The sequence below is a fragment of the Aeromonas sp. 1805 genome, assembly GCF_013085525.1.
Lineage (GTDB): Bacteria > Pseudomonadota > Gammaproteobacteria > Enterobacterales > Aeromonadaceae > Aeromonas > Aeromonas hydrophila.
In genome coordinates this window covers 1,662,501-1,710,000 of sequence record NZ_CP038515.1, presented here as the reverse complement: position 1 = coordinate 1,710,000, position 47,500 = coordinate 1,662,501, and the positions used below count along the sequence as shown (strand labels likewise).

Sequence of the window (47,500 nt, the reverse complement as noted above, 5' to 3'; positions counted from 1 at the left end):
GGCGTTGCGGGACTTGATATCCGGCAGATAGAGGCGACGGCCAAACAGGGTTTCGACATAGCCCTGGGCATCCGCCTGCTGGCGGGTACGCTCCATGTACTCCAGCACACCCGGGTAGCGCTCGAAGTAGAGATCCATGTACTTCTGCGCTTCGGCGCGACCGATCCCCAGTTGCTTGGCCAGACCGAAGGCACTCATGCCATAGATGAGGCCGAAGTTGATCGCCTTGGCACTGCGGCGCATGTCGCTGGTTACCGCCTCGAGCGCGACCCCGAATACCTCGGCGGCGGTCGCCTTGTGGATGTCCTTGCCCTCGGCGAAGGCGGTCAGCAACCCCTTGTCGCCGGAGAGGTGCGCCATGATGCGCAGCTCGATCTGGGAGTAGTCCGCCGCCACCAGCTTGTAACCGGCGCACGGGATGAAGGCCTGCCGGATGCGGCGCCCCTGTTCGTTGCGTACCGGGATGTTCTGCAGGTTGGGATCGGTGGACGAGAGCCGACCGGTCGCCGCCACCGCCTGATGATAGGAGGTGTGCACCCGCCCGGTCTGCGGCTTGATCATCAGCGGCAGCTTGTCGGTGTAGGTGGACTTGAGCTTGGCCAGCCCACGGTGCTCCATCAGCAGTTGCGGCAGCTCATAGGTCTCCGCCAGCTCGGCCAGTACCTCTTCCGCAGTGGATGGGGCGCCCTTGGGGGTCTTTTTGATGATCGGCAGCCCCAGCTTGGTAAAGAGGATCTCCCCCAGCTGCTTGGGCGAGGAGAGATTGAACTCCTGCCCGGCCAGCTCGTGAGCCTGTTTCTCCAGCTCTGCCAGACGCACTTCGATCTCCTGGCTCTGCTGGTGCAGTAGCTTGGGCTCGATGGTGGTACCGAGTCGCTCCATCCGTGCCAGCACCGGCAGCAGCGGCAGTTCGATCTCGCTGAACACCTTGGCGAGACCCGGCTCGGCAGAGAGCTTGCCCCACAGCGTCTGATGCAGACGCAGGGTGATGTCGGCATCTTCCGCCGCGTAAGGAGCCGCCTGCTCCAGTTCGATCTGGTTGAAGGTAAGCTGCTTGACGCCCTTGCCGGCGATATCTTCGAACGAGATGGTTTCGGCATTCAGATATCTGCGGGCCAGCGAATCCATGTCGTGACGACTGGCGGTAGAGTTGAGTACATAGGACTCGAGCATGGTGTCATAGGCGATGCCCTGCAGCTCGATACCGTGATTGAGCAGCACGTTGCGATCGTACTTGAGGTTCTGCCCCACCTTGAGGCGGGCCGGATCTTCCAGCAGCGGCTTGAGCTTGCCGAGCACCACGGCCTCGGTCAGCTGTACCGGCGCCCCGAGATAGTCGTGGCCGAAAGGCACGTAGGCCGCCTTACCCGGCTCGATGGCAAAGGAGACACCCACGACGCGCGCTTCCATATAGTCGAGACTGGTGGTCTCGGTATCGAAGGCAAACAGCGGCGCCGCTTTCAGCTGTTCCAGCCAGCCGTCAAACTCGGCTTCGTCCAGGATGCAGAGGTAGTCGGTTTCGATGGCGGCAACCGGGGCGGCACCTTCATCATCACCTTCGGCTTCGCTCTCCTCCGCGCCGCCGGACTCCAGCTCTTTGATCAGGTTGCGCAGCTCGTACTCACGGTAGACCGCCAGCAGAGCCTCTTTGTCGATGGGGCCGAGCTGCAACTCTTCCAGACTCTGTTCAAGCGCCACGTCGGTCTTGATGGTGGCCAGCACGTAGGAGAGGCGCACCTGCTCTTCCTGCTCGCGGAACTTGTCGGCAAACGCCTTGGAGCCGCGGAAACCGAGCGCAGCCACCTTGTCGAGGTTGGCGGCGATCTCGTCGATACTGCCAATCCCCTGCAACAGGGCCAGCGCAGTCTTCTCGCCGACACCAGTCATGCCGGGGATGTTGTCCACCTTGTCCCCCATCAGGGCCAGGTAGTCGATGATGAGCTCGGGCGGTACGCCGAACTTCTCGATCACCCCTTCCCGATCGGTCTTCACGTCCTTCATGGTGTCGATCAGGGTGACATGGTCGGAGACCAGCTGCGCCATGTCCTTGTCGCCGGTGCTGATCAGCACCGGCAGCTGCTTCTCGGTCGCCTGACGGGCCAGAGTGCCGATCACATCGTCGGCTTCAACGCCTTCCACCATCAGGAAGGGGAAACCCATCGCCTTGATCATCTGGTGGATGGGGGCAACCTGGCTGCGCAGATCGTCCGGCATGCTGGCCCGGTTGGCCTTGTATTCGGGATAGATGTCGTCGCGGAAGGTCTTGCCCTTGGCATCGAACACCACGGCCACGTGGCAGTCGGGGTACTGCTTGCGCAGGCTGCGCATCATGTTGGCCATGACACGGACGGCGCCGCTCGGCAAACCGGTCGAGGTGCGCAGATCGGCCTGCTGGGAGGCAAAGAAGGCGCGGTAAAGATATGAAGAGCCGTCGACCAGAATAAGGGGATTGCTAGGGGCCATGAAATCGTCCTGCCAGAGATAAACAGCCGCTAGGATGCCACAGGGCCCCCCTCACACCAAGAGGGGCAAAGACCCTGCCGGCGGATCCTCACAGGCCATCAATCTGTGGATAACTCTGTGCTCAAAAATGGGGGGCAGTATGAACCACAGTGATAAAACTGTGCACAAAAATATAAAAACCAATAAATAACAATTGGTTGCGCACTTAAAAACCGATCGCGAGACGACTTGAATGATCTCGATCAATGTGGAAAAAAATTTAAGGGAGTAAGTACGGCAGGATCCAAAACGAAACAATCCTAGCACAGCAAGATGACTTGACCAGCTGAGGACGAACGATAACCATACAAAAGTACAACAATCCATTCTGGCTCACATTTTCAACAACGAGGAGTCTGTCATGAAAAAAGTGGCCGTGATCTTGAGTGGCTGTGGCGTCTTTGACGGGGCCGAAATCCACGAGGCCGTCATCAGTCTGCTGGCGCTGGCCAGGCAGGGCGCAGCAGTCCAGTGCTTCGCTCCCAATGTTCCACAGCTCCATGTGATCAACCACCTGACCGGGGAAGTGAGTGAAGGCGAGCACCGCAACGTGCTAGTCGAAGCGGCCCGCCTCTGCCGCGGCCAGATAAGGGACGTGGCCGAGCTGGATGCGGCCGACTACGATGCCCTGCTGGTGCCGGGTGGCTTTGGCGCCGCCAAGAACCTGTGCGACTTCGCCATCAAGGGGGCCGAGTGCCAAATCCAGCCGGATGTACTGAAGGCGTGCCAGAGCTTCGCCAGGGCCGGTAAGCCGGCCGCCTACATCTGCATCGCACCGGCCATGATCCCGCTCATCTATGGCGCCGGCACCCTGGCCACCATAGGCCACGACGAGGGTACCGCCAACGCCATCGAGGCGATGGGAGGCAGCCATCTCAACTGCCCGGTCAACGAGTTCGTGGTGGATCAGGAGCGCAAGGTGATCTCCACCCCCGCCTACATGCTGGCCAACAACATAGTGGAAGCGGCAGACGGCATCGAGAAGACCGTCAAACAGCTGCTGGCACTCTGATTGCCAGACTGACCCAAACAAACGGGCCGCTCATGGAGCGGCCCGTTTTCAATTCTCGCGGATGGCGACGACTCAGATGCTTTCGCCCATCTGGTCCATCTTGCCCAGCAGGGCACGCAGACGCTCTTGCCAGGCGACGTGCTCGTTGCGCAGCTGATGGTTCTCGTCTTGCAGCTTGTTGTTCTGCTCTTTCAGCTCGTCCAGCTCCATCTTCAGCAGGGAGATGTTGTCGACGGCGGATTGTACTTTGGATTCGAGTTGCTCAAGGACTTCTAGTGACATATGCATACCTGTATGTTCAATTGCGATGCCCCACAGAGGGCGATTCAAGCGCGTGAAGCCAGCATACCCCGAGCCTATCGGCACAAACAAGCCGGTGCGCTGTAAAATGCGCCTTCCATGGATGTATTGCCTAAATATGCGTCTATTTTTCTCGCATCCTGCGCCCGGGCCACGGCCGGCCCCGCACAAGTCGCCACCCCGCCCCTGCGCAACCGCCCTGCACGCCCTTGCCGCAAGCCCGCATCATCAGGCGTGCAGGGCGATATAGGCCCCCAGCAGCAGACAGGCGACCCCGTACATCAGCAGGCCGTAGAGCAGGTTGCCGCGCAGAATCGCCCCGGCACTCAGGTTGTAGCGGGAGGCCAGCGCCAGGTTGGAGCCGGAAAGCGGACTGGTGCCGGTAGCCAACCCCCAGCCCAGCAGGAAGCACATGCCAAGCAGGCTGGGATCCGGCGAGAGCGGCCACAGCAGCGGCGCCAATCCTGAGATGCTGATGAGCGGGTGCACCCCGACGATGGCCACCAGCAGGATCAGCAACAGAGTGAGCGAAGACTCCAGCCAGCCGAAGTGATGGAAGAAGGGCAAGCCGTGGCCGCCACTCAGCTCAAGCACCGACAGCGCACTGTTGATGCCGGCGGCCAGCAGACCCGCCCCCAGAAACAGCACCAGTTGGCCGCCGATGGCGGGGAAGCGTTCCACCACCTGCCGCTTGAGGGCCGGGCCGCGCCCCGCGCTCGGCATGAAGGCAAAGGCCAGCAGCGGTGCCACCAGGGCGATCACCGCCAGGATGCCGAGATCCGGCCAGATCTGCTTGATCAACAGCACCAGCAGGGCCAGTGCCACCGGCAGGCCCAGAGTCTGCAGCCGCAGCGGATAGCCGGCAAAGTCCGCCACCCCCAGCCGCTCCACCTGCCAGGCGGTCAGCCCCATCGCCAGCAGGGTCGCCACCACCCCGAACGGCAGGATGCGCGACAGCTGCAAGCCGGGCGCATAGGTGAGCGCCACCGCCATGGCGACGAAGAAGGGGGACCAGAAGGCCGCCGCGCAGAAGATCCGGCTCAGCACCAGCACCTGACGCCGCTCAAGGGTGCCGTTGCGCTCCAGCCGATCGCCGATGATGAACAGCACCGAGAGGTTGATGACGGCCCCCAGCAGGTTGAGGCTGGCCATGGTGCTCCACAGCCCCTTGCGCCCTTGCCATGAGGTGGTGCCGGTCAAGAGGCCCGAGGTGGCGAGATTGAGGGTGCTCACCGCCGCAAACATGGTGAGCATGTTGATGTTGGGCAGCAGCCAGTCACCGGCGGTGAGGCTTGCCCCCCGCCAGCAGGAGAAGATCAGCAGTGCCAGCGCCGCGCCGTACAGGGCCAGCGCCTGGCGCCGCGCCGCCCCCACCAGCCAGGGCCAGGTGAGCAGTGAGGCCCCCCAGGCCGCGATGGCCGCCGGCCAGGGGGAGAATCCCAGATAGAGGTGCAGCAGATTGAGCAGCCACATCCCCAGGATCAGATAACCCGACCAGCGCTTGGCCATCGATGCACCTCGGTCAGGGGATCAGAGACACTGATCCATGTCCAGCGAAGGCTTGTCGCACTCCGGACGACCCACGATCTTGGCGGGTACGCCCGCCACCGTGGTGTGCGGCGGCACCGGGTTGATCACCACGCTGCCGGCACCGATCTTGGCCCCCATGCCCACCTCGATGTTGCCGAGCACCTTGGCACCCGCCCCTATCATCACCCCTTCCCGGATCTTCGGGTGGCGATCGCCGCTCTCCTTGCCGGTACCGCCCAGGGTGACGCTCTGCAGGATGGAGACATCGTCCTCGATCACCGCCGTCTCACCCACCACTATACCGGTGGCATGGTCAAACATGATGCCCTTGCCGATGCGGGCGGCCGGGTGCACGTCGACCCCGAACACCACGGAAATCTGGTTCTGCAGGTAGAGCGCCAGCGAACGACGCCCCTGGCGCCACAGCCAGTTGGCGACCCGGTAGCCCTGCAGGGCGTGGAATCCCTTGAGGTAGAGCAGCGGGGTGGAGAAGAGATCGACCGCCGGGTCGCGCTCCTGCACCGCACAGATGTCGGCCGCCACGACCGCCAGCAGCTCGGGCTCGCTGCGCAGGGCCAGCTCGATCACCTCGCGCAGGGCGATGGCGGGCATGGTGGCACTGTCGAGCTTGTTGGCCAGCTGGAAGCTGAGGGCCGAACGCAGGTTCTTGTGATTGAGAATGGTGGAGTGGAAGAAGCTGGCCAGCATGGGCTCTTCGGTTGCCATGCTCGCCGCTTCTTGCTGAATTTTTTGCCAGGTTCTGGCAACCAGATCATCCATGTTGCAGCCTACTGTTGTTCTGAGGGAGTGCCTTGCTGTTCCTTGTGCACCACGGAGATGGGGTCCATATGAATGATGACATCCATGCGCTCGAACGCCTGACGAACCGCCAGTTCGGCTTCATCGGCAATCTGATGGGCCTTGACCAGAGGGAGCTGATCGTCCAGTTCCAGATGCAACTGCACGAAACGGGTCGGACCGGATTGGCGGGTGCGCAGATCATGCACCCCGTGTACACCTTCGACGTCACAGCAGAGGGCCATTATTCTCGCTTGTTCCTCGGCTGGCAACTGACGATCGAGCAGCGCCTGCACCGATTCATAGCCGATGTGCAGCGCCCCCCACAGCAGGAACAGCCCGATCAGGATGGCAAACAGGCCGTCGGCCCAGTACCAGCCCTGTCCCGCCAGCACCAGTGCCAGCAACACGCCGCCGTTGAGCAGCAGGTCGGAGCGGTAGTGCAGCATGTCGGCCTTGATGGCCACGCTGTTGGTCTTGCGGATCACCAGGCTCTGGAAACTGACCAGCAGCAGGGTCAGCACGATGGAGCCACCACTGACCCACAGACCCGCCTCTAGCCGCTCCAGCGGCGCCTGTTTGAGCAGGGAGGAGATGCCGTGCATCACCAGCAGCAGGGCGGAACCGGAGATAAAGGCCGCCTGGATCAACCCGGCCAGCGACTCCGCCTTGCCGTGGCCGAAGCGGTGTTCGTCGTCGGCCGGTGACAGGGCATAACGGATCGCCAGCAGGTTGATGATGGAGGCGCTCACGTCCATGAAGGAGTCGGTGAGGGAGGCCAGCAGGCTCGAGGAGTCGGTCATCAGCCAGGCGATCAGCTTGCCGGTGATCAGCAGGGTGGCGGTCGTGACGGCGGCCATGCTGGCCAGCGTCACCCAGCGGGAATATTGTTGATGGCTCAAAACCGGCTTTCCTCTTGCGGTTAAAAATCTATTATACCCTGACCCCGACGCCGGATTGGCGCGAAAAATCAGCGGAATGACTTCAGATGCACAAAATACTCCTGGTCGACGACGATCTCGAGCTGACCCAGTTGCTCACCGAAATTCTGACCCTGGAAGGCTTCCAGGTGACCGTCGCCGAGGATGGCGAAGAGGGCTTGCAACGGCTGGCTGAACAGCACTTCAACCTGGTGCTGCTGGACGTGATGATGCCCAAGCTCAACGGCTTCGCCATGCTGGCCCGGCTGCGCAAGACCCACGACACCCCGGTGCTGATGCTGACCGCCCGCGGCGACAGCCAGGATCGGGTCAACGGGCTGGAAGCGGGGGCTGACGACTACCTCGCCAAGCCGTTCGACGATCGGGAGCTGCTGGCCCGGGTGCGCGCCATCCTGCGCCGTACCCAGAGCACCCAGCCCCAGCGCGGTGGCAGTTCGGAAGAGGTGCGCTTCATGGATCTGGTGCTGCAACCCGGCCTGCAGCAGGCCAGCTGCCACGGCGAACTGCTGGAGCTGACCGCCACCGAATTCGGCCTGCTGGAGTGCCTGCTGCGCAACCCGGGTCAGATCGTCAGCAAGAGCCAGCTCTCCGAGCTGGTGCTCGGCAAGAAACTCGAGCCCTTCGATCGCGCCATCGACATGCACCTGAGCAACCTGCGCAAGAAGCTGCCTGAGCGTACTGATGGCCAGCCCCGCTTCAAGACGGTGCGCGGCAGAGGCTATCTGTGGCTGGAACAGGCATGAGAACCGCCCGCACCTTCAACGGTCTCTCCACCCAGATCTTCCTCTGGTTCTGGTTCATGCTGTTGCTGGTGGTGGCCGCCGTGGTGATCCTGCCGACCCTGGATCCCCGCAACATCATTCCGCTGCCGGCCCACGAGATCACCCGCCTCAACAACAACCTGAAGGCGCTGCAGAAGGGGGCCGACCCCAATCAGGATTTCGATCTGGCCCAGGCCATCGATGCCGCCGGCCTGCTGCCGGTCGACAACATCTACCTGCGGGATGCCAAGGGGCAGATGCAGTCCAGCACCCGCCTGAGCAAGTTCGTGATCCGTTTCATGCTCGACTCGGACAACCCGGCCAAGCCCATGCTGGGCAGCGAGCACAAGCGGGCCATCGCCGGCCCCTTCCAGATGACGCATCACGGCCAGGTCTATCACATCTACTTCGGCCTCAACGTCGAGAACTCCTATCTGTTCCTGTTCATCCAGATCCTGGATCACCCGATCCAGATCCTCGGCATCGCCATGCTGGTCAGCACCCCGCTCTGCCTGCTGCTGGCCTGGCGGCTGACCCGTCCCATCCTGCAGTTGCAGCAGTCGGTCTCCCAGCTGGCGGAGGGCAATCTGGAGGCGCAGATCCCCAACCTGGGACGGCGGGACGAGATCGGCCAGCTGGCGGATCACGTCAGCCACATGGTCGATACCCTCAAGAACATGATCCAGAAGCAGAAGCAGCTGCTCTCCGACATCTCCCACGAGCTGCGCAGCCCGCTCACCCGCATCCAGCTGGCGCAGGCGCTGATCCGCCGCAAACAGGGTGACAGCAACGAGCTGGCACGGATCGAATCGGAGATCGGCCGGCTCGACAAGCTGATCGGCGACCTGCTCGATCTGTCGCGGGTACAGCAGCATGTGGAAGCGCCGGTGGTGATGCCGCTGGCCGAGCTGCTGGAGCCCATCCTGGACGATGCCATGTTCGAGGCCAACCAGAGCGGCAAGCAGCTCCGGCTGCCGCCGCTGCCGGCTGAATCTCTGCGGATGTGGCCCGATCTGCTGGCCCGGGCACTGGAGAATCCACTGCGCAACGCGCTCAAATACGCCCGCGAGTTCATCAAGGTGGACTGGTATCGGGAGGGACTGGAGTGGGTGATGACCATCCGCGACGACGGACCCGGCGTGCCGGTGGCGCAGCAGGCCCAGCTGTTCCTACCCTTCTTTCGGGTGGATGATGCCCGCAACGCCAAGACCGGCGGCACCGGGCTGGGGCTGGCCATCGCCGCGGAGGCCATTGCACGCCACGGCGGCACCATCCGCGCCAGCAGCAATCAACCGGCCGGGCTGACCATCACCATCCGCCTGCCCATCGGCTGAGCAGACTCTTTTCATCCGCACGGGCGCTGGGTATGCTGGCGCCCTTTTCGCCCCATCAGGACGCCGTCATGCTCGACATCGTGCTCTACCAACCGGAAATTCCGCCCAACACCGGCAACATCATCCGCCTCTGCGCCAACACCGGCTATCGACTGCACCTGATAGAGCCGCTGGGGTTTGAGTGGGATGACAAGCGGGTGAAGCGGGCAGGGCTCGACTACCACGAGTTTGCCGAGGTGAAGCGCTGGCCGAACTTCGAGGCCTTTCTCGAGGCGGTGGCGCCGACGCGGGTATTCGCCTGCACCACCAAGGGACGCACCGCCCATTCGGCGGTGCAGTTTGCCGCAGGGGATGCCCTGCTGTTCGGGCCCGAGAGCCGCGGCCTGCCCATCGAGATCATCGAGAGCCTGCCGTTCGAGCAGCGGCTGCGCATCCCCATGCTGCCCCAGAGCCGCAGCATGAACCTCGCCAATGCGGTGGCGGTGTTTGTCTACGAAAGCTGGCGCCAGCTGGGCTACGCCGGCTCCCTGCAGGAGTGAAACCGACAGATCCAGGCAGGCGCTGAGGTCAGGAGGAGGCCTGCTGCGCCTCTCCCACCCCGTGGGCTGAGTGCAGCAGCCGGCCATCGCGCTCCAGCTGCCAGCAGAGCCAGCCCAGCGTCAGCCCCCGCCCCGCCATCAGGGCCGCCATCGCGGCCCACAAGGCCGCCACGCCCCAGCCCTGGCAGAGCCACCAGATCGGGAAGAAACCGCACAGTGCCGCCACCAGCATGCTGTTGCGCATCTCCCTGGCCCGGGTCGCCCCGATGAAGACCCCGTCCAGCAGGAAGCACCAGACCGCCAGCAGCGGCATGGCGATGAGCCAGGGCAACTGCGCATTGGCGGCGGCGATCACTGCCGGCAGATCGGTGATGTGCGCGATCAGCCGGCTGCCGCCCACCGCAAACAGCAGGCTGAACGTCAGGGCGATCAACAGCGCCCAACCGAGATTGAGCACGATGGCCTCCCGCAGCCCCTGCCGATCCCGCCGCCCGATGGCGCGGCCCACCATGGCCTCCACCGCGTAGGCGAAGCCATCCAGCCCGTAGGAGATCAACATCAGGAAGTTGAGCAGCACCGCATTGGCCGCCACCGCCACATCCCCCAGCCTGGCCCCCTGCAGGGTCATGAAGGCGAAACAGAGTTGCAGGCAGAGGGAGCGGATGAAGATGTCCCGGTTCAGGGCCAGCAGTCGCAGCAGCGCGGGCCACTGACGCCAGCGCTGCCAGGCTCCCTGCCACGCCGACGCGGCCAGCCGGTGCAGGTGACGGCTCACCAGCCAGAGCCCCAATCCGAGCGCGCTGTAGTCCGCCAGCAGCGAGGCGGCGGCGACCCCCTTCACCTGCCAACCCAGTCCCAGCACGAACCAGGCATCGAGCCCCATGTTGACCAGGTTGGTGAAGATCAGCAGCAGCATGGGGCTGCGCGCATCCTGCATGCCCAGCAGCCAGCCCATGATAACCAGGTTGCAGAGCGCCGCCGGGGCGCTCCAGACCCGCACCGAAACATACTCGGCGGCATAGTGCTGCACCTCGGCGGAGCCACCGCTGAGGGCGATGAGAGTGGGGATCAGCGGCAGCAACAGCAGCAACAACGCCACTCCCAGCCCGACGGCGAGCCCCAGCGCGCGGGCCAGGGTGTCGAGCTGGCCAGCCGGGCTGCTGGCGCCATGAGCCTGGGCGGTCAGCCCCGTGGTGGACATCCGCAAAAAGCCGAGCAGCCAGAACAGCAGGTTGATGAGGGTGGCGCCGACCGACACGCCGCCGAGGAACCAGGCCTGACCGAGATGACCGATCACCCAGGTATCCACCAGCCCCAGCAGCGGAGTGGTGACATTGGAAAACACCATGGGCAGGGCCAGGGCAAACACGGCGCGGTGGCGCCGCCCGTCCCGCCACCAGACAGGGGTCAGCATGTCGAAGGGAATCCGCTGCTCATCATGCGTCGTCCAGCCGCACTATCTTGGCAAAGTCCGACACCATGCTCGCCATGACGACCCTGGGCACACTGCCCTCGCTCACTCGGGGGCGAAACACGGCCTCCAGCTTGCCGGCCGGATTGATCAGCACGATGGAGGCGGAGTGGTCGATCAGGTAGTCCTTCTCACCCTGGTCGGCGATGGAGTAGATGAGCCCCAGATTGCGCACGAACGGGAACAGCTTGTCGTGAGGGCCGGTCGCCGCCTTGAACTCCGGATTGAAGAAGGCGGTATAGGTCTTGAGGCGAGCCACGTCGTCCCGCTGCGGATCCGCCGAAATGAACACCACCTGGCTGCTCGGGGCGATCTTTTTCAGCTCGGGATAGACGGAACGCAGATCCGCCAGGGTGGTCGGGCAGATGTCGGGGCAGAAGGTGTAGCCGACGAACAGAAAGGTCCAGTGGCCGGTCAGGCTGGCGGGGACCAACGGCTGGCCATCCTGATCGGTGAAGGCGAACGGATTGATGTCCCGCCCCGCCGGGTAGTAGTCGGCATGCTCGGGCAGGGAGGGCTGGTTCCAGTAAAATCCGGCCATCATGCCCCCGACCAGCAGCAGAAACAGCAAGGGGTAACGCGGTTTAACCATAAGAGAACAGACCCTTTCACTTCGACATACCCGCCAACCGGGCCCGAATGGAAGAGCCATTGTAACCCAGCCGGCCCCGCACCGGTCACCCCCTTGTACCGGATGCCCGTTCGCTGGCCAACTTCCGTCAGAAGATGACGCAAGGGCCGGTGATGCAGGCCCCAACCCGCCCAAAACAGCAGCCCCACCATGGGGTGGGGCTGTACAAGAAGCGGTGATGCTCAGGGCTGCTGTCGACGCCGCTCATGCGGGCGTCTGGACTGTGCCCGCAGCGGGATGACGGGGGCGGTCCAGGGGGCGTCGGCCAGCCCGCCGTCATGATGGCTGTGAAACAGGCGCACCAGCCGGACAATCTTGTCCTTGGGGCACCCCAGCCAGATGGTCCAGCAGGTACCCTTGTGGTGTACCCAGAGGGCATAGAAACGGGTCATCCGGTTACCCTTGATGAAACGGGTGATGGAAGAAACGGGCGATGCCAGACCCGGATCCCATGGCGAGCTTGAAGCCATACCTGTCCTCCTCGATCAACAGGTCACGCCAACCGGCACCGCCCATCACCACCGGGGTGGATGAGTCGATGACTGCCGCGTGTCGACTGCGCGAGTGTGCCGCTGCGGTGCCGACTGCCGGCGCCCTGCTGACCACTCTCCCTTCTATCCCGCAAGCGCCTCTTTGCCAGGTGTGCGCTGCACACCGCACGAGACTGTTGTTTTTTCCGGCTGCCCTCCGGGTTCCTGCTACCAGCGATCTGGATAACGCGCGTCATGGCGAGCAGCGGGGGCGGCTCAAGCCAACGAGTCCGCCTTACCAAATGATATATCTGAAATGAATCGCCTGCGGCCGCCGCCCGCAGACAAAAGTAGCGGGTATCAGGATCTGATTGAAATCATGGGGAAAGGAGTACAGAAACGAAACGACCTCCCGCAGGAGGCCGTTTCATGGCAGGGATTACATCCAGTCGGCGTTGCGAATGACACCGACCGCCAGCCCCTCGATGGTGAGCTGCTGGCAGGAGAGATCTACCTCGATGGGGGAGAGCTCTTCGTTCTCCGGCAGCAGCCACACTTGGCTGCCCTTGCGCTGGAAGCGCTTGACGGTGACATCCTCGTCGAGCCGCGCCACCACCACCTGGCCGTTGCGCACCTCCTGGGTCTTGTGTACCGCCAGCAGGTCGCCATCCAGAATGCCGATGTTCTTCATGCTCATGCCCTGCACCCGCAGCAGGAAGTCGGCCCGCGGGTGGAACAGAGCCGGATCCACCTGGTAGTGGCTCTCGATATGCTCCTGCGCCAGGATGGGCTCGCCGGCGGCCACCTTGCCAATCAGCGGCAGACCGCTCTCTTCCAGCGGCTCTTCCTCTTCGAGCAACAGGCGGATGCCGCGGGACGTGCCCGGCATGATCTCGATGACCCCCTTTTTGGCCAGGGCCTTCAGATGTTCCTCGGCCGCATTGGCCGACTTGAAACCAAGCTTCTGGGCTATCTCGGCGCGAGTCGGCGGCATACCGGTTTCGTTCATGTTCGCCTTGATCAACTCCAACACTTCGGCCTGGCGGGGAGTAAGGGGTTTCATAGCATGGGCACCTGTCTTTTTATACAGCACACTGGCAGTATATACAGTGCAGTGGCCAAGGCAAGGCGCAGCTGACATTTGTCGCGGCCCGACCCTCATTTACTGCAGATTTGATCCCGCGCAGTCGACTCATCGTACCTCTCGGCGACAAGCAGTCGGTGATTTGCTATGCTCACGCCGCATTTTTTTGGAGAGCAGACGCACATGTCCCTTGGACAGAACATTTCCAGAGCCATCTTGCAATGGCCGGTCAGCGGCTTGGTCAATCACAAGAGCCTGCCGGAAAATCCCATCACCGAGCTCAAGCTGGATCCGGCCAGACCCATCGTCTACGCCCTGAAGACCAGCTCGATCACCGACCTGATGACCCTGCAACAGTGCTGCGAGGATCTCGGCCTGCCCGGCCCCTTCACCCCGCTGGAGCTGAACGGCCAGTTGCTGCCCCGTTATGTCTGTCTGGACCGTCCGCCTCCCCTGTTCGGCAAGCGCAGCAAGCCGCTGCCCTTCCTGCAGGAATTCCACCAGCTGCTGGATCTGCACAAGCAGGATCCGGCGCTGGATATCCAGGTGGTGCCCGTCACCCTGTTCTGGGGCCGCGCCCCCGGCCGGGAAGGCGAGGAGGCCTCCGGCTGGAACATCATCAGCAGCCTGGCACCAAACCGCCTCAAAAAGGCACTCATCGTGATCCTGAAAGGACGCGAGAATCTGGTGCGCTTCTCCCCGCCGCTCTCCCTGCGTCACATGGCGGACAAGCACGGCACCGACGAGGCCATCGCCCACAAGCTGGCGCGGGTCGCCCGCACCCACTTCAGCCGCCAGCAGCTGGCCGCCACCGGCCCCAAGCTGCCCAACCGCAACCTGCTGTTCAAACAGCTGCTCGATTCGAACGTCATTCAGCAGGCCATCGAGGAAGAAGCACAGCGCGAGGGGATCAGCCTGGAGAAAGCCCAGAAACGGGCCCACGGCTACATGGACGAGATCGCCTCCGACTTCTCCTACCGGCTGATCCGGCTCGGCGAGAGCTTCCTCGGCTGGCTGTGGAACAAGCTCTACCGCGGCCTGTCGGTCAACGGGGCCGAGAAGGTGCGCCAACTGGCCCAGGAAGGGCACGAGATCGTCTATGTGCCCTGCCATCGCAGCCACATGGACTACCTGCTGCTCTCCTACGTCATCTACCACCAGGGCATGGTGCCGCCCCACATAGCGGCGGGCATCAATCTCAACTTCTGGCCGGCAGGTCCGATCTTCCGCCACGGCGGCGCCTTCTTCATCCGCCGCACCTTCAAGGGCAATCCGCTCTACAGCACGGTATTCCGGGAATACCTCAACCTGCTGTTTGCCAAGGGCTATTCGGTGGAGTTCTTCACCGAGGGCGGGCGTTCGCGTACCGGTCGCCTGCTTCCGCCCAAGACCGGCATGCTGGCGATGACCCTGCAGGCCATGATGCGCGGGCTGGACAGACCGGTGACCCTGGTGCCCGTCTATCTGGGCTACGAGCACGTGATGGAGGTGAATACCTACCACAACGAGCTCAAGGGCAGCCGCAAGGAGAAAGAGAGCTTCCTGCAGGTGCTCGGCATCCTGCGCAAGCTGCGCAACTACGGCCGCGGCTTCGTCAACTTCGGTGAGCCGCTGACCCTCAACAATTACCTCAACGAGCACGTGCCCAGCTGGAAGGAGCACATCGGCGAGGAGGAGCGTCCCGAGTGGATGGCGCCTACCGTCAACCAGCTGGCCGAGCTGCTGATGACCCGCATCAACGGGGCCGCCGCCGTCAACGGCCTCACTCTGAGCGCGCTGGCGCTGCTGGCCGCCGAGCGCCACGCCCTGACCCGCGACGAACTGCAGGCCCAGCTCAACACCTATCTGGATCTGCTCAAGCAGGTGCCCTACAGCCCGCACAGCACCATCCCGGACGAGGATGCCAAGACCCTGCTGGATCAGGCGATGGAGCTCAACAAGTTCGAGGTGAGCGAGGACAAGCTGGGTCAGATCGTCAGCCTGGACCGCTATCAGGCGATCCTGCTGACCTACTACCGCAACAACATCCTCCATCTGTTCGCCATGCCCTCCCTGGTGGCGGCCCTGATCGAGCGCTGCGAGGGGATCTCCCGCAGCGAAATCGTTGCCCGCTGCATCGACATCTACCCGCTGCTCAAGACCGAGCTGTTCCTGCGCTATGAAGAGGACGAGCTGCCGGAGCTGGTCGATGCCCTGCTGGCCGAACTGCAGCGCCAGCAGCTGATCGAGGCCCGCGACGGTGGCTTCTGGGTCAATCCGATCAACCAGACCCGCCTGCTGCTCTTGGCCGAGAGCATTCAGGAGACTCTGCAGCGCTACGCCATCGTGCTGACCCGGGTGCTGGCCCAGCCCCGCATCGAGGCCGAGCAGCTGGAGGCGGACGGCCTGATGATGGCAGAGCGCCTCGGCACCCTGCACGGCATCAACGCCCCCGAGTTCTTCGACCAGAAGCTGTTCAGCACCCTGATCCACACCCTGCGCAGCGAAGGCTACCTCGACCCGGGCTGCAAGCCGGATCTGGGCCGCTTCCAGGCGCTGGCCGACAACATAGTGCCGCTGCTGAGCACCAAGATCCGCCGCACCATCCAGGCCGGCAATCGGCTCTGACCCCGCTCGCACGACACCATAAAAAAGGCCGCAACATGCGGCCTTTTTTCATGATGGGGCTGACTCAAAGGTAGTTGATCACTACCCCGGCAAAGATCAGCGCCCCCACGTAGTTGTTGTTGAGAAACGCCTGGAAGCAGGCCTCCCGCTGCCGCTCGCGGATCAGCCGCTGCTGATAGACGAACAGCGCCGCCGCCGCCAGCAGCGACCAGTAGTAGCTGGAGCCCAGCTCGCTCAGCTGTCCCACCAGCAGCAATATCAGCAGGGTCAACAGCTGCAGCGCGCCGATGATCCGCTTGTCGTGGCGGCCGAACAGGATGGCGCTCGACTTGAGGCCGAGCTTGAGGTCGTCGTCCCGGTCCACCATGGCGTACTGGGTGTCGTAGGCGATGGTCCACAGCAGGTTGGCGAGAAACACCAGCCAGGCCACCGCCGGCAAGGCGTTGGCCTGGGCCGCATAGGCCATGGGAATCGACCAGGAGAAGGCCATGCCGAGCACCAGCTGGGGGATCGGGATGTAGCGCTTCATGAAGGGGTAACAGACCGCCAGCAGCAGGGCCGCGAACGACAGGCCGATGGTGAGCGGGTTCATGGTCAGCACCAGGGCGAACGAGATGAGCGCCAGCACCGCAAACAGCGCCAGCACCTCCCGCGGCTTGACCTTGCCCATGGGCAGCGGCCGGCCGGCGGTGCGCTTCACGTGACCGTCAAAGTTGCGATCCGCATAGTCGTTGATGACGCAACCGGCGGAGCGCATCAGAAACACCCCCACCACGAACACCAGCAGGGTCCAGAGATCCGGCAGGCCGTCAGCCGCCAGCCACAGCGCCCACAGAGTCGGCCACAGCAGTAGCAGGGTGCCGATGGGCTTGTCGATGCGGGCCAACTGCACGTAGGCCAGTCCCCGCTCCTTGGTTAACAGATTCACTCCAGCTCCTTGTTGCATGACAGAGAGGGCAAGAAGAGTTCATGGACCAGCAGTGGCCATTGCCCCAGAAACAGACGGGAACGACGTCCCCAGACGGTGCCGGCCGGGCACCAGGGATTGCTCGCAATCTCGAAACAGGCCAGTTGCAGGTGATCGCGCCGGGCAGGCTCGTCACCAAAGATACGTTCACCCAGGGGTTGCTCACCCAGCTCGCGCAGACCGCTCTCTTGCAGCGCGGCTTCGGCAAACAGGGTCCAGCCCAGCACGGCCGGCCCATGATCGCCGTGCAGAATCACCTCGCGGCACAGCCCCATGGGCTGCTCGGCGACCACCAGCTGCTGCTCGTCGACGTCGAGGGCGACGCTGCGATTGCCGAACAGTTGTACCGAGAAATGGCGATTGTGGCGACGCAAGCGCCGGGTCATGGAATCGGCCTCCAGCAACCAGGGCAGCAAGGCCTCGGGCGGCTCGCACTGCGCGGGCGTCTGCCAGGGCACGAGCCGGGCAAGGGGAACAGTCAACTCGGACTTCACAGCTTCACCATCCGGAGATTTCCGTTATCAGGTTAAAATCCGGTTTATTATCCGTAAATCAATCGAGAATTGTAAGAACATCCGTGCTTGACGGCCCCGATGGCAGCATCAAAAATGGGGTATCTCTTGCTGATGAGCCATCCCTATGAAGCTATTCAAATTTCTGCTGGTGTTGTTGCTAAGCTGCGGTGCACTACAGGCCTATGCCTCCGGAGGGGGGGAAGCCCCCGCAGAAGGGGAAGCTGCCGCCGCCAAGCCAGGTTTCTTCTATCACCTGCTGGATCCCGACATCATCACCAACTACCTGAGCGATGGCAAAACCCTCGGCTACGTCCGGGTGACGGTGGAGCTGATGGCCGAGAACGAGGCCGACCTCAAGCTGCTGGAGCAGCATGACCCCCTCATCCGTGACGCCATCATCCGGCTAATGGGCAGCAAGAGTGCCGACCAGATCAAGTCGCTGGTCAGCCGCGAAGACCTGCGCAAGGAGTGCCAGACCCGGGCCAACGAGCTGCTGGTGAAGGAGACCGGCAAGAAGGCGGTGCGCGAGCTGATCTTTACCAAGTTCCTCTATCAGTAATCTCCCGTCACCACGAGCGGGCCACGAGATCATCCGGGCCCGCTCGCTGTTTTAGAAATGAAAATTGATTACACTAGGGCCCACCGAGTTGTCGAGGTAGTCGAGATGGGCAACAAGACCCTGTGTGAATGGCGTCGCAGCGAGATCCCGGCCGATCTCAAGACCCTGCGCAAAATCGTGCGCAAACCCAAGTTCGTCTGCGGCAAATGTGCCCGCAGCGCCAACGACAAGAGCTATCTGTGTCAGCCGCTGCGGTTGAAAGAGAAAGAAGCCTGAGCCGCTAGCCAGGCTATTGATCGGTCCAGCCCTGGCGGCCCTGCTCGAACAGCCGGCGCGCCTGGACGTCATTGGGGCATACCCCGCGATACTCGCCACCGGAACGGCCCGCCAGATAGAGATGCTCGGGCCGGCAATACCAGGCCAGCCCCTTCTGATGCCCCTGTTTCCACAGCTCGGCATCCACCTTCTCGCCGCACTGGGCCTGATGAAACTCGACCCGCTCGGCGGTAAAGCCCAGCTTGCCATCGGCCTCCCCCACCTCGCTCCACACCTTCTCGCACGGATCGTCCGAATGGGAGGCGCAGCCCCCGAGCAAAACGGCAAACACTATCACCGAGAGTCGCATAATCATCCTTGAGTGTCGTTTGGGCAGTTCATTCTAGCCAGAGCCGCAGCCCCCTCCAAGCACCTCTCCCCATTCCTGTGAGCCGCCCAAAAAAACAGGCGGGCCCGAGGCCCGCCTGTGTATTCAATACGCGGATTACTGGTCGTCGAGAGGGTCATCATCCTGCCAGCTCTCGTCTTCCCATTCATCCAGCTCTTCTTCCCAGGATTCCGGCTCCCAATCGTCATCGAGATCGTAATCCGGCTTGTGTCCACCCATGCTCATTCTCCTTGGATAGTGCACCCGCACTCAAAGTCTATCCAGAAAAATGGGGCTCGCCAGTCAGGGCTGGATCAAAGTTTGACCAAGGTGCGCCCCGCGATTTGCCCTTGGGTGATGGCTTCGGCGGCCTCCGCCACCTGCTCCAGCCCGATCTCGGTGACCGCCTGCGCAAAGAAGCTGGCGGGCAGATCCCGCGCCAGTCGCTGCCACGCCAGTTGGCGGCGCGCCAGCGGGCACATCACCGAATCGACCCCCTGCAACCGCACGTTGCGCAGGATGAAGGGCATCACGCTGGTGGGCAGATCGAAGCCACCCGCCAGCCCGCAGGCCGCCACGGCGCCGCCGTAGTTCATCTGGGCCAGCAGCTTGGCCAGCACCTGACTGCCGACGGTATCGACCGCCCCGGCCCACAGCTGCTTCTCCAGCGGCTTGGCGGGCTCCAGCAGCTCGCTGCGCGGCACGATTCGACTGGCGCCGAGTGCCGTCAGCAGCTCGCCCTGCTCCGCGGGGCGGCCGGTCAGGGCCGCCACCTGATAACCCAGCGCGGCCAGCAAGGCGACGGCGGTGGAGCCCACCCCGCCGGCGGCGCCGGTCACCAGGATCTCGCCGCTCTGCGGAGTCACTCCCGCCTCTTCCAGTGCCAGTACGCAGAGCATGGCGGTAAGGCCAGCGGTGCCGATGCACATGGCCTGCCGCTCATCCAGCCCGGCCGGCAGCGGCACCAGCCAGTCGGCCTTGACCCGCGCCTGTTCGGCCATGCCGCCCCAGTGCCCTTCCCCCACGCCCCAGCCGGTCAGCACCACTTTGTCACCTGGCTGGTAGCGGCTGTCAGCAGATTCCAGCACTGTGCCGGCGAAGTCGATGCCGGGCACCAGCGGCCACTGGCGCACTATCTTGCCCTTGCCGGTGATGGCCAGCCCGTCCTTGTAGTTGAGGGAGCTGTAGCTCACCGCCACCCGCACCTCGCCGGCCGGCAGCTGGCTCTCGTCCAGCCGGGTCAGGGTCGGCACCGTCTTGCCGTCTTGGTTTTCCAGTAACAGAGCCTTGAACATAGTTGCCTCTTTGATGAGTGTGAAAGGGGTCAGCTGCTTTGCCGCTTCTGCAGCTGGAAATCGAGGGTCAGCGCCGAGCCCATGACGGGTTCACCGGCCAGCTGACGCAGGATGAGATCGGCCGCCTCCTGTCCCATCCGCTGATAGGGGATGCGGACCGAGGTGAGGGCCGGATAGCAGGCGCGGGCCACGTCCAGATCGTCGAAACCGGCGATGGCGAGCTTGCCCGGCACGTTCAGGTGGCGGCGCTGGCATTCGAACAGCACCCCGGCCGCCAGCTCGTCATTGACGCAGACCAGCGCATCCAGTTCGGGCCAGCGCAGCAGGAACTCCCCCAGCATGGCCGCCCCCGTGCTGAAGCTGGGTCGCTCCGAGGTGTTGATGATGGCGTCGGGGGAGAGGTAGTTGTCCAGCAGCGCCTTCTGCCAGCCCTGCATGCGCTGCTGCAGCATCCACTGCTCCTGGCGGGCACAGAGAAAACCGATATTGCGGTAGCCGCGCTCGATCAGGTGACGGGTCAGCTGGTAGCCGGCATCGAAGTTGGAGACCCCGACGTTCATGTCGATGGGGCTGCGCGCCATGGCCCCCACCTCCACCACCGGCAGGCGGGCCGCCTGCAGCCGCTGGCGGATGGTCTCGCCGGGATCGCTGCCAAACAGCACCACGGCCGCCGGATTGTGCTGCAAAAAGCTGGTCAGCAGGCTCTCCTCCTGCTGTTTGAGGTGCTGGGCATCCCCCAGCATGATCTGGTAGCCCTCGCCCCGCAGCGTCTGCTGCAGCCCGGCGATCACCTCGCCGCAGCCACACTCGGTCAGGCTGGGCACGATCACCACTATGGTCTGGGAGGTGGCGGACGCCAGCGCCCCCGCCGCCCGATTGGGGATATAGCCGAGTTCGTCCACCGCTGCCTCGATGCGCTCGCGCATCTTGTCGGACACCAGCTCGGGGGTGCGCAGGGCGCGCGACACCGTCATGGCCCCCACGCCGGCCAGCTGGGCCACATCGTTGAGGGTCACCCGACCCGTGCTACGGCGTTTCTTCGCTTCTGACATCCTTTCCCTTCCTCGGCATACGGGTGCTCACTTTAAGGCAAAAGCGCGGCACTGACTATTTGCTCAAACCGGATTTTACCTCCTTTGAGCCAGAGAAGGGGCAAGATGAATCCCTTCTATGGGAGAAATGATAGCGCTATCACAGATCGATGTTAGCGCTATCTGGTAGCGCTAACTTTCGCGATCAGGCTCACAGTTATCAGCCGGCAAGATCGCTAGATTGGCGCCATCTTATCCAGCCCGGACATTGCCATGCTGACCCAATTGCTGACCGAGGAGGTCATTTCCATCGAAGCGGGCGCCCGCGACTGGCGTCATGCCATCGAGCTGGCCACCGCCCCCCTGTTGGCCAACGGTACCATCGAGCCCTCCTACGTGGCGGCGCTCTATCGCTCCCACGAAGAGCTCGGCCCCTACTACGTGCTGGGCCCGGGCCTGGCCATGCCCCACGCCCGCCCGGAAGACGGCGTCAACCGCCTCGGCCTGGCGCTGACCGTGCTGAAGGAGGGGGTCAACTTCGGCTCCGAGGGCAACGACCCGGTCCGGCTGCTGGTCACCCTGGCCGCCAGCGACAGCAACTCCCACGTGGAGACCATCGCCCAGCTGGCCGAGCTGTTCATGAATGAAGAAGACGTGGCGGCCATCATGGCGGCCACCAGCAAAGACGACATCTTGCGCATCCTGGCGCGTTATTGAGTGGCGCCCTGCGCCCGACAGAGGAAGAGCACATGAAGATTCTGGTTGTATGCGGACACGGCCTGGGCACCAGCCTGATGATGGAGATGAGCATCAAGAGCATTCTCAAGGAGCTGGCCGTGACGGCCGAGGTGGATCACCGGGATCTCGCCTCCGCCGGCAGCGAGCGCGCCGAGATCTTTGTCGCCACCCGCGACATCGCCGAACAGCTGGTCAGCATGGGGGTCGACGGCCGGCTGGTATCGCTGGACAACATGGTCGACAAGGCCGCCATGAAAGAAAAACTCGCCATCGCCCTGCGCGAGCTGGGCGCACTCTAACCCCTTTGCGACTGTCTGGGCGGCCGGTGAGCCGCCGCTTCCATCTGCTTGGAGCTGACCATGGAATTTTTCAATTTTCTGATGTTTGACGTGCTGTCGGAGCCGGCCGTGCTGGTTGGCCTGATAGCCCTCATCGGCCTGATCGCCCAGAAGAAACCGGTGACCGAGTGCATCAAGGGCACGGTCAAGACCATCATGGGCTTCGTCATCCTGGGGGCCGGCGCCACCCTGGTGGTGAACTCGCTGGGCGACTTCGCCACCATCTTCCAGCACGCCTTCGGCATCAAGGGGGTGGTACCCAACAACGAGGCCATCGTCTCCATCGCCCAACAGTCGTTCGGCAAGGAGATGGCGATGATCATGTTCTTCGCCATGCTGGTGAACATCCTGATCGCCCGGCTCACCCCGTGGAAATTCATCTTCCTGACCGGTCACCACACCCTGTTCATGTCGATGATGGTGGCGGCCATCCTCTCCGCCGGCGGCATGAGCGGCATCCCGCTCATCGCGGTGGGCAGCCTGGTGGTCGGCGTGACCATGGTGCTGTTCCCGGCCCTCGCCCACCCCTACATGAAGCAGATCACCGGCTCCGATGACGTGGCACTCGGCCACTTCTCCACCTGCTCCTACGTGCTGGCCGGCTGGATCGGCGCCAAGTTCGGCAACAAGGCCCACAGCAGCGAAGAGGTGCAGGTGCCCAAGAGCCTGCTGTTCCTGCGCGATACCCCGGTGGCCATCTCCTTCACCATGGGCATCATCTTCCTCATCACCTCCGCCTTCGCCGGCCCCGAGTTCGTCGCCAGCGTCGCCAAGGGCAAGCACTGGTTCATGTTCTCCCTGATGCAGTCCATCACCTTCGCCGCCGGGGTCTACGTGATCCTGCAGGGGGTACGGATGGTCATCGCCGAAATCGTGCCAGCCTTCAAGGGGATCTCCGACAAGCTGGTGCCCAACGCCAAGCCGGCGCTGGACTGCCCCATCGTCTTCCCCTACGCCCCCAATGCGGTGCTGATCGGCTTCCTGTCGAGCTTTGCCGCCGGTCTGGTGGGCATGGTGCTGCTCTACCTGCTGGGGCTCACCGTCATCATTCCGGGCGTCGTGCCACACTTCTTCGTCGGCGCGGCAGCCGGGGTGTTCGGCAACGCCACCGGGGGTCGCCGTGGTGCCCTGCTGGGGGCCTTCGCCAACGGCCTGCTGATCACCTTCCTGCCGGTGTTCCTGCTGCCGGTGCTGGGGGATCTCGGCTTTGCCAACACCACCTTCAGCGATGCCGACTTCGGCGTGGTAGGGATCCTGCTCGGTCTGATCGTGCGCTGAGCCAGCCCCAGCCAAAACAGAAACGGAGCGCCATGCGCTCCGTTTTTTATGTCCGTCTGCCCGACTTTCAGTCGTTCTCCAGGCTGGCGAGGCAGTGAGAAAGGGTGCGCGCCAGCGCCCCCTGATTGCGCAGCACCACGGCGCGGGCCTGCTCGCCCATCTCCCGGCGCCGGCTCTCGTCGGCCAGCAGTGCGCTCACCTGTTCCCCCAGCTCGGCGGCATCGGCCACCACGGCGGCGCCACCCTGGGCCACCAGCTGACGGGTGATGTCGCTGAAGTTGAAGTAGGCGGGGCCGCTCAGGCAGGGTTTGCCGAGCGCTGCCGGCTCCAGCAGGTTGTGGCCGCCCACCTTGACCAGGCTGCCGCCGACGAAGGCCACGTCGGCCGCTGCCAGCATCAGCGGCAACTCGCCCATGGTATCGCCCAGGTAGATCTTGTCACACTCGCCGACCGCACCGCCCGCCGTACGCCGCACGCAGCCGTAGGGGGCACACAGCGCCGCCACCCGCTCGAACCGCTCGGGGTGGCGCGGTACCAGGATCAACAGGGCCGACGGCTGCGCCGCGAGCACCCGGTCGAAGGCGGCCAGCACCTGCTCGTCTTCCCCCTGATGGGTGCTGGCGGCGATCCAGACCGGCCGATCCGTCCCCAGCAACTGGCGCAGGGCACGGCCCCTGGCCTGCACCTGCTCATCGAGCTGGATGTCGAACTTGATGGAGCCGGTCACCGCCAGCCGCTCGCGCCCCAGCCCCAGCCGATGGAAGCGATCCGCGTCGTCCTGGTGCTGGCAGAGCAGGTGGGTCAGCGGCCGGCTGAGGGCATCGAACGCCCCCTGAAAGCGGCCATAACGCCGGCAGGATCGCTCCGAGAGACGGGCATTGATGATGGTTACCGGCAGGTGGCGCGCCTCGCAGGCGGCCAGCCAGTTCGGCCACAACTCGGTTTCCATTACCCAGAGCACGCGCGGTTTGACGGCATTGAGAAACACCGCCACCGCCCAGGGATAGTCGAGCGGTGCGTAGCGGTGCTCCACCAGATCCCCCAGCCTGGCAGCCTGCTCGGCGCCGGTGCGGGTGGTGGTGGTGAGCAGGATCGGCAGATCGGGCCGCTCGGCCTTGAGGGCGCGGATGAAAGGGCTGATGGCCAGCGTCTCCCCCACACTCACCGCATGGATCCAGAGTGGCGCCTCCTGCCCGGTGGCGGGTGTTCGCCCCAGGTGCTCGGCCCAGCGCTTGCCAAAGCCGGGCTTGCCCTTCTTCGGCTTGTAGAGCGCCAGCAATGCCAGCGGCAACCCCAGGTGGATCAGCAGGTTGTAGAGCAGCCGATAGCCCATGCTAGTGCGGCTCCCCGCGCTTGCCAGGCTCGGCGACGAAACGGGGCGGTTCGCCGGGCGGCAGCGCCAGCGGCGGGGCCGGCGTTTCACTGCACTCCAGCCGGCGGCCAGCCTCGATGACCTGCTCCGGCATCAGCTCGATCAGGCACTTGAGGTGGCCGAACTTGCAGGTACGCTTGAAGCAGGGGCGGCACTCGATGTCGGTGTGGACGATCTCGACCCGGTCCGCCAGCGGCGGGGTGTAGAGCGGCGAGGTGGAGCCATAGACCCCGATCAGCGGCCGGTTGAGAGCGGCGGCGACGTGCATCAGGCCGGAGTCGTTGGCAATCACCCGCCCGGCCAGCGCCATCAGGTCGATCGCCTCGTACAGATTGGTCTTGCCCGCCAGCACGTGGCAGTTGGGGCGCGACAGCGGGTTGATCCGGTCGCGGATGGTGTTGGCCACCGCCGCGTCCTTGGCGGAGCCGAAGATCCACACCTGCCAGCCCTCGTCCAGGTGTTTTTGTGCCACCACGGCGTAGTGGCCCTCCGGCCAGCGCTTGGCCGGGCCGAACTCGGCCCCCGGGCAGAGCACCAGCACCGGGCGGGCGCGATCCAGCCCGAGCCGCTCCAGCGCCTTCTCCTGGTTGATGAGATCGACGTTGAGGGCCGGCTGGGGAATGGTCGGGATGTCGGCCCGGCTCTTCATCTGCGCCTTGGGATAGGCCAGCGCCAGGTAGGCTTCCACCATCAGCGGAAAGGCGGACTTGTTGCTGCGCATGTCGTTGAGCAGACCGAAGCGGTGCTCCCCTTTCCAGCCGGTGCGCACCGGGATACGGGCAAACCAGGGGATCAGCGCCGACTTCATGGAGTTGGGCTGGATGATGGCCTGATCGTACTTCTCGGCCGCCAGCTGCTTGCCGAGCCGGCGGCGGGCCCCCAGCTTGAAGTCGCCGTGGCCGAGCGGCATCGGAATGGCTTTGTCCACCTCCGGCATCCGCTCCAGCAGGGCACCACACCAGGCGGGCGCCATCACGTGCAGCTCGCTGTCGGGGTGATTGGCCTTGATCGCCTTATAGAGGCTCTGGGACATCACCATGTCGCCGACCCAGGAGGGGCCGATCACCAATATCTTCATCTCGCGCGTCTCTTGGGCCAAGCCCTGCGGTTAATCGTTGCTGGCCGAGATTATGCCCCAAGAATGGCCCGAGAAATAACAGAAGATCCCCGCACCACCCGCTCTCATGCCGAAAAGCATCCCATTTGAAGCTAACGCAGCCCCGACCGCCGGAACCATGCCCCGCCTGCCGTTTTAGGCTAGAATGGGCGCCAATTTGAGCATGGCCCGCCAGCCGGGCGCCAACAAGAGCCTTTAATCCGTGAACAAACCGACTCTGGCGGCTGTCCTTATCGTCAAGAATGAAGCCGAAAACCTGCGCCCCTGCCTCGCCTCCCTCGACGGACTGGTCGACGAGATCGTCATCATGGACTCCGGCAGCCAGGACGAGACCCCGGCCATCGCCGCCGAATTCGGCGCCCGCTTCTTCGTCAACCCGGTGTGGCCGGGCTTTGGCCGTCAGCGCCGCCTCGCCCAGTCCCACGTGCAATCCGACTGGGTGCTGTGGCTGGATGCGGACGAGCGGCTCACCCCCGAGCTGAAAGCCGCCATCGCCGCCGTCATGGCCAATCCGGCCAGCGACACCATCTACTCAATCCCGCGCCTCTCCTGGGTGTTCGGCCGCTTCATCCGCCACAGCGGCTGGTATCCGGACCGGGTGCTGCGCCTCTATCCCAAGGCGCTCACCAGCTACAACGAGGTGCTGGTGCACGAGAAGGTAGAGGTGCGCGCCAACATGAAGATCGTCAACCTGCACGGCGACCTGCTCCACTTCACCTATCGGGATCTGGAGCACTACCTGGTCAAGTCCGCCGGCTATGCCCGCGCCTGGGCCGATCAGCGCACCGCCCGCGGCAAGAAGGGCTCCCTCGGCCAAGGGCTGGTACACGCAGTGGGCTGCTTCCTCAAGATGTACCTGCTCAAGGCTGGCTTCCTCGATGGCAAGCAGGGGCTCTTGCTGGCCATCCTGTCGGCCCACTCCACCTTCGTGAAGTACGCCGACCTCTGGATCCGCCAGCAGCCGCAGGCACCGGATCAGGCGGACAAGTAAGCCGCAGCACTTCCCCTCATACGAGACAGGGCCCTTCAAGGGCCCTGTCTGCATTTACATCATCTGGTATCAGTGTTCAGTGCGCCAGAACGGCGGCGCCCAGCGAGCGATCGCCGCCGCCATGGTCTTGGGATCGAGCTGACTCATGTCTTCCGGGTGATCGCTGTCTTCCGGCGGGCTGAACGCCAGATGGCGCCCTTCGCTGTTGAGCGGACGCCAGCGCAGCGGGGTGGCAGAGCGGTGCGCCGGGAAGAAGCCGATGGTGGGCACATCCAGCGCCGCGGCGATGTGCAGCGGCCCGGTGCTGCCCGCCACGAACAGGGCGGCGTTGGCCATCACCTGGCAGAACTTGGGCAGCCCCTCGTCGGAGCGGTAGATCCAGCCGTTGCCGCCGTGGGCCAGCAGCTCGGCCGCCAGCTGTTCGGCGATCTTCTCCTCCCCCGGCCCCGCGGTCAGGATGCACTGCAACTCGGGACAGGCCTGATTGAGCTTGATGATGAGGCGGGCGTACTGCTCGATGGAGAGGTTGTTGGCCGAGCCACCGCTGCCGGCATGCACCATCAGCCAGGGGCGACCGGCATCGAGCCGCAGGCGGGCGGCGACCTGCTCGCGCACCTGTTGCAGGCTCTTCGCATCGAAGCTGAGGTAGGGGCCCTGCGGCTCCACCGCGCTCACCTGCTGGTCGGCAAGGAAACGGCGCACCAGATCCAGGTTGTATTCGTACTCCGGCTTCTGTGAACGGGAGCGGCGCTGGATCAGGCGCTGGTTGTAGAGCACCTGGGCCAGCTTGGTGGCCGGCGCCAACCGGTAGGGAATGTGCGCCTTCCACACCAGCATGGCGTTGCGGGAGTTGGAGAAGAGGCAGATGGAGGCATCGAAGACGGCAGCCTTGATGCGCGCCTGCAAGGCGCGTTGCTGTTCCTTGTCGGCCCGTGAGCCCGGATCCAGGATGATCTCGTCAATCCAGGGGCAGAGGCGGGCCAACGGCGCCGTGTAGGCAGGAACCAGGGCAGTCACATGACACTCCATGGAGCGCTTGAGCATGGCAAAGCTCGGCCAGGCCAGCATGAAGTCACCAATCTTGTCATTGCGGACTACCAGAATACGTTTCATAAAAAATCCCTTTGCTCCCTGTCACCAATGCAAGGAGGCTTGATGCGCGGTGCGGGTATTCTTGCCTGATGTATCGCTATTCTCAAGCGAAGAGACCCGGTGACCCCGATTTGGATCGGCAAAGCCGGCCTTGGGGCGCCAAAACTCGCCCCAAGGCGGTCGCGCCAATCCCCCAACAGACCCTATAATGCGACCAAATTTCCCGGTTGCAGGAATCAGCAGCATGACCAACAAGGTAATCTATCCCGGCACCTTCGATCCCGTCACCAACGGCCACACCGACCTCATCGGCCGGGCCGCCAAACTGTTTGATGAAGTGGTGGTCGGGGTGGCCAACAGCCCGAGCAAGCGGCCGCTGTTCGACCTGGACGAGCGGGTGCAGCTGGCTCGCCAGGTGACCGCCCACCTGCCCAACGTCAAGGTGGTCGGTTTCTCCGGCCTGCTGGTGGACTTCGCCAGGGAGCAGCAGGCCAACGTGCTGATCCGCGGTCTGCGCGCCGTCTCCGACTTCGAGTACGAATTCCAGCTCGCCAACATGAACCGCCGCCTGATGCCGGAGCTGGAGAGCGTGTTCCTCACCCCGGCCGAGGAGAACTCTTTCATCTCTTCCACCCTGGTGAAGGAGGTCGCCCTGCACGGCGGCGATATCCGCCAGTTCGTCGACCCCACCGTGGCCGCCGCCATCAAGGCCAAACAGACCAAGTAACAACGAAACAGGCTACCCGAGGGTAGCCTGTTTGCTGCTGGGGGCCTGTGCGGCTCAGCCCGCCAGACGTGGGCCCAGCAGTTGCTGACTCGCCAGGGTCAGCTGATCGAGCCACTCGTAACGGCGCCGGTACATGGCCCGCTTCTTGGAGGCGATCTCCTCCAGCGGCTTGCGCTGAGCGGGCTGCAGCCGCACGAAGTTGCTGTCCAGATCGATGGCGCCAAACTCCTGCCACAGCTCGTCATAATCCGCCTGCAGACAGGCTTTCTTCTTCTTGCTGTAACGGCGGGCCTGATAGATGTGGGCCTTCATCCGCACCGCCGAGATATGCTCGGCCTGCATCGCCTCGGCCAGCTGCATCACCAGCATCACCACCAGCGACTTGGGCCGCAGACCGTGGCCCTCCTTGGTCAGCGCACGCACCTTGTCCTGCGCCTGTTCGATGCAGGGCTCCGGCCCCTGTACCGAACCGATCACCACTGCCAGCCGGTTGGGGGTGCCGGCCAGCGAGAAGGCGCAGCTGTAGAGCCGCTTGCCCTGCGGGTCGACGATGGAGAGGGCGAGCTCCGCCTCGCGGCGGAAGGTACCGTCGTGGCGCAGCACGATGCGGCAGCCACTCTCGGGATAACGGCCGAGCTCGATGCCATCCCCCAGATAGAGCGGGTCGATCAGATCCGGGTAGCGGGCCAGCATCAGCCGGTAGTGGTTTTCCAGCATCTCGGCCCGCTCGGTCGCGGTGGAGCCGGCAAAGCGATAGGGCCGCATCGGCTTGTCGAGCAGCTCGGGATAGTGGGCAGGCAGGGCCTTGAGCGGTTCGGCCTGAAACAGCTCGAACACCCGGCTCAGCTGCTGCCGATAGAGCAAACTGCGCAGCACGAACTTGGCGCGATTGAAGGTTTTGCGGGCGCTGTCATCGGGATAGAGGAAGCGGGCCATTTTTTGGGCACAATAGTGCCCCTGCCGGGACAAATGGTCCCAGTCTATTGATTTAGCTGTCATTTTATTTTCTCAAACCGCCTGAACGGTCGAGATAGTAGTAACAGGCGAGCAAATCTTCAACAGACTGGAAATACTCTCTTACAACTTGGCCATTTCAGGCCAAAAAAACCGCGATTCAACGCTGGCAGTGGGAACAGAACACAGTGGTACGCTGCCCCAGCCGGATTTCACTGAGCAGGGTGTGGCAGTGAAAACAGGGCTGGCCGCCCCGCCCGTACACCTGCAGTTGCTGCACGAAATAGCCCGGCTTGCCGTCTGCGCTGGTGAAATCCTTGAGGGTGGTGCCGCCCTGCCGAATCGCCTCGGCCAGCACCCGCTTGATCTCGGCCACCAGGGTGCCCAGCCGCTCGGCGCTGATGTTGCCCGCCGCGCGCTTGGGGTGAATGCCGGCGGCGTAGAGCGCCTCGTTGGCGTAGATGTTGCCCACCCCGACCACCACATGGTTGTCCATCAGGAAGGTCTTGATGGCGGTGCTGCGCCCCTTGGCACGCTCACGCAGGTAATCGGCGTTGAACGCGTCGGTGAGCGGCTCCGGCCCCAGCTTGGCCAGCAGCGCGTGCGCCTCGGCCGGCTCGCGGGTCCACAGCAGTGCGCCGAAGCGGCGCGGATCGTTGAGCCGCAGCAACTTGCCGTTGGCCAGCTCGATATCCACGTGATCGTGCTTCTCGGCCGGGGTGCCGATGTCCAGCACCCGCAGGCTGCCCGACATGCCCAGATGGAGGATGGCGGTGCCAAAGTCGGTCTCCAGCAACAGGTACTTGGCGCGGCGACTGACCCGGTGGATGGTGAGATCCACCAGCTCCTGGATTTCCCCCGGCACCGGCCAGCGCAGACGGCCGTCCCGCACCACCACTCGGGTGACCTTGATGCCGGTAAGCCAGGGCGAGATGCCCTGGCGGCTGACTTCGACTTCCGGTAATTCAGGCATGGGATCCTCGTGCTGACGCTGAAAAAGGGTTAGGGAGCGGGACGCAGCAGACTGCGGTACTGCTCCTGGCTCAGGCTGAGCCAGGTCGAGGGGGGCAGCAGGGCGGCAAATTTGCCGCTGTCCTGATAGAGGCCCACCTCGATGGGATCGCTCTGGCCGGCGACCCAGATCTTGAGGGTAACCGGGTTGCCGCGCACGGATTCGCCGGGCGGCAGCAACCAGCCCTGCCAGGCCTCGATGTGCGCCGCCAGCTGGGCACTGCTGAGCCCCAGATCCGGCCCGCTGCGCCAGCCCTGCCCGATCCGTTCGATCTGCCAGCTAGGCCCCTGCCAGGTAAGCACCACGGCGCTGTCGGGCAGCAGCGGACGCGCTCGCTTGGCGCTATTCTCCTGCTGGGCCAGCTCCAGCCGGTGCAACAGGGTGATCACGATCAGCACCACCACGATGATCACGTTGTTCCAGCCTTTGCGGCTCAGTTTGAACATGGCAAGCCTCCCTTAGAACCGGCAGTGTACTGAATTTCGGCCATAAAAAAACCCGGCACTAGGCCGGGTTTTTGGGAATGCAGCATCAAGTAATTACTTGATTTTGCCTTCCTTGTAGATCACATGCTGACGAACAACGGGATCAAACTTTTTGATCTCCATTTTTTCGGGCATGGTGCGCTTGTTCTTGGTAGTGGTATAGAAGTGACCAGTACCGGCGCTGGAGTTCAGGCGAATTTTCTCGCGAATACCTTTAGCCATGATCTAATTCCTTATACCTTAACACCGCTGGCGCGCAGTTCAGCCAGAACCACTTCAACGCCACGCTTGTCGATGATACGCATGCCTTTTGCGGATACGCGCAGGCTTACGAAGCGTTTTTCACTCTCAACCCAAAAACGGTGAGTGTGCAGGTTCGGCAGGAAACGACGCTTGGTAGCGTTGTTAGCGTGCGAACGGTTGTTACCAACTGCCGGGCGCTTGCCGGTTACTTGGCATACTCTAGACATGTCAGTCTCTCCAAATCTTACTTCATTGCTCGAGCAAATATCTGCCCCGCTGGCCTTCGATTGCGGGGCAAACAGAAGGCGGCATTTTATACAGCATCCGTGATCAAAGATCAACTAATACGGCGCCAGAGCACAGTCATAACCAACCGCGCTCGGCGAAAGAAACCGTGATGCCGTCACCGATCACCAAGTGATCCAGCACTCTGATATCGATCAGGGCCAAGGCGGCCGTGATCCGATCCGTGATCTGGCGGTCGGCCCGACTGGGCTCGGCGACGCCGGACGGGTGATTATGCGCCAGAATCACGGCGGCTGCATTATGTTTGAGTGCGATCTGCACGATTTCTCTGGGCCAGACGCTCGCCGAGTCGAGGGTGCCGTAAAAAAGTTCAACGAATTGAATCACTCGATGCTGGTTGTCGAGCAGCAGCAGGGCAAACACCTCCCGCGGTCGATCCCGCAGCTGGGCCTGCAGATAGTCCCGGGTCAACTGGGGCGAAGTGAGCGGATCGCCTCTTTGCAACTGCTCGGCCAGATGGCGCTTGCCCATCTCCAGCACGGCCTGCAACTGGGCATATTTGGCCGGCCCAAGACCGTGCGCCGCGCAAAAGGCCCGCTGTTCGGCGCCAAGCAGCGCCCGCAGCGAACCAAATTGCTGCAACAGATGGCGGGAGAGATCGACCGCACTCAGGCCGCTGACCCCGGTGCGCAGGAAGATCGCCAGCAGCTCGGCGTCGGACAAGCCGCCAGGCCCCTGACGCAACAGCTTCTCACGCGGGCGTTCATCTTCCGGCCACTCCTTGATGCTCATTTGTCTCTCCCTCATGCCTATTGAGAGAAAACATAGCAAAAAATCGCGGGAGCCCGACCACAAGTCCCCCATGTCAGCCTCTGTCGTCGTCCGCTGCCTGTGGTATCTTAGCCGACCAGTCAGAGTGAGCCGGAAGAGAAGCAGCAGATGAGATTGGCCGATAAACGCATCCTGTTGGGTGTCAGCGGCGGGATCGCCGCCTACAAGAGTGCCGAACTGGTACGCCGCCTGAAAGATCAGGGGGCCGAAGTACGGGTGGTGATGACCCGTTCCGCCAAGGAGTTCATCACTCCGCTGACGCTGCAGGCCGTCTCCGGCCACCCGGTGGCCGACAGTCTGCTGGATCCCGCCGCCGAGGCGGGCATGGGCCACATCGAGCTGGCCAAGTGGGCCGATCTGGTGCTGATCGCCCCCGCCAGCGCCAACCTGATGGCCCGCATGGCCGCCGGCATGGCCGACGAGCTGCTGACCACCCTCTGCCTGGCCACCCCGGCACCGGTGGCACTGGCGCCCGCCATGAACCAGCAGATGTACCTCAACGCCGCCACCCAGGCCAACCTCAAGACTCTGGCCAGCCGCGGCATCCTGCTGTGGGGGCCGGATTCCGGCAGCCAGGCCTGCGGTGACGTGGGCCCGGGCCGGATGCTGGATCCCCTCGAGCTGGTTGAGCACTGCTGCCAGCAACTCGCCGCCGAGCCGCTGCTGGCCGGGGTCAGGCTGCTGCTCACCGCCGGGCCGACCCGCGAGGCGCTGGATCCGGTGCGCTACATCAGCAATCACAGCTCCGGCAAGATGGGCTACGCCATCGCCCGCGCCGCCCGTGAAGCGGGCGCCGAGGTCACTCTGGTGAGCGGCCCGGTGGCACTGGCCACCCCGGCGGGCGTCACCCGTGTCGACGTGGAGAGCGCCGAGCAGATGCATCAGGCGGTGATGAGCCGGGTTGGCGAGTGCGACCTCTTCATCGGCTGCGCCGCCGTCGCCGACTACCGCCCCGCGCAGGTGGCCAACCAGAAGATCAAGAAGACCGGTGACAACGACCAGATGCAGCTGACCCTGGTCAAGAACCCCGACATCATCGCCGCCGTGGGGGCCTTGTCAGACAAGCCCTTCACCGTCGGATTTGCCGCAGAAACCGTGGATGTGGAACAATACGCCCTCGACAAACTGCAGCGTAAGCGGCTGGACATGATCGCCGCCAACGACGTATCTCGTGCGGGCCAGGGCTTCAACGCCGATGACAACGCCCTGACCGTGTTCTGGCAAGGGGGTCAAGCACCCCTGCCACTGGCCGATAAGCTGACGCTGGCTCGTCATCTCATCGCCCTGATTGCAGACCGCTACCGGCACTGAGCCAGTCAATCGACCACCTCCACTCCATTAAAAACGATTTATGACAACACAAATTGAACTGAAGATTCTGGATGCCCGCATCGGCACCGATTACCCGCTGCCCGCCTATGCCACACCGGGTTCCGCCGGCATGGATCTGCGCGCCCTGCTGGATGCCCCGCTGACCCTGGCCCCGGGTGATACCACCCTGGTACCGACCGGGCTGGCCATCCACATTCAGGATCCGGGCCTGTGTGCCACCATCCTGCCCCGCTCCGGCCTCGGCCATAAGCACGGCATCGTGCTGGGCAACCTGGTCGGCCTCATCGATTCCGACTACCAGGGCCAGCTGATGGTCTCGGTGTGGAACCGTGGCAATGACAGCTTCACCATGCAGCCCGGTGAGCGCATCGCCCAGCTGGTGATCATGCCGGTCGTTCAGGCCAGCTTCCAACTGGTCGATGAGTTCAATCAGAGCGAACGGGGTGAAGGCGGTTTTGGTTCTTCTGGTCGCCAATAACAGACCACACCTGCCCGTGCGGCGGTGCCTAATAACAGAATCAGGCCATTGTTTTTTTAGGGGAATCCATGGCAAGCAGTAATCAGAAACAGAGTCGGCGCGATCAGATCCTGCAGGCGCTCGCCCACATGCTGGAAACCAGCCCTGGCCAGCGCATCACCACGGCCCGTCTGGCGGCCGAGGTGGGGGTATCCGAGGCCGCGCTCTATCGACATTTTCCCAGCAAGGCGCGAATGTTCGAGGGGCTGATCGACTTTATCGAGGATTCCCTGCTGTCACGGGTCAACCTGATCATGGCCGAAGAGAAGGACACCATGGCCCGCTGCCACCACATACTGCAGCTGCTGCTGGTGTTCGCCGAGCGCAACCCCGGCATCACCCGCATCCTCAATGGCGACGCCCTGTTGGGTGAGCACGACCGGCTGCGGGATCGCATCAGCGTCCTGTTCGACAAGCTGGAGACCCAGATCAAGCAGGTACTGCGGGAAAAGCGGCTGCGTGAAGGCCAGGGCTTCCAGCTCGACGAGACCATGCTGGCCAACCTGCTGCTGGCCTATACCGAGGGACGCATCAGTCAGTTCGTCCGCTCCGAGTTCAAGCTCAAGCCCACCGCCGGCTTTGAAGATCAGTGGCAGTTTATCCGCAGCCAGCTGCTGCAGAGCTGACCAGCCCAATTTGCAATCAGTAGCGGCCACGCCGCTCCAGACGGGTTGCAGTAAAGAGGGAGGCCTTGGCCTCCCTTGTTTTTTGTGGCACAAAAGGGACGATGAGCACCAGATGCGACCCGGATTGTCGCATTCCAGTGTTAGATTCATGCGTCATAAACCTTTTATCGCCTGACAGGACACCCTATGGAACCCGAAATCATCACCGAAGCGCAGACCTGGCTGGTCAACAACCAGGGCCTGCTGATCGAGTACGCCGTCAACATCGCGGCCGCCCTGATCACCCTGCTGGTCGGCTATATCGCCGCCAACCTCATCAGCAGCGCCGTGGTCAAGGTGATGCAGGCCCGCAAGCTGGACACCACTGTCACCCACTTCGTCGGCAGCATCCTCAAGTACGCCATCCTGGTATTCGTGGTGATCGCTGCGCTGGGCCGGGTCGGGGTGCAGACCGCCTCCTTCGTCGCCATTATCGGTGCCGCCGGTCTGGCCATCGGTCTGGCGCTGCAGGGCTCGCTCTCCAACTTCGCCGCCGGCTTCCTGCTCATCATCTTCCGCCCCATCAAGGCTGGTGAGTTCATCGAGGTGGCAGGCACCAATGGCGTGGTGCAATCCGTTCAGCTGTTCACCACCACCCTCACCTCCGGTGACAACAAGATGGTGGTAGTGCCCAACTCCGCCATCCTCAACGGCACCATCGTCAACTACTCGCGCATGGATACCCGCCGCGTCGACATGACCTTCGGCATCGGCTATGGCTCCGATCTGCGCAAGGCCAAGCAGATCCTGGAGCGGCTGGTCAGCGAAGAGCCGCGCATCCTCAAGGAACCGGCCGCCACCATCGCCGTCGCCGCGCTGGCCGACTCCTCGGTCAATATCGTGGTGCGCCCCTGGGTCAAGACCGGCGACTACTGGGGAGTCTGGTTCGACTTCCACGAGAAGGTGAAGCTCACCTTCGATGCGGAAGGCATCGAGATCCCCTTCCCGCAGATGGTCATGCACATGCAAAAGCCGCAGGCCTGAACCTTTTCCTGAATGACACAATGCCAGCCTCCGGGCTGGCATTGTCGTTTCCTGCCCCCTGACGGGCATAAAAAATCCGGCCACCCTGGGCCGGACTTTGTGTTCAGCATGCTGGGGCGTCGACTCACACCAGCCGACGAGCCACCCGGTTGAGCAGCGGTTGCACCAGCACATAACCACCCAGCACGGCACCGATCACCGCCAGCACCCGTAACGGCAAGGTCGGCGCCGCACTGGTCAGTACCATGGTCAGCAGGCCGATGAGGCCGGTGGCGATCAGGCTCAGAGCAAACAGGGACAACACAGCTTTCATAGCGATCTCCTCATTCCAGACAGTGGCCATCCCTGGGAGATCTCGTCCATTCGCTCATATGCTAGCCAGCCTCCAGTACCAACAACTTGCGCCTGCGCATGAAATGAGCGAAAAGGCGTCAGTCGAATACTCTTTTGGCGGCCAGGCCAAACTGCCACCCCACTCGCAGCAGGCTCTCGCCCTGAAAGCCCTTTCAACGGCGGCAAGCCCGACCAAGTATGCGCAAACGCAAGATCCGGCTGCCATCAGTGACTCATAATCGCAGCGTTTTGGTTGTAAACTCGGTCGATGGCAGACAATTGGTAAAGCTCTGTTACACGGGCGGCGCAGCTGGCCCGGTATAATGCTCGAATAATAAGGTTTGGCGGGAGCCTTGCCTGCAAGGTTCATACACAACTTGGAAGACTGATAATCCTATGAAAAACATCAATCCAACCCAGACCCAGGCCTGGCAGGCACTGGAAGCCCACTTTGCAGCGAACAAAGAGACCCGGCTCAAGGATCTGTTTGCCCAGGATCCCCAGCGTTTCGACAAATTCTCCCTCACCTTCGGCGGCGACATCCTGGTCGATTACTCGAAGAACCTGATCACCGAAGAAACCCTCAAGTTGCTGGTTGATCTGGCCAAAGAGACCGATCTTCGCAGCGCGATCGACGCTATGTTCAACGGCGACAAGATCAACATGACCGAAGGCCGTTCGGTGCTGCACGTGGCCCTGCGCAACCGCTCCGACCGCCCCATCGAGAGCGACGGCAAGGATGTGATGCCGGAAGTGAACGCCGTGCTGGCCAAGATGAAAGGCTTCTGCGAGAAGATCATCTCAGGTGAGTGGAAAGGCTACACCGGCAAGGCGATCCAGCACGTGGTCAACATCGGTATCGGTGGCTCCGATCTCGGCCCGGTGATGATCACCGAGGCACTGCGCCCCTACAAAAACCACCTGCAGATGCACTTCGTCTCCAACGTCGATGGTACCCATATCGCCGAGACCCTGAAGAAGATCGATCCGGAAACCACCCTGTTCCTGGTGGCCTCCAAGACCTTCACCACTCAGGAGACCATGACCAACGCCCTGACCGCCCGCGACTGGTTCATCAAGATCGCCGGTGACAAGGCCCACGTTGCCAAGCACTTCGCTGCGCTCTCCACCAACGGCAAGGCCGTGGCCGAGTTCGGCATCGACACCAACAATATGTTCGAGTTCTGGGACTGGGTTGGCGGTCGCTACTCCTCCTGGTCTGCCATCGGCATGCCCATCGCCCTCTCCGTCGGTTTCGAAAACTTCGAAGCCCTGCTGCAAGGCGCCTTCGAGATGGACATGCACTTCGCCACTGCCTCCTATGAGCAGAACGTGCCGGTGCTGCTGGCGCTGATCGGTCTGTGGTACAACAACTTCTACGGTGCCGAATCCGAAGCCATCCTGCCGTACGATCAGTACATGCACCGCTTCCCTGCCTACTTCCAGCAGGGCAACATGGAGTCCAACGGAAAGTACGTGGATCGCAACGGCAAGCCGGTTGACTACCAGACCGGCCCCATCATCTGGGGCGAGCCGGGCACCAACGGCCAGCACGCCTTCTACCAGCTGATCCACCAGGGCACCAAGCTGATCCCCTGTGACTTCCTGGCACCGGCCATCAGCCACAACCCGATCGGCGACCACCACCCGAAACTGCTGGCCAACTTCTTCGCCCAGACCGAGGCGCTGGCCTTCGGCAAGAGCAAGGAACAGGTCGAAGCCGAGTTCCTGGCGGCTGGCAAAACCCTGGAGCAGGTCAAGGATCTGGTGCCGTTCAAGGTGTTCGAAGGCAACCGCCCGACCAACTCCATCCTGTTCAAGAGCCTGACCCCGAAAACCCTGGGTGCCCTGATCGCCATGTATGAGCACAAGATCTTCGTACAGGGCGCAATCTGGAACATCTTCAGCTTCGACCAGTGGGGCGTGGAGCTGGGCAAACAGCTGGCCAACAAGATCCTGCCGGAGCTCAATACCGATGCGGCTGTCACCAGCCACGACTGCTCCACCAACGGTCTGATCAACACCTGGAAAGCGTGGAAAGCGTGGAAAGCCTGATTTAGCAGGTCTTTCTGAATGCAAAAGCCCCGCTCGATGAGCGGGGCTTTTTTATGGCCGGATTTTCTGGCTGGCCAGTCGGGTGTCCAGCCCGGCCGGCGACGGGGATCGTCATCCCCGCCCCTTCATCATCCAGCCCTATGCTGGCTTAACCGCCGACGGCGATGCGTTTCATGTCCTTCATGTAACCGCGCAGTACCTGACCGATCGCTTCGATGGGGTGGTTGCGGGTCGCTTCGTTGGCCGCCAGCAGCGCCAGGTTGTCGACGCTTTGCCCTTCCGCCTTGCTGGCCCCCAGGTCGCCCGCTTTCAGGGTCGGCATGAAGTGCTCGCGCAGCAAGGGCACGGCGGCGTTGGCGAACAGGTAGTTGCCGTACTCGGCGGTGTCGGAGATGACCACGTTCATCTCGTACAGACGCTTGCGAGCAACGGTGTTGGCGATCAGCGGCAGCTCGTGCAGGGATTCGTAGTAGGCAGACTCCTCGTAGATACCGGAAGCCACCATGGTTTCGAACGCCAGCTCGACACCCGCCTTGACCATGGCCACCATCACCACGCCATTGTCGAAGTACTCCTGCTCGGCAATCTTGCCTGCAAACGCCGGCGCGTTTTCGAAGGCGGACTTGCCGGTCTCTTCGCGCCAGCCGAATAGCTTGGCATCGTCTTCGGCCCAGTCGGCCATCATGCCGCGGGAGAATTCACCGGCAATGATGTCATCCATGTGCTTCTCGAACAGCGGGCGCATCAGGGTCTTGAGCTGCTCGGAGAGCTCGAAGGCACGCAGCTTGGCCGGGTTGGACAAACGGTCCATCATCAGGCTGATGCCACCCTGCTTCAGGGCTTCGGTGATGGTCTCCCAACCGAACTGGATCAACTTGCCGGCATAGGCCTTGTCGGTCCCTTCGGCAACCAGCTTGTCGTAGCAGAGCAGGGAACCGGCCTGCAGCATGCCGCAGAGGATGGTCTGCTCGCCCATCAGGTCAGATTTCACTTCCGCCACGAAGGAGGACTCCAGCACGCCGGCACGGTCGCCACCGGTGGCAGAGGCCCACGCCTTGGCGATGGCCATGCCTTCACCCTTGGGGTCGTTCTCCGGGTGAACAGCGATCAGGGTCGGCACACCGAAGCCGCGCTTGTACTCTTCACGCACTTCGGTGCCCGGGCACTTCGGCGCCACCATCACGACCGTGATGTCGGAGCGGATCTGCTGACCCTCTTCCACCACGTTGAAACCGTGGGAGTAGCCCAGCGCGGCGCCCTGCTTCATCAGCGGCATCACGGTTTTGATGACGTCGGAGTGCTGCTTGTCCGGGGTCAGGTTCAGCACCAGATCGGCGGTCGGGATCAGCTCTTCATAGGTGCCGACCGCGAAGCCGTTGTCGGTGGCCTTCTGCCAGGAGGCACGCTTCTCGGTGATGGCGGCCTTGCGCAGGGCGTAGGAGATATCCAGCCCGGAGTCGCGCATGTTCAGGCCCTGGTTCAGACCCTGGGCACCACAGCCCACAATCACCACCTTCTTGCCCTTCAGCACGTTGCAGCCGTCCGCGAACTCTTCGCGCTGCATGAAACGACACTTGCCCAGCTGGGCCAACTGCTGACGCAGGTTCAAGGTGTTGAAATAGTTAGCCATGGTGATTGCTCCGTTCGATTGATTCCATGCCGGATGGCGGCGTTGTCGAAACCACTATAGCGCGGGACACTTATTGCCTGAACTGATATATTCGAAACAGTACGTTGCAATAATTGAAACGTTAACCCTTCATCATTGCCGGCAGGATCTAGCGCCAGATGGCAGATGCCGGCCGCCCAGGCTCTCGGGTAGAGATGCCGCACCAGGAGCTGAAAGATGGACCTTCGCAATCTCGAGCTGTTTCTCCACCTCGCCGACTCCCTTCACTTCGGCAAGAGTGCCGATGCCATGGCGGTCAGCCCCTCCACCCTCAGCCGCGCCATCCAGCGGCTGGAGCAGGAGACCGGCTGCGTGCTGTTCGAGCGGGACAACCGCTCGGTGCGGCTCACCCCGGCGGGCGAGAAGCTGCGTGAATTCGGCGGCGCCCTGCTGCAGGAGTGGCGTCAGCTCAAGCAGGAGCTCAAACGCAGCGATGAGCCGCTGCAGGGGCGGCTGCGGGTGTTCTGCTCGGTCACCGCCAGCTACTTTCTGCTGCCCGAGGTGCTGGAACGCTTTCGCCGCCGCTATCCCCAGCTGGAGATCAAGCTGGAGACCGGCGACCCGGCGCTGGCGGTGGACAAGATCCTGGCCGACGAGGCCGATCTTGCCATCGCCGCCCGCCCCGATGCCCTCTCCTCCAAGCTGGAGTTTGCCAGCCTGCAGCAGGTGCCGCTGGTGTTCATCGCCCCTCGCACCGCACCGCAGCAGAGCCAGTGGTTCTCCCAGGGAGAGCCAGACTGGGAGCGGCTGCCACTGATCCTCTCGGAGCAGGGGCTGGCCCGCAAACGCTGCGATCAGTGGCTGCGCAACAAGGGGATCGCCCCCAACATCTATGCGGAGGTGGCGGGCAACGAGGGGATTGTCGCCATGGTGGCGCTCGGCTTCGGAGTGGGGTTGGTACCGGCGGCGGTGATCGACCACAGCCCCATGGGCGAAAAGGTGCGCATCGTCGAGCCCAAGCCGGCGCTCAAGCCGTTCGATGTCGGCATCGCCGTGCTCAAGAAGCGGCTGGAAGAGCCGCTGATCCGTGCCTTCTGGGATACAGCCCGAGGCCAGGGCTCACTGCGCTGACACGGCGGGCAGCGCCGGAGCATAGATGAGCGAGGGATCCTGCATCATGGCGCGGCTGCCGGCCGGCAGATCGGGATTGCTCAGCTCCAGCATCACCCGCCGATCGAGCTGCAGCCGCCGGATGGTGCTGCCAAAGCCCGCCTCGAATACCCGCTCATAGTCACCGGACTGACGGGCTCGCTGCAGGCCCAGCTCGATGCGCTTGGCCAGTTCCGGGTACTTGGGCGAGACGAAGAACAGCAGCGCCAGCGGATAGCGAAACACCAGGTGCGGCTCGATGGCCAGCTCAGGGTGTTGCTTGAGCTCCTCCTCGATCTCGATGACTGAACGCAGGAAGCAGTCGAAGCGCTGCTTGCGCAGCATGTTGAACAGGGCATCGTAGAGGCTGCCAACCACCACGTTGAGGCCGTTCTCCTTGAGCAGACGGGTATCAGGCCAGGATCTGTGCTGGCCGATGCGAAGCCCGGCCTGCTGCCAGTCGGCCAGCGATCGTATGTTGGCGAACCGCCCCTCATCCCCCTGCCGGATGAGGCATACCCGCCAGCCCAGCAGCCCTTTTGCCAGCGGAACATGGATAGCCAGCAGGGTACGTTCGCGCTCCTCGTCGGGGGCAAACACCCCGATCTGCACCATCTCGCCGCTTTGCAACTCCTTGACCGCCCGTCCCTGCTCCATCGGCGGGCTGGCAATCAGCCGATAGGGACCGTATTCCGGCACGGTCAGATCGAGCGAGAGTCGCAGCAGACCGGCCACCGCAGGATTGGGATGGTCCAGCAGCAGGTTCCAGGCCCTGATGGGCACCTCTGCCGCCAGCACGCTGCCGGCAAACAACATGATGCAACACAACCAGATCCTGCTCATCGCACACCTCCCCCGCCGTCCATTCACTATAACCTCAGGCCTGGCCCCCTTGATGCAGGACGCCGCAGATGTGTGAGCCACTTCGTGTCAAATCTGACAATGGTCAGTCTGAGGAGTGATTCACCGACTAGACTGGATGTTCAGCCTGAATGGAACAAGGAGCCGCGCCATGATGCCTCATCTGATCGAAATCAACAGCTCGCTGCTGTTCGATGAGTACCTGCAGAGCCTGGGCGTACCACAAACACAGCTTGATCAGGAGCAGGATATCTATCTGCAGGAGCGCCACCTGGCAGCGGTACGCCAGATCCAGGGTGAGCTGAAGTTTTACCTGCGAGCCAGTGCCCTGACCAGGCAGTGATCCGCAACCGGTCACAGAACCGGCGCTGAAAGCGTATTACACTGGCACCATCCGCCACCCACGGGAGTGCCCATGAAACCAAGCGGCCTGGATCGGCTCTTCAAACCCCAGTCAATCGCCGTCATCGGTGCCTCGACCGACCCGCAGAAGGCGGGTCACGTGGTGATAAGACACCTGCTCGCCGGCCAGTTCAAGGGCCCCATCCTGCCAGTCAGCCCACACAGCAAGGCCATTGCCGGTGTGCTGGCCTATGCCGATATCGACAGCCTGCCGCTGGCCCCGGATCTCGCCATCGTCTGTACCCGGCGGGAACGAGTGCTGACCCTCATCGAAGCGCTTGGTAAGCGGGGAACGGGCGCCGCCATCATACTGGCGGCAGACTTCACTGCGCAGGAGCGGGAGCAACTGCAACAGCTCAGCCGGCAATACGGCATCCGCCTGCTCGGCCCCAACAGCATGGGGATGCTGCTGCCGGGTCAGGGCATCAATGCCAGTTTCTCGCCAATTGCCGCCAAGCCCGGTCAGGTTGCCTTTCTCTCCCAGTCGGCCGCCGTCAGCACCACCATCCTGGATTGGGCCAAGCAGCATGAACTCGGCTTCTCGGCCTTCATCTCCCTTGGCGATCACTGCGACATCAACTTCGGCCAGCTGCTGGATCAGCTCTCTCGCGACAGCGTGACCCGCGCCATCCTGCTCTACATGGACAAGCTGCAGGACGCCCGCCATTTTCTCTCGGCTGCCCGCGCCGCCGCCCGCAACAAGCCCATCCTGGTGCTCAAGAGCGGCCGCCATGAGCCGGACAACGGGCTCGACAACGTCTATGACGCCGCCATTCGTCGTGCCGGCATGCTGCGGGTGCGGGATACCCACGAACTATTTGCCGCCGTCGAGACCCTGAGTCACTCCCTGACCCTCAAGGGAGAGCGGCTCGCCATCATCTCCAATGGCCGTGGCTTGGCCAACATGGCGATCGACAAATTGCTGGAGCGGGGCGGCAAGCTGGCGATGCCGCCCCGCGACATCGGCAGCGATGCCGACATCAATGACTATCAGCAGGCTCTCGACGACCTGCTGCAAGGGGATGAGGCTGACGTCATCCTGCTCATCCATGCCCCGTCACTCACCGCCCGTGGCGCCGCCCTGGCGCGCAGTCTGATCGACTACGTCAAACAGCATCCCAGAGCCAGACGCTTCAATATCCTCACCAACTGGGCAGGGGAATACTCTGCCCAGGAGGGGCGTCGTCTGTTCAGCGAGGCAGGCTTCCCCACCTACCGCACCCCGGAGAGCGCGGTCGCCGCCTTCATGCACATGGTGGAATACCGGCGCAACCAGAAGCAGCTGATGGAGACCCCCGCCTCCCTGCAGGGTGACAGGCTCAACCTCGAGCTGTGCCAGCAGTTGATCCGACAGGCGCTGGAACGCAAGCAGCTCACCCTCGACACGCATCTGGCACACCCCATTCTGCAGGCCGCTGGGCTCTCCACCCTGCCGACCTGGATCGTCTCCGATGCCATCGAGGCAACCCTGACCGCAGAGCAGATCGGCTATCCAGTGGCAGTCAAGCTGCGTTCACCAGACATCCTCCACAAGTCGGCGGTACACGGCGTCATGCTCAACCTGCGTACCTCGGCCGAAGTCGCCCAGGCTGCGGATGCCATTCTGGATCGGGTCAGGCAGCACGATCCCGGCGCCCGTATCGAAGGCCTGCTGGTGCAGCGCATGGCGCGCCGCAGCGGCGGGTTGGAACTGCGGATCCGACTGCAACAAGACCCCGTATTCGGCCCCGTTATCCTGCTCGGCGAGTCAGGGGCTGAGCCGCAGGAGATGATGGCGGCCCTGCCGCCGCTGAACCAGGCGCTGGCACGCTACCAGATCATCGGGGCACTCAAGAGCCGCAAGATCCGCGAGCAGGCCAGCCCGGAGCGACTCGATATCGATGCCCTCGGCCAGGTGCTGTGCCAATTGTCGGAGTTGCTGCTCGCCTTCCCCGAGATCCAGCAGCTGGATCTGCACCCACTGCAGGCCTGCGGCGCCGAAATGGTGGTACTGGATGCCAGCCTGACTCTGCAACCTGCTGAAGAAGGCCGCTGCAGACTGGCAATCCGCCCCTATCCCACCGAACTGGAAGAGGGGGCCTGGCTCAAGGATCAGAGCCATGTGCTGCTCCGCCCGATCCGGCCGGAGGATGAACCGGCTCACAAGCAGTTTGTGCTCAAGGTATCGGATGAAGACAGGTACAAGCGCTTCTTCGCCGACGTGGGGGAGCTGGGACATGAAGAGCTGGCCCGCATGACCCAGATCGATTACGACCGGGAGATGGCGTTTGTCGCCGTGGGGCAGGATGGGGCCTTCAGTCAGCAAATTCTGGGGGTGGTGCGAGCCATTTCCAACCCGGATCAGTCCGATGCGGAGTTTGCCATCCTGGTGCGCTCCGACCTGAAAGGGCTGGGACTTGGCAAGCTGATGATGGAGAAGATAGTGCGCTATGCCAGAGAGCGTGGCATTGGCCAGCTGTCGGGCATGACCATGCCCAGCAACCGCGGCATGATCAACCTGGCCAAACGGCTTGGCTTCAAGATCGATATCCAGCTGGAAGATGGGGTGGTCAACATGGAACTGCCCTGCGCCAGTCAGGAGCAAGCATAAAGCAGAGAAATCAGCAGTTTATGACCATAAATCGCCGATTTTGGAAAATAAAAAACCCCGCTCAGATGAGCGGGGTTTTTCGTGTTGGGTGCCTGGCAGTGTCCTACTCTCGCATGGCGAATGCCACACTACCATCGGCGCTACCGCGTTTCACTTCTGAGTTCGGCATGGGTTCAGGTGGTTCCACGGCGCTATGGCCGCCAGGCAAATTCTTCAATCTGAGAAAGCTGACGTGAATAACGACCTGGTCATTATCACTGAATAAGTAGTTCGTTCATTCGCTACAAGGTCCAGAACACTTCTTGGGTGTTGTATGGTTAAGCCTCACGGGTAATTAGTATGGGTTAGCTCAACACGTCGCCGCGCTTACACACCCCACCTATCAACGTTGTGGTCTCCAACGGCCCTTTAGGACCCTCAAGGGGTCAGGGATGACTCATCTCAGGGCTCGCTTCCCGCTTAGATGCTTTCAGCGGTTATCGATTCCGAACTTAGCTACCGGGCAGTGCCACTGGCGTGACAACCCGAACACCAGAGGTTCGTTCACTCCGGTCCTCTCGTACTAGGAGCAACTCCCTTCAATCATCCAACGCCCACGGCAGATAGGGACCGAACTGTCTCACGACGTTCTGAACCCAGCTCGCGTACCACTTTAAATGGCGAACAGCCATACCCTTGGGACCGACTTCAGCCCCAGGATGTGATGAGCCGACATCGAGGTGCCAAACACCGCCGTCGATATGAACTCTTGGGCGGTATCAGCCTGTTATCCCCGGAGTACCTTTTATCCGTTGAGCGATGGCCCTTCCATTCAGAACCACCGGATCACTATGACCTACTTTCGTACCTGCTCGACCTGTCCGTCTCGCAGTTAAGCTGGCTTATGCCATTGCACTAACCTCCTGATGTCCGACCAGGATTAGCCAACCTTCGTGCTCCTCCGTTACTCTTTGGGAGGAGACCGCCCCAGTCAAACTACCCACCAGGCACTGTCCGCGACCCAGATTCATGGGCCTGCGTTAGAACATCAAACATACAAGGGTGGTATTTCAAGGACGGCTCCAGCGCAACTGGCGTCACGCCTTCAAAGCCTCCCACCTATCCTACACATGTAGGTTCAATGTTCAGTGCCAAGCTGTAGTAAAGGTTCACGGGGTCTTTCCGTCTAGCCGCGGGTACACCGCATCTTCACGGCGAATTCGATTTCACTGAGTCTCGGGTGGAGACAGCATGGCCATGGTTACACCATTCGTGCAGGTCGGAACTTACCCGACAAGGAATTTCGCTACCTTAGGACCGTTATAGTTACGGCCGCCGTTTACCGGGGCTTCGATCAAGAGCTTCGCTTGCGCTAACCCCATCAATTAACCTTCCGGCACCGGGCAGGTGTCACACCCTATACGTCCACTTTCGTGTTTGCAGAGTGCTGTGTTTTTGATAAACAGTCCCAGCCATCTGGTCACTGCGACTCCCAACTGCTCCATCCGCAAGGGACTTCACTGTCAAGAGCGAACCTTCTCCCGAAGTTACGGTTCTATTTTGCCTAGTTCCTTCACCCGAGTTCTCTCAAGCGCCTTGGTATTCTCTACCCGACCACCTGTGTCGGTTTGGGGTACGATGACTTGTAATCTGAAGCTTAGAGGCTTTTCCTGGAAGCAGGGCATCAATGGCTTCCGCACCGTAGTGCGTTCGTCTCGTGTCTCAGTGTTGTGTCTCCGGATTTGCCTAGAAACACCACCTACGCACTTTCACCAGGACAACCGTCGCCTGGCCCACCTAGCCTTCTCCGTCCCCCCATCGCAATTACAAGTCGTGCAGGAATATTAACCTGCTTCCCATCGACTACGCCTTTCGGCCTCGCCTTAGGGGTCGACTCACCCTGCCCCGATTAACGTTGGACAGGAACCCTTGGTCTTCCGGCGAGGAGGCTTTTCACCCCCTTTATCGTTACTTACGTCAGCATTCGCACTTCTGATATCTCCAGCATGCCTCTCGACACACCTTCGCAGACTTACAGAACGCTCCCCTACCACTCACACTTAGTGTGAATCCGCGGCTTCGGTGCCTGGTTTGAGCCCCGTTACATCTTCCGCGCAGGCCGACTCGACTAGTGAGCTATTACGCTTTCTTTAAATGATGGCTGCTTCTAAGCCAACATCCTAGCTGTCTGAGCCTTCCCACATCGTTTCCCACTTAACCAGAACTTTGGGACCTTAGCCGGCGGTCTGGGTTGTTTCCCTCTTCACGACGGACGTTAGCACCCGCCGTGTGTCTCCCGGATATTACTTACTGGTATTCGGAGTTTGCATGGGGTTGGTAAGTCGGGATGACCCCCTAGCCCAAACAGTGCTCTACCCCCAGTAGTATTCGTCCGAGGCGCTACCTAAATAGCTTTCGGGGAGAACCAGCTATCTCCGAGTTTGATTGGCCTTTCACCCCCAGCCACAGGTCATCCCCTAACTTTGCAACGTTAGTGGGTTCGGTCCTCCAGTTGATGTTACTCAACCTTCAACCTGCCCATGGCTAGATCACCCGGTTTCGGGTCTACACCTTGCAACTAGACGCCCAGTTAAGACTCGGTTTCCCTAC

General features: G+C 62.6%; 47 protein-coding genes and 2 rRNA genes (2 of these 49 only partly in view). 20 read left to right on the top strand and 29 right to left on the bottom strand.

The window, feature by feature from the left end:
- Nucleotides 1-2,463: the 5' portion of a DNA polymerase I gene (gene polA / locus E5E96_RS08115; RefSeq protein ID WP_171281896.1), read on the bottom strand. It extends 291 nt beyond the left edge of the window; the window shows 2,463 of its 2,754 coding nt (coding positions 1-2,463); it begins with the start codon at nt 2,461-2,463; its stop codon lies beyond the left edge, outside the window.
- 400 nt (nt 2,464-2,863) lie between these two features.
- Between polA and elbB the strand changes: the two genes are divergently transcribed.
- A complete protein-coding gene (gene elbB, locus E5E96_RS08110) occupies nt 2,864-3,514 on the top strand; it encodes an isoprenoid biosynthesis glyoxalase ElbB (protein WP_049046520.1) in 651 nt (216 codons plus the stop codon).
- A 72-nt stretch (nt 3,515-3,586) separates the two neighbouring features.
- Here the strand turns inward: elbB and E5E96_RS08105 are convergent, their stop codons facing one another.
- From E5E96_RS08105 to E5E96_RS08090, 4 genes are all read right to left on the bottom strand, one after another.
- A complete protein-coding gene (locus tag E5E96_RS08105) occupies nt 3,587-3,796 on the bottom strand; it encodes a cell division protein ZapB (RefSeq protein WP_016349028.1) in 210 nt (69 codons plus the stop codon).
- Nucleotides 3,797-4,042: 246 nt separating this feature from the next.
- Entirely contained in the window at nt 4,043-5,323 is a 1,281-nt protein-coding gene (locus E5E96_RS08100) for a hypothetical protein (protein ID WP_171281895.1), read from the bottom strand.
- 21 nt (nt 5,324-5,344) lie between these two features.
- On the bottom strand, nt 5,345-6,124 hold the full coding sequence (gene cysE / locus E5E96_RS08095) for a serine O-acetyltransferase (protein WP_011704210.1): 780 nt from the start codon (nt 6,122-6,124) through the stop codon (nt 5,345-5,347).
- A gap of 8 nt (nt 6,125-6,132) precedes the next feature.
- Nucleotides 6,133-7,044, bottom strand: a complete 912-nt coding sequence (locus tag E5E96_RS08090) for a cation diffusion facilitator family transporter (protein WP_016349026.1) — start codon at nt 7,042-7,044, stop codon at nt 6,133-6,135.
- Between the two features lie 86 nt (nt 7,045-7,130).
- Between E5E96_RS08090 and E5E96_RS08085 the strand changes: the two genes are divergently transcribed.
- From E5E96_RS08085 to trmL, 3 genes are all read left to right on the top strand, one after another.
- Entirely contained in the window at nt 7,131-7,826 is a 696-nt protein-coding gene (locus tag E5E96_RS08085; protein WP_029302632.1) for a response regulator, read from the top strand.
- Nucleotides 7,823-9,178 (top strand): ATP-binding protein, encoded by a 1,356-nt coding sequence (locus E5E96_RS08080; RefSeq protein WP_060389796.1) that lies wholly within the window; start codon nt 7,823-7,825, stop codon nt 9,176-9,178. Before E5E96_RS08085 ends, E5E96_RS08080 begins: the two co-directional genes overlap by 4 nt.
- Before the next feature lie 68 nt (nt 9,179-9,246).
- The gene (gene trmL / locus E5E96_RS08075; RefSeq protein ID WP_029302634.1) at nt 9,247-9,717 is read left to right on the top strand and encodes a tRNA (uridine(34)/cytosine(34)/5-carboxymethylaminomethyluridine(34)-2'-O)-methyltransferase TrmL; all 471 of its coding nucleotides are present in this window, start codon (nt 9,247-9,249) and stop codon (nt 9,715-9,717) included.
- A gap of 28 nt (nt 9,718-9,745) precedes the next feature.
- On the opposite strand, the gene dinF is transcribed toward trmL, so the two are convergent.
- The 4 genes from dinF to lexA form a co-directional block, all read right to left on the bottom strand.
- Nucleotides 9,746-11,131, bottom strand: coding sequence for an MATE family efflux transporter DinF (dinF, locus tag E5E96_RS08070; protein ID WP_171281894.1), 1,386 nt, complete (start codon nt 11,129-11,131; stop codon nt 9,746-9,748).
- 22 nt (nt 11,132-11,153) lie between these two features.
- Nucleotides 11,154-11,780 carry an SCO family protein gene (locus E5E96_RS08065; protein WP_171281893.1) on the bottom strand — a complete coding sequence of 209 codons (627 nt, stop codon included), beginning with the start codon at nt 11,778-11,780 and terminating at the stop codon, nt 11,154-11,156.
- Nucleotides 11,781-12,001: 221 nt separating this feature from the next.
- A complete protein-coding gene (locus tag E5E96_RS08060; protein WP_041216378.1) occupies nt 12,002-12,289 on the bottom strand; it encodes a hypothetical protein in 288 nt (95 codons plus the stop codon).
- Between the two features lie 439 nt (nt 12,290-12,728).
- Nucleotides 12,729-13,352 carry a transcriptional repressor LexA gene (lexA, locus tag E5E96_RS08055; protein ID WP_011704201.1) on the bottom strand — a complete coding sequence of 208 codons (624 nt, stop codon included), beginning with the start codon at nt 13,350-13,352 and terminating at the stop codon, nt 12,729-12,731.
- Between the two features lie 204 nt (nt 13,353-13,556).
- Here lexA and plsB point away from each other — a divergent pair, with 204 nt between their 5' ends.
- A complete protein-coding gene (plsB, locus tag E5E96_RS08050; RefSeq protein ID WP_171281892.1) occupies nt 13,557-15,980 on the top strand; it encodes a glycerol-3-phosphate 1-O-acyltransferase PlsB in 2,424 nt (807 codons plus the stop codon).
- A gap of 64 nt (nt 15,981-16,044) precedes the next feature.
- Here plsB and ubiA read toward each other — a convergent pair whose 3' ends face one another.
- A complete protein-coding gene (gene ubiA, locus E5E96_RS08045) occupies nt 16,045-16,908 on the bottom strand; it encodes a 4-hydroxybenzoate octaprenyltransferase (RefSeq protein ID WP_011704199.1) in 864 nt (287 codons plus the stop codon).
- Entirely contained in the window at nt 16,905-17,441 is a 537-nt protein-coding gene (locus E5E96_RS08040; RefSeq protein ID WP_171281891.1) for a chorismate lyase, read from the bottom strand. Before E5E96_RS08040 ends, ubiA begins: the two co-directional genes overlap by 4 nt.
- A gap of 145 nt (nt 17,442-17,586) precedes the next feature.
- Here E5E96_RS08040 and E5E96_RS08035 point away from each other — a divergent pair, with 145 nt between their 5' ends.
- Together E5E96_RS08035 and E5E96_RS08030 are read left to right on the top strand one after the other, a co-directional pair.
- Nucleotides 17,587-18,021: a flagellar basal body-associated FliL family protein gene (locus E5E96_RS08035; RefSeq protein WP_042067278.1), complete on the top strand. Its 435-nt coding sequence runs from the start codon at nt 17,587-17,589 to the stop codon at nt 18,019-18,021.
- Between the two features lie 105 nt (nt 18,022-18,126).
- Nucleotides 18,127-18,297, top strand: a complete 171-nt coding sequence (locus E5E96_RS08030; RefSeq protein WP_005307551.1) for a hypothetical protein — start codon at nt 18,127-18,129, stop codon at nt 18,295-18,297.
- A 13-nt stretch (nt 18,298-18,310) separates the two neighbouring features.
- Here the strand turns inward: E5E96_RS08030 and E5E96_RS08025 are convergent, their stop codons facing one another.
- From E5E96_RS08025 to E5E96_RS08015, 4 genes are all read right to left on the bottom strand, one after another.
- Nucleotides 18,311-18,646 (bottom strand): DUF2799 domain-containing protein, encoded by a 336-nt coding sequence (locus E5E96_RS08025; RefSeq protein WP_016349018.1) that lies wholly within the window; start codon nt 18,644-18,646, stop codon nt 18,311-18,313.
- Nucleotides 18,647-18,781: 135 nt separating this feature from the next.
- Entirely contained in the window at nt 18,782-18,904 is a 123-nt protein-coding gene (locus E5E96_RS22740) for a hypothetical protein (protein ID WP_016349017.1), read from the bottom strand.
- Between the two features lie 74 nt (nt 18,905-18,978).
- Nucleotides 18,979-19,959, bottom strand: coding sequence for an MDR family oxidoreductase (locus E5E96_RS08020; RefSeq protein WP_024946138.1), 981 nt, complete (start codon nt 19,957-19,959; stop codon nt 18,979-18,981).
- A 29-nt stretch (nt 19,960-19,988) separates the two neighbouring features.
- Entirely contained in the window at nt 19,989-21,011 is a 1,023-nt protein-coding gene (locus E5E96_RS08015; protein ID WP_024946139.1) for a LacI family DNA-binding transcriptional regulator, read from the bottom strand.
- Nucleotides 21,012-21,263: 252 nt separating this feature from the next.
- On the opposite strand from E5E96_RS08015, the gene E5E96_RS08010 reads away from it, so the two are divergent.
- Genes E5E96_RS08010 through E5E96_RS08000 form a run of 3 tightly spaced genes read left to right on the top strand, consistent with a single transcriptional unit; the run spans nt 21,264 to nt 23,344 of the window.
- A complete protein-coding gene (locus E5E96_RS08010; protein ID WP_005307534.1) occupies nt 21,264-21,707 on the top strand; it encodes a PTS sugar transporter subunit IIA in 444 nt (147 codons plus the stop codon).
- A 32-nt stretch (nt 21,708-21,739) separates the two neighbouring features.
- Nucleotides 21,740-22,027 carry a PTS sugar transporter subunit IIB gene (locus tag E5E96_RS08005; RefSeq protein ID WP_026142047.1) on the top strand — a complete coding sequence of 96 codons (288 nt, stop codon included), beginning with the start codon at nt 21,740-21,742 and terminating at the stop codon, nt 22,025-22,027.
- A gap of 60 nt (nt 22,028-22,087) precedes the next feature.
- Nucleotides 22,088-23,344, top strand: a complete 1,257-nt coding sequence (locus E5E96_RS08000; protein ID WP_011704190.1) for a PTS ascorbate transporter subunit IIC — start codon at nt 22,088-22,090, stop codon at nt 23,342-23,344.
- A gap of 67 nt (nt 23,345-23,411) precedes the next feature.
- On the opposite strand, the gene waaA is transcribed toward E5E96_RS08000, so the two are convergent.
- Both waaA and waaF read right to left on the bottom strand, forming a co-directional pair.
- Complete coding sequence (waaA, locus tag E5E96_RS07995) at nt 23,412-24,677, bottom strand: lipid IV(A) 3-deoxy-D-manno-octulosonic acid transferase (RefSeq protein WP_171281890.1); 1,266 nt, start codon at nt 24,675-24,677, stop codon at nt 23,412-23,414.
- Nucleotide 24,678: 1 nt separating this feature from the next.
- Nucleotides 24,679-25,794 carry a lipopolysaccharide heptosyltransferase II gene (waaF, locus tag E5E96_RS07990; protein ID WP_016349010.1) on the bottom strand — a complete coding sequence of 372 codons (1,116 nt, stop codon included), beginning with the start codon at nt 25,792-25,794 and terminating at the stop codon, nt 24,679-24,681.
- 241 nt (nt 25,795-26,035) lie between these two features.
- Between waaF and E5E96_RS07985 the strand changes: the two genes are divergently transcribed.
- On the top strand, nt 26,036-26,824 hold the full coding sequence (locus E5E96_RS07985) for a glycosyltransferase family 2 protein (protein ID WP_171281889.1): 789 nt from the start codon (nt 26,036-26,038) through the stop codon (nt 26,822-26,824).
- A gap of 69 nt (nt 26,825-26,893) precedes the next feature.
- Here the strand turns inward: E5E96_RS07985 and E5E96_RS07980 are convergent, their stop codons facing one another.
- Entirely contained in the window at nt 26,894-27,937 is a 1,044-nt protein-coding gene (locus tag E5E96_RS07980; RefSeq protein ID WP_171281888.1) for a glycosyltransferase family 9 protein, read from the bottom strand.
- Nucleotides 27,938-28,160: 223 nt separating this feature from the next.
- Between E5E96_RS07980 and coaD the strand changes: the two genes are divergently transcribed.
- Nucleotides 28,161-28,643, top strand: a complete 483-nt coding sequence (gene coaD / locus E5E96_RS07975) for a pantetheine-phosphate adenylyltransferase (protein ID WP_171281887.1) — start codon at nt 28,161-28,163, stop codon at nt 28,641-28,643.
- A 54-nt stretch (nt 28,644-28,697) separates the two neighbouring features.
- Here the strand turns inward: coaD and E5E96_RS07970 are convergent, their stop codons facing one another.
- The 6 genes from E5E96_RS07970 to radC all read right to left on the bottom strand — a co-directional run bounded on the left by E5E96_RS07970 (nt 28,698) and on the right by radC (nt 32,375).
- On the bottom strand, nt 28,698-29,579 hold the full coding sequence (locus E5E96_RS07970) for a VirK/YbjX family protein (protein WP_017411133.1): 882 nt from the start codon (nt 29,577-29,579) through the stop codon (nt 28,698-28,700).
- Between the two features lie 178 nt (nt 29,580-29,757).
- Nucleotides 29,758-30,570, bottom strand: a complete 813-nt coding sequence (gene mutM, locus E5E96_RS07965) for a bifunctional DNA-formamidopyrimidine glycosylase/DNA-(apurinic or apyrimidinic site) lyase (RefSeq protein ID WP_017411132.1) — start codon at nt 30,568-30,570, stop codon at nt 29,758-29,760.
- A 29-nt stretch (nt 30,571-30,599) separates the two neighbouring features.
- Nucleotides 30,600-31,055: a hypothetical protein gene (locus tag E5E96_RS07960; RefSeq protein ID WP_043126411.1), complete on the bottom strand. Its 456-nt coding sequence runs from the start codon at nt 31,053-31,055 to the stop codon at nt 30,600-30,602.
- Between the two features lie 93 nt (nt 31,056-31,148).
- Nucleotides 31,149-31,316: a 50S ribosomal protein L33 gene (rpmG, locus tag E5E96_RS07955; protein WP_005307500.1), complete on the bottom strand. Its 168-nt coding sequence runs from the start codon at nt 31,314-31,316 to the stop codon at nt 31,149-31,151.
- An 11-nt stretch (nt 31,317-31,327) separates the two neighbouring features.
- A complete protein-coding gene (gene rpmB, locus E5E96_RS07950) occupies nt 31,328-31,564 on the bottom strand; it encodes a 50S ribosomal protein L28 (protein WP_005307492.1) in 237 nt (78 codons plus the stop codon).
- A 136-nt stretch (nt 31,565-31,700) separates the two neighbouring features.
- Nucleotides 31,701-32,375: a DNA repair protein RadC gene (gene radC / locus E5E96_RS07945; protein ID WP_011704181.1), complete on the bottom strand. Its 675-nt coding sequence runs from the start codon at nt 32,373-32,375 to the stop codon at nt 31,701-31,703.
- A gap of 147 nt (nt 32,376-32,522) precedes the next feature.
- Between radC and coaBC the strand changes: the two genes are divergently transcribed.
- The 4 genes from coaBC (at nt 32,523) to E5E96_RS07925 (ending at nt 35,912) form a co-directional block, all read left to right on the top strand.
- Nucleotides 32,523-33,725 (top strand): bifunctional phosphopantothenoylcysteine decarboxylase/phosphopantothenate--cysteine ligase CoaBC, encoded by a 1,203-nt coding sequence (gene coaBC / locus E5E96_RS07940; RefSeq protein ID WP_171281886.1) that lies wholly within the window; start codon nt 32,523-32,525, stop codon nt 33,723-33,725.
- A 40-nt stretch (nt 33,726-33,765) separates the two neighbouring features.
- Nucleotides 33,766-34,224, top strand: coding sequence for a dUTP diphosphatase (gene dut, locus E5E96_RS07935; RefSeq protein ID WP_017411128.1), 459 nt, complete (start codon nt 33,766-33,768; stop codon nt 34,222-34,224).
- A 68-nt stretch (nt 34,225-34,292) separates the two neighbouring features.
- Complete coding sequence (gene slmA / locus E5E96_RS07930) at nt 34,293-34,889, top strand: nucleoid occlusion factor SlmA (RefSeq protein ID WP_044798840.1); 597 nt, start codon at nt 34,293-34,295, stop codon at nt 34,887-34,889.
- A 186-nt stretch (nt 34,890-35,075) separates the two neighbouring features.
- Nucleotides 35,076-35,912 (top strand): mechanosensitive ion channel domain-containing protein, encoded by an 837-nt coding sequence (locus tag E5E96_RS07925; RefSeq protein WP_011704177.1) that lies wholly within the window; start codon nt 35,076-35,078, stop codon nt 35,910-35,912.
- 124 nt (nt 35,913-36,036) lie between these two features.
- Here E5E96_RS07925 and E5E96_RS07920 read toward each other — a convergent pair whose 3' ends face one another.
- Complete coding sequence (locus E5E96_RS07920; RefSeq protein ID WP_005323764.1) at nt 36,037-36,225, bottom strand: holin; 189 nt, start codon at nt 36,223-36,225, stop codon at nt 36,037-36,039.
- A 416-nt stretch (nt 36,226-36,641) separates the two neighbouring features.
- On the opposite strand from E5E96_RS07920, the gene pgi reads away from it, so the two are divergent.
- Nucleotides 36,642-38,300, top strand: coding sequence for a glucose-6-phosphate isomerase (gene pgi / locus E5E96_RS07915; RefSeq protein ID WP_171281885.1), 1,659 nt, complete (start codon nt 36,642-36,644; stop codon nt 38,298-38,300).
- A gap of 148 nt (nt 38,301-38,448) precedes the next feature.
- On the opposite strand, the gene ilvC is transcribed toward pgi, so the two are convergent.
- Complete coding sequence (gene ilvC, locus E5E96_RS07910; RefSeq protein WP_171281884.1) at nt 38,449-39,930, bottom strand: ketol-acid reductoisomerase; 1,482 nt, start codon at nt 39,928-39,930, stop codon at nt 38,449-38,451.
- A 216-nt stretch (nt 39,931-40,146) separates the two neighbouring features.
- Between ilvC and ilvY the strand changes: the two genes are divergently transcribed.
- Nucleotides 40,147-41,040, top strand: a complete 894-nt coding sequence (gene ilvY, locus E5E96_RS07905) for an HTH-type transcriptional activator IlvY (protein ID WP_016349000.1) — start codon at nt 40,147-40,149, stop codon at nt 41,038-41,040.
- Here the strand turns inward: ilvY and E5E96_RS07900 are convergent.
- Nucleotides 41,029-41,901, bottom strand: coding sequence for an ABC transporter substrate-binding protein (locus E5E96_RS07900; RefSeq protein WP_171281883.1), 873 nt, complete (start codon nt 41,899-41,901; stop codon nt 41,029-41,031). The genes ilvY and E5E96_RS07900 overlap by 12 nt on opposite strands.
- Nucleotides 41,902-42,070: 169 nt before the next feature.
- On the opposite strand from E5E96_RS07900, the gene E5E96_RS07895 reads away from it, so the two are divergent.
- Together E5E96_RS07895 and E5E96_RS07890 are read left to right on the top strand one after the other, a co-directional pair.
- Nucleotides 42,071-42,262: a hypothetical protein gene (locus E5E96_RS07895; protein WP_011704172.1), complete on the top strand. Its 192-nt coding sequence runs from the start codon at nt 42,071-42,073 to the stop codon at nt 42,260-42,262.
- 72 nt (nt 42,263-42,334) lie between these two features.
- Nucleotides 42,335-44,911 (top strand): bifunctional acetate--CoA ligase family protein/GNAT family N-acetyltransferase, encoded by a 2,577-nt coding sequence (locus E5E96_RS07890; protein ID WP_171281882.1) that lies wholly within the window; start codon nt 42,335-42,337, stop codon nt 44,909-44,911.
- Nucleotides 44,912-45,001: 90 nt separating this feature from the next.
- Here E5E96_RS07890 and rrf read toward each other — a convergent pair.
- Nucleotides 45,002-45,116 (bottom strand): 5S ribosomal RNA (rrf, locus tag E5E96_RS07885).
- Between the two features lie 108 nt (nt 45,117-45,224).
- Nucleotides 45,225-47,500, bottom strand: a 23S ribosomal RNA gene (locus tag E5E96_RS07880) (it continues 613 nt past the right edge of the window).

Excerpts from the sequence above, each read along its gene's own strand:
- pgi (WP_171281885.1), top strand. The coding sequence starts at position 36,642 with ATGAAAAACATCAATCCAACCCAGACCCAGGCCTGGCAGGCACTGGAA.
- radC (WP_011704181.1), bottom strand. The coding sequence starts at position 32,375 with ATGAGCATCAAGGAGTGGCCGGAAGATGAACGCCCGCGTGAGAAGCTG.
- cysE (WP_011704210.1), bottom strand. The coding sequence starts at position 6,124 with ATGGATGATCTGGTTGCCAGAACCTGGCAAAAAATTCAGCAAGAAGCG.
- E5E96_RS08030 (WP_005307551.1), top strand. The coding sequence starts at position 18,127 with ATGGGCAACAAGACCCTGTGTGAATGGCGTCGCAGCGAGATCCCGGCC.
- plsB (WP_171281892.1), top strand. The coding sequence starts at position 13,557 with ATGTCCCTTGGACAGAACATTTCCAGAGCCATCTTGCAATGGCCGGTC.
- dinF (WP_171281894.1), bottom strand. The coding sequence starts at position 11,131 with ATGCTGACCCCTGTCTGGTGGCGGGACGGGCGGCGCCACCGCGCCGTG.
- E5E96_RS07920 (WP_005323764.1), bottom strand. The coding sequence starts at position 36,225 with ATGAAAGCTGTGTTGTCCCTGTTTGCTCTGAGCCTGATCGCCACCGGC.
- E5E96_RS08105 (WP_016349028.1), bottom strand. The coding sequence starts at position 3,796 with ATGTCACTAGAAGTCCTTGAGCAACTCGAATCCAAAGTACAATCCGCC.
- E5E96_RS08025 (WP_016349018.1), bottom strand. The coding sequence starts at position 18,646 with ATGCGACTCTCGGTGATAGTGTTTGCCGTTTTGCTCGGGGGCTGCGCC.
- E5E96_RS08035 (WP_042067278.1), top strand. The coding sequence starts at position 17,587 with ATGAAGCTATTCAAATTTCTGCTGGTGTTGTTGCTAAGCTGCGGTGCA.
- E5E96_RS08000 (WP_011704190.1), top strand. The coding sequence starts at position 22,088 with ATGGAATTTTTCAATTTTCTGATGTTTGACGTGCTGTCGGAGCCGGCC.
- E5E96_RS08010 (WP_005307534.1), top strand. The coding sequence starts at position 21,264 with ATGCTGACCCAATTGCTGACCGAGGAGGTCATTTCCATCGAAGCGGGC.
- waaF (WP_016349010.1), bottom strand. The coding sequence starts at position 25,794 with ATGAAGATATTGGTGATCGGCCCCTCCTGGGTCGGCGACATGGTGATG.
- E5E96_RS07970 (WP_017411133.1), bottom strand. The coding sequence starts at position 29,579 with ATGGCCCGCTTCCTCTATCCCGATGACAGCGCCCGCAAAACCTTCAAT.
- E5E96_RS08065 (WP_171281893.1), bottom strand. The coding sequence starts at position 11,780 with ATGGTTAAACCGCGTTACCCCTTGCTGTTTCTGCTGCTGGTCGGGGGC.
- waaA (WP_171281890.1), bottom strand. The coding sequence starts at position 24,677 with ATGGGCTATCGGCTGCTCTACAACCTGCTGATCCACCTGGGGTTGCCG.
- dut (WP_017411128.1), top strand. The coding sequence starts at position 33,766 with ATGACAACACAAATTGAACTGAAGATTCTGGATGCCCGCATCGGCACC.
- E5E96_RS07890 (WP_171281882.1), top strand. The coding sequence starts at position 42,335 with ATGAAACCAAGCGGCCTGGATCGGCTCTTCAAACCCCAGTCAATCGCC.
- elbB (WP_049046520.1), top strand. The coding sequence starts at position 2,864 with ATGAAAAAAGTGGCCGTGATCTTGAGTGGCTGTGGCGTCTTTGACGGG.
- E5E96_RS08015 (WP_024946139.1), bottom strand. The coding sequence starts at position 21,011 with ATGTCAGAAGCGAAGAAACGCCGTAGCACGGGTCGGGTGACCCTCAAC.
- coaBC (WP_171281886.1), top strand. The coding sequence starts at position 32,523 with ATGAGATTGGCCGATAAACGCATCCTGTTGGGTGTCAGCGGCGGGATC.
- E5E96_RS22740 (WP_016349017.1), bottom strand. The coding sequence starts at position 18,904 with ATGGGTGGACACAAGCCGGATTACGATCTCGATGACGATTGGGAGCCG.
- E5E96_RS08100 (WP_171281895.1), bottom strand. The coding sequence starts at position 5,323 with ATGGCCAAGCGCTGGTCGGGTTATCTGATCCTGGGGATGTGGCTGCTC.
- E5E96_RS07895 (WP_011704172.1), top strand. The coding sequence starts at position 42,071 with ATGATGCCTCATCTGATCGAAATCAACAGCTCGCTGCTGTTCGATGAG.
- mutM (WP_017411132.1), bottom strand. The coding sequence starts at position 30,570 with ATGCCTGAATTACCGGAAGTCGAAGTCAGCCGCCAGGGCATCTCGCCC.
- E5E96_RS07960 (WP_043126411.1), bottom strand. The coding sequence starts at position 31,055 with ATGTTCAAACTGAGCCGCAAAGGCTGGAACAACGTGATCATCGTGGTG.
- ilvY (WP_016349000.1), top strand. The coding sequence starts at position 40,147 with ATGGACCTTCGCAATCTCGAGCTGTTTCTCCACCTCGCCGACTCCCTT.
- E5E96_RS07900 (WP_171281883.1), bottom strand. The coding sequence starts at position 41,901 with ATGAGCAGGATCTGGTTGTGTTGCATCATGTTGTTTGCCGGCAGCGTG.
- trmL (WP_029302634.1), top strand. The coding sequence starts at position 9,247 with ATGCTCGACATCGTGCTCTACCAACCGGAAATTCCGCCCAACACCGGC.
- lexA (WP_011704201.1), bottom strand. The coding sequence starts at position 13,352 with ATGAAACCCCTTACTCCCCGCCAGGCCGAAGTGTTGGAGTTGATCAAG.
- E5E96_RS08060 (WP_041216378.1), bottom strand. The coding sequence starts at position 12,289 with ATGGCTTCAAGCTCGCCATGGGATCCGGGTCTGGCATCGCCCGTTTCT.
- rpmB (WP_005307492.1), bottom strand. The coding sequence starts at position 31,564 with ATGTCTAGAGTATGCCAAGTAACCGGCAAGCGCCCGGCAGTTGGTAAC.
- rpmG (WP_005307500.1), bottom strand. The coding sequence starts at position 31,316 with ATGGCTAAAGGTATTCGCGAGAAAATTCGCCTGAACTCCAGCGCCGGT.
- E5E96_RS07925 (WP_011704177.1), top strand. The coding sequence starts at position 35,076 with ATGGAACCCGAAATCATCACCGAAGCGCAGACCTGGCTGGTCAACAAC.
- E5E96_RS08085 (WP_029302632.1), top strand. The coding sequence starts at position 7,131 with ATGCACAAAATACTCCTGGTCGACGACGATCTCGAGCTGACCCAGTTG.
- slmA (WP_044798840.1), top strand. The coding sequence starts at position 34,293 with ATGGCAAGCAGTAATCAGAAACAGAGTCGGCGCGATCAGATCCTGCAG.
- coaD (WP_171281887.1), top strand. The coding sequence starts at position 28,161 with ATGACCAACAAGGTAATCTATCCCGGCACCTTCGATCCCGTCACCAAC.
- E5E96_RS08020 (WP_024946138.1), bottom strand. The coding sequence starts at position 19,959 with ATGTTCAAGGCTCTGTTACTGGAAAACCAAGACGGCAAGACGGTGCCG.
- ilvC (WP_171281884.1), bottom strand. The coding sequence starts at position 39,930 with ATGGCTAACTATTTCAACACCTTGAACCTGCGTCAGCAGTTGGCCCAG.
- E5E96_RS08080 (WP_060389796.1), top strand. The coding sequence starts at position 7,823 with ATGAGAACCGCCCGCACCTTCAACGGTCTCTCCACCCAGATCTTCCTC.
- E5E96_RS07980 (WP_171281888.1), bottom strand. The coding sequence starts at position 27,937 with ATGAAACGTATTCTGGTAGTCCGCAATGACAAGATTGGTGACTTCATG.
- E5E96_RS08005 (WP_026142047.1), top strand. The coding sequence starts at position 21,740 with ATGAAGATTCTGGTTGTATGCGGACACGGCCTGGGCACCAGCCTGATG.